This is a genomic window from Huaxiibacter chinensis (genome assembly GCF_022171985.1).
In the GTDB taxonomy this organism is placed as follows: domain Bacteria; phylum Pseudomonadota; class Gammaproteobacteria; order Enterobacterales; family Enterobacteriaceae; genus Enterobacter; species Enterobacter chinensis_A.
Genome location: NZ_JAJVHF010000017.1, coordinates 1 through 53556, shown reverse-complemented (window position 1 = coordinate 53556; position 53556 = coordinate 1). Strand labels below are relative to the sequence as shown.

The window sequence follows — 53556 nt, the reverse complement described above, 5'->3', positions numbered from 1 at the left end:
CGCTGAAAATGCCGGCCTTTGAATGGGTTCATGTGCAGCTCCATCAGCAAAAGGGGATGATAAGTTTATCACCACCGACTATTTGCAACAGTGCCATTTCTTTTCTCATTCCTTCAACACTAAAAGCTCCTTTAAAAAGGTTGCAGGGGGCGCATGATGGAAATAAGTTTTCTATAGCATGCAGTTCAGGGTGCATAACCTTACCCGTACTTCGGGCAACATGAGTTACGCCGCTGCCGACAGGGGCTCTCACCAGTTCAAAGTCGCGTCGAACAGGCTCAACATGATCGGCATGCCACCCTTTTTCAGGAAGCTTGCAACCACAATAGGCACAACGCCCCCCAAATTTCATTCGCAGCTCAGCTCGCTGTATTTTAGAGATCTTATTTTTAGGTTTTGAGAACCTACCATCAGGTGATTCAGCTTTGGATAACTTTGCTGAGGGCTCAGGTAATTCAACTAAATTCCCGTTGATATTTATCACCTTGACCATATCATTTTCCGCCTTTACTAAGCTCACGGGCACAGGAACTGGCTTAAGTAACCGCTAAAGATAACAGCCACTGACTGCATCTACCCAGACCTTCTGTTTATACTCAATAGGCCACCCCTCTTTATCTGCCCGGATGACGCAATCATTTACCGTGGTGCGTGACCGGATACGAACATCAAGCGGAAGCGAATCGTTATCCACACGAGCCTGTGCCTCATTTAAAATGCGTAAAAACATCTCTTTGGTCATTCAGATACCCCCTCAACTTTGCGAATTTTGATCAGATGAGGGCGACTCAGTTTACAAAGTTGTTCTGTCGCTTCATCAATCGAATTGAACCGATGAGCCTCTTCGATATTTAAAGTCCAGTATTTCGCTTTCCCTTCTCCCAGATCGGACTCAAAATAATTTCGCTTTACATCCATTTTTTTAGGCCTGCCATTTATCTTGACGACATTATGTCTGTCATCAAAAAGAAATTCGTCCCCCTCAAAAGTGATTAATACAAATGGCCCCTCAGGCTTGGAAGTCCGGGAACTTTCCATTTTCAAAGTCATACTTCAGCCTCTCGATAGAACTCATGAAACGTCAAATTAAAATGGACTCACACCACACTGATTCAGTATTCCTCCTGAACCCCATTAGGCTCTGTTGTGATTTCATATTTAATTCCGCCAGGTGCTCCCACAGCGTCCGCGACCGACTCACACAGCAGCGAGAGATCGTTGAGGGTCATTGGGTGTTCAATGTCCAGCGTGAAGAGTTTCCCGGCTTGCTTGGCGGCTGTCTTGTCAGCATGTTCGGCATTAAAAAGGTATACGGTGTGTTTTTCCTGAGCGGGTGTATTTTGATTTTGCATTGATGATCCTTTTGTTTAGTTCCCCGATTCCGGGGGTGAGTGAATTAATTTAAATTTATATTCGTCTGGTTTAATTAGAACGTTTCCACGCTATGCGTAAACAGGTAATGCAAGGGCTGTATCAACAGGATTAAAGTTACTTTTCTGGATGCAGCAACGCTTGGACATGATGTCCACATTACATCACGATCAAAGCTAAGTTTTTTTTGTATAACCCCTCCATTTTCGTGTGTTTCGCGTTTCAGACGCTTATACGACCTGCTTGACCATCCTCATCAGAAGGCGGTTTAACAGTCCTTTCGCTGTCGGGCGATTGCTATCGACATAGTAAAAACCTGTTTTGGTCGTACCGTGAGCACTGCTCAGCACCCTCAGTTCCCAGATAACGTCACGGATAACGCCGCCATTTTCTGGCTTAAGGCATTCAGATAAATGGCGCATGAAACGAGCTCTTACGGCACGGTAATAGCGGAACTCCTCTGGCTGGTTAGTATTTTCTTTCACCCGGAGTCGCTGGTTACACAGAGTTAGAACTGCATCCATCATTCCCGCCTTCAGCTTCGCCTGGATCGCACCTTGTTGCTGTTCCCTCTCACCTTCGAGTAACGTTAAAATTCTTTCTCCGAGTGCCGTCTTGTTGTGTACGTGCAACTGAACACAGGCAGCTACGCATGCCCAGAATCTGAACTTTTTTATCTGTCCACGCAATTTCCGGGCTACAACCTGACGGTATGCAGAATCACTGAGTATTTTAAAACGCCGACTGGCAACCAGCTCTGGAAGCGACACTCTGTCGCCTATCCCCAGGCGGGAAAAGGTTTGTCCCCGCTGTGCGAGACGATGATAGACAGCGCCCTTGCCTTTTGAAATTCGGACCGCGCCATAACGAAGAAGATACTGAGCAGCAGTCGTTGGAGTAAACTCACCGTCAGCGATGCGCTGGCGTAACCCGTCGTATTCATGCCAGATAATCCAGGACGCCGTATCTTCTTCAACAGTCAGCTCATCCTCTTCCTCGAATGCCACGACGACAGAACTGCTCTCTCCGGTCTTTAGGCTACGTGAAGCCCTGGGGTCAGCCTGCCCGTCAAAATAGGTCATCAGCGGCAACGTATCAGTCAGTCCATCATAAGCTGTACCGAACCGGCCTCCGGGCAGTTTCATCCAGAGTGGAGCTGGCATTGGTGTACGGGGCACAGGCTGCATGTCAGGCTCATCCTCAAGAAGGTCCAGATCGGCCTCTTCCCAGACCCTGCGATAGATCTCAATTGCCCGAAACGGGCGAGGGTTGAAACAGTGCAACGACCAGAGGAAATCAACGTGGATCACGTTTGCTTCCTGTACAAGCCGAAATTGTGGCTCAGCCATACGACGGTTATAAGCCGTATCGTCAACCTCGCCGGAAAGTAGCTTTCTGCGATGCTCTGCCGCACGTCTTGCTTCAACATAATCAAGGCTGCAACAGGCATGAAAAAGACGTTCAGTCAGGGACGAAGAAAAGATATTGGGTTGAAGACGCACATATCCGCCTTCGAACACTTTACGACCGATATAATCCCGCAGGCTCCAGTCGTACTGGATCTTAGAAAGAAATCGCTGAAGACGACTCAGGCCAGCCTGATAACCGTATTTCTCCGGGTCAGTTCGAAGGAGCGTTTCCATTGAATGGTCAACCCCTACTGCTGTGCAAAATGAGCACCCTATAATTCTGATCATTTAGAAATTTTTTTGCGTTTAAAATCAATGAATTGAAAGATTTCATTTTTCTAAGTCTGATAAAACAGATGAAAACCCAACTGACTATACTCATAAAACTCAATCTTTGCGCTGCTGTACGATACCAGTAATTACAGGTGCCGAGTTTAACATCATGAAAAGTAGCCCAATAATGAATGACGCAACGCCAGCTGCGGTGCCTAACTTCTGACTGAACACCATTGAAACAAAGTACATATTTGGGATAAAAACGGACATAGCAATCACGAAAAGTAACTTATTCAGATAATTATTTATTCGGGTCTTAACCTCAACTCTATCATAAAAAGCCATCGAAACGTAAGCAGTTATCAGTGAATAAAAAGACCATGTCATATAGTTAACCGATTCATTAAATGCCTCTCGCAAAAGCAAAGCACTTTCTGTCATTCCCTACCTCATTAAATCAATAGAAAATAAATCTGAATAATTTATTTTTAAAAGAAAAGAGGCTTTGTTGAATAAATCAGATTTCGGGTAAGTCTCCCCCGTAGCGGGTTGTGTTTTCAGGCAATACGCACGCTTTCAGGCATACCTGCTTTCGTCATTTTGTTCAGCGCTCGTACCAGGGCCATAGCCTCCGCAACCTGACCATCGTAGTCACGCAGCGTCAGTGAACCCCCGAACAGCTGTTTTACCCGGTACATCGCCGTTTCCGCTATCGAGCGACGATTGTAATCTGTTGTCCATTTCCACCGCGCATTACTCCCGGTCAGCCGCTGATTCGCAACAGCACGGTTACGGTCTGCATATTCACCGGGCCAGTAACCCGCACCTTTTCGGGGCGGGATAAGCGCGCTGATTTTCTTACGCCGCAGTTCATCGTGACATAGCCGGGTATCGTAAGCGCCATCGGCGGCGGCTGACCTGATTTTCCGGTGGGTTTGCCGGATTAACCCGGGGAAGGCCTCTGAGTCCGTAACGTTGTTCAGCGACAGGTCAGCGCAGATGATTTCATGTGTTTTACTGTCAACGGCGAGATGCAGCTTACGCCAGATACGGCGGCGTTCCTGGCCATGCTTTTTGACTTTCCACTCGCCTTCACCGAAGACCTTCAGCCCGGTGGAATCAATTACCAGGTGTGCGATTTCACCCCGGGTGGGCGTTTTGAAACTGACATTAACCGACTTTGCCCGCCTGCTGACACAGCTGTAATCCGGGCAGCGTAGCGGAACGTTCATCAGAGAAAAAATGGAATCAATAAAGCCCTGCGCAGCGCGCAGGGTCAGCCTGAATACGCGTTTAATGACCAGCACAGTCGTGATGGCAAGGTCAGAATAGCGCTGAGGTCTTCCCCGTGATGAAGGCGTTGCCGACTCATACCAGGCCTGAATAGCTTCATCATCCAGCCAGAAAGTTATGGAGCCACGGTTGATGAGGGCTTTATTGTAGGTGGGCCAGTTGGTGATTTTGAACTTTTGCTTTGCCACGGAACGGTCTGCGTTGTCGGGAAGATGCGTGATCTGATCCTTCAACTCAGCAAAAGTTCGATTTATTCAACAAAGCCTCATAGAAGTAAAACTCAGTTAAATGAAGATCGTTTTCTTTCACGTATGCCGCCAATTTGCGGATACGCTGTTCAAGCATTGTATCTATCCGTAAGGAAACACTCTGCGGAACGTCACTTGCAAATTCATTGATACAATCAACGGTAGAAACTATGAATTTATTGGTCATGGCAGGCTCCAGGCCACCGGGGAAACCGGTGGCTACGGTAATTGGCAGGCTTAAGCGCCGCAAAGGGTGTCAAGGGAAGGGAGAAGCTTGCTCAGCTTGTCGTAATCGAGCGGAGACAGTTCTGTAACGAGTTCGACCGAAAGACTAGTGTTGTCTTCTTCACACAGAATATAGATTCCGTCTTCTGGCTCTTTTCCGGCACATGCCTTCAGTCGTTTGTTAACGACCTCCTGGGCTGAATCCGCTACGTCGCAGCTCAGGACATAGCTTGCCACATAGCTGCTCTCACCGTGGTAATGCGTCACTTTACACAGAGCATACTGGATACCGGCTTTGTGAGCCTCATTCATGAGACGAGAAAACTGACAGCCATCCTGGTAATAGTGGGTATCCTTTGTGACCAGAATAGTCATACCCCCAAATTCATCTGTCCGGCTTTTACTGCATGTAAATGCAGCAGTAATTGTTACCATTTCCGAGAGGTCGAATACCGACAGCACGGCAGTTGTGAGGCAAATTGCATGGTCAAGATCAATGGTCTCTCCATGAAAAACTGCCAGCCCACTGCTGGTAACTTCTGTTGCGAACAACAGTTCATAATTGCAGTCTGGGCAGGATGGTTGCCCAAAGCTCGGCTCAGAAGGGTCATACTCAGGGTGGTTCTCGATAATACTGAGGATCAGCTTCTCAGTCAGAGAACAATCTGTCAGTGGCTTATCAAGCAAACGCTCACCTTCTGCAATTTCTGCTTCGGTAACGAATGTGATTGCTTCTTGTGCCATTTTTGCCTGCTCCTGAGTGCAGGGAATAATAAACGACGCCTGAGTATAATTATCTGCCACAGTTGACTCCTTGATTATTTAATTAATGTATTTGATGAGAAGATCATAACAAATACACTAATACCAACTAATAACCTGAAGGCGTTTTTTTAGAAAAAATATTAAGAAGAAGAATATGAACACTACCTCATCTTAAATTAATATCATTCAGGATTAATATTCATTTTTGCAAATAAAAACCGCCAGACGGCGGCTTTTATAAAGAGGGAAATATCATTGGAAGTTGAAATTACTTCACGGCAGGCCGACAAATTACGCGACTGCTGTGAGCTGAAGCGAAACTTGTAGAGGAAACTATAATCACCTTTTCTAAGTCGTCGGCACTGTCAGCAATATGATGCCGGAAAGCCTCCTCTGCATCACCAGGGGAGTCGGCTTCGACCAGGTAGGCCTGATCATCATCATCAAACATAATGCGCCCGGAAATGAGATAAAGTCGGCTCAAATCTGGCGTTGCTGCGCTCGTGCTTCGTTCGTTCAGATTCATTTTTTCTCCGTCTGTTGCTCGTAAAAAGAATGACGCCGGTTTAAAAGGCGTCGCCAGGGTTCGGGCTAAAACGCAGGGTTGCCATCGAGGAAGCTCATTGGCTGGCCAATAGCGGATGCCACCCTGAGAATTTCACCTGGTGTGGCATAACGCAGCATTTCAGAGCGTCCAAATTTCTGATACTCATCTACTGACATCTTTCTCCACTCTGGGTGAGGATCTTTTCCGCACAGTGACCAGTTGCTTTCAGAGGAATCACGACGGAGAACGTACACATCAAGCGAGGCTGTAAGCCCACTTCCATATCCCCGCTGCGCTACAATACGAACCTGAGAACCATCGTCGCGTTGCAACGTCTGGGTTAATTTCGTGATAGGATCCTGAGAATGCATGCCATTTACCTCGTTTTCAAAAGATTTACCGTAAGTAAATGATACCGAATCGAGAATTCTGGCTAATAGGTCAGAAGAAAAAATAATGAATATTTTTGAAGTGTAGGATAATGATTAGAATAAAATGGCCTGAATAAATCGCTAGCGGTTAAATCCGCTTATTTCAGAGAAGCTCTGATTTAGTAGTTAGGGAAAACGATGCGGTGAAAAGTAACTTTTACACCGCAATTCAGAAAAAAGTTTCAATTAGTCACATTACGAATAACCCGGCTTACTTTCGCATGTGCGTTCCCCTGGATGTTAAAGTAAAGCCCCTCAGGCAGACTCGTCGCCCACTTAACTCCTCGCTCAGCCATACGCTTCGGTGTTTCCAGCCAACCACGAGGAATATTGCCCGTAACGTCACCGATAACCCGTGAAATGCATGCTGCTACCCGGATGCCGCCGGGAATATCGCATTCGGATTCAACAATATGCATAACCTCAAATAAAGCACCATGCCGCTGGACATGATCGCCAATGTGCAACTCGATAGGAGAAACCATTTCTGTATCTGACTTCATATCTGTCCACCTTTAATTTAGAAACCGTCTAAATTACCAATATAGTTAATGTACCGGATGTTAATTCAACAAGTTCTGTATCACAACCATCAGTTTTTTTTGTTGGGTCTATATCGGAGAAACAAGTGAATATTGAATACACTCGTTAATACAGACAACCGGAAATGAATGGCACCCTAATTATCTCTGCGGCGTATGCTAAGCCGTTAATATTGTCATTTTATGGTAGAAACAATGCAAAATGAATAAACCGCTTGTCGCTTCAAACCACTTTATCAAAACCGTTAACTTGCATTAAGCCCGATACAGTTCGGCGAGCTCGTCCAGCATGGGGTTACTCTTATATCCCGGTGCGGCCGTAAAAAGGTTTCGGGAAATCGCCAGCCATTCCATGATTTTGTCCGTCGCCAGCCAACGTCTGCCAAGTCGCTCGGCTGCGATGGGAACTTTATGCAGGCCAGCGAAGGGATCTACAACAAGATCTCCCGGCTCTGTCAAAAACTCAATCAGAAACGCTGCAAGCCTGGTAGGAGACGTTGCACCATGCAGCGGAAAACCTAGCTCGCGGGCAATGGAATGGCAAAATCTCGTATCAGCGCAGCTATTGCCGTAAAACAAAGTATTTTTGGGGATCGTTCCTTCTGTTTTATTTCCAAAGGATCCGCTTTTAAGCTGGTACGCCCCATCACCATAAAAGGTCGTGCGATTTTCACCGCCTGCTGCCTGCAATTTAAGATGCTGCTCTGAATGCGGTTGCAGTACACGTAAGTTGTTTGAACGAACCTTACTCGCATCATTGGTAAACCACAGCACAGGCTCATACGATGAGCAGAGCTGCACTCGTTGCTTACATGCCCAGTGCGTTGGCGATGGGGGCTTACTGCGATTCACCCACTGAAGCCTGTCCATGAGCTCAAGCCCCAGCTTGTCACATAATGCCAGTGTCAGACGCTCCAGATACAGAGAACGTGAAGGCCTGCCCCTATTAAAGCTATCTTGAGTGATATTCAATGCCACACTTGCGCCGGGTACAAGCTGTTTCACGATCGGTTCGAGGATACGCAGAAGCCAGTCAATATAAACCTGCTCGCCACGCCCCCCGCCATGCCCGTAGTCTCTTGAATTTCGAAGGAGGTAAGGCGGCGAGGTCAGGCAAAGATGAATTTGCTCTGTGATATTGCTGAAGAAGGCATAGGCGTTTCCAAAAACCGATGCCCCAAGAGAAGTTGAGAAACCGACAACACAGAGCTTTTCCCATGACTCGTGTAGGTTTGTTTTCGTCTTAGAGGAGTATCTCCAGACGCCCCGTTTTTCTGGAACGCGTTCGATGACTCCGGCCTGCCGAAGAGTCTGCTGAAACCAGCGTACTTTGTGTTTGACGCCGCTGGTTCTGGTTTTATCTGACCCAAATTCTTTCAGTTCGTGCAATTCGGCATCCGACATGCCAGTTTCACGCTGCACTTCGCGATAAAGCTCGTCGTTGCTCAACGGCAATTCGGAGGCTGCGTAGATCCGTGCAATTAAATCCGTAGAAATCGTGCTCATCAGCCATCCTTAATGGAGATGCAGTTTAAATATCGGCCTGATGGTTGGAAGGGGGATTACTAAATCAAACCGATCTGTTTATTTATAGGCTTTGTCAGGTCATGCAGCACAGCTGGGCATGCGCAAAGAGACCCAGTCTTCTTTAGCGGAGACACCTTCAAAAGTTGTACTCAATCAGCCCCAAGATTTTGAAACTCAATGTGCTTTTGCTCACACTCCTCCCTGCCCCACGAGCCCTGCCATTCACAGATGTCCCGGTACTTAATTTCCAGCTTATCCATCTGTGAGAGGTTAGCTGTTGCGAAGTCTGGCCATATGTCGTGCCAGCATGCGTTGTACGTGACGCCTGCTGGTGGGCAATACATCATTGCATCAGCATGGATAATTTCAACGCGAGGATCGTTTGCAAACGAGGCCGCAACGAGGTTAATAACGTCCTGTTCTTTTTCAATTACTGTTACATGGGTTACATCTTCTTTTTGAAGAATGGCGTGAAGCACCATCCCCAGACCAAGACCATTAATGAGCACGCGCCCGGTGGCTCGCTCTAAAAAATCCTGGCAGGTTCTGATCTCCATCGGGGTATTGGACATCACCACATCCCAGCCGTTGGACAAACGCCGATATCTACCGGGCGGGATAAACTCGTCTGTATTACCTGTATACTCGGCACGAAGGGCGAGGCTCATCGCCTTATCTGCGGTAATTTCGAATGTGTCCAGTTTCCAGGTTCCGGACGTGCCGTCTTTAACGGGTAAATCAGAAAAGCAGCTCTTCATCAAGGCAACCAAAATTCCAGTAATGTTGTTACGCTGAACCTATCACAAACCTGCTCTTAATACAGTTATCAGGAGTGACAGCGATCTTTGAGGAATCGTTTAAATCACGGGCATCCTGTAGCGGACGCCCGATATTTAATCAAATGTCGCAGGTGTTAAAGGAAGCGTTGCAAAGTTGCAACGTCTTCTGGAGCAACCTCCACGCAGCTCCTGACACTGTAGTGATTTTCGCCGTTGTAGTCGTAAACCCCACCGTCTTCAAAACTCAGCTGTTCAAGCTCGCCATGGCACTCTGAAATGAGTGCCGTCTGGCAAGCATTTTTCTCACAATCGCTGACGAGTAACCGAACATAGCTATTCTCATGGTCGCCGTTTCGGTTCTGGATTTTAACGATAAAGTGTTTTTCAGACATTTGTGCCTCCAGCACAGTTTGAGGTTAATTTAGCGTTGCCCCGGCTCACCGGGGCAAGAATAAATCAACCCTTAATGAAACTGTGCCCCCAGGTGTTAGGCTTAAATGCCTGCTCTTTGATATATGTTTTCATTACCTTGCAGGTTTTTTTCAGGGCTTTGGTATTGGCATCGGTTACTGAGATAAAATGGCGAGAATAACGGTTTTCCCGGTATTGCTTATCAGCGTTTGGGTCAATTGCTTCGCTTTGCAGGAGTCCTTCGTGCCTGCCAATTACTATTACGTAGTTCATTTCACCTGAAACACGATCCGTGAGTAATTGAATGGAAATATCAGTCGCTCGCGTGGCCTGGCTAGCAGAAATTTTTGCATGTAAGAAAGCTCCCTTTCGAAAGTTGGCCGGAGTCAAACCTGTAATATCCTCGGTGCTAAAATTAAGTGAAGATAGAGTTGAAAATAAATCACAGCTAATGACTTCAGTATTATTAGACATAACCCGGCTCCGCTCATATTCATGTTAAGGTAATTATATCAGGTTGATAGCATTACCTAATAACTTGGTGGCAAAAAGTTGTGGTTTTTGATTAACTAAAATTGATGTTCTCAATACTGCTCAAGAATTCTTTCTTTACACCCGGAGTAAAAGGTATACGTTCAATGTATTTATAAAGCGTCGCAAAGGTTTTGGTTTCAATGTTTCGTGAAATAACATCATCAATCGGGTCTTCGAACATATTAATAAAAACATCAATATGCTGCTCTCCGCTTTCTGAAGCTAAAGAGAGAATACAGACCACTTCAATGTAGCGGTTATCCTGCTCTGCAATGAACAACCAGTGCCCTTCGTTAAAGGCTGGTGCAGCACTGAAGCGTTTTACAACAATTTCTGAAAGAGCATATCCTGCCTGATCCAACAGATTAATAAAGTTGAGTTGAGTTGAAACCACGTCTAACGCTTTCATAAAACCTCCTTTTCATCTGTACTTATTATACTGTTACCCATCCCCCCAGCTAATAACCTCCCAGCAAACTTTCAAAAAAAATACCACCTTTAATTAGAATTGAACACATCCTTTTTAAATAACAAAAAGGATTATGAAACCCACAATGTTTGTGATGTGCCACCAAGGAAAAGTAACTTTTATGTGCTCATAAATCTTATTTCGTATTCACTTTCCTTTGTCTTTCGGTCGTAGATTATCAGGGGAAGCATAAGAAGAATATGTGAGGTTTAAGCAAATGCGGTGATCGGGCATTATAATTTGGTGAGGCTATTATAAGTGGATAAAGATAGTCGTAGGTATAGGATCAGGTTAAATTGCATTTTCCCGGTTGCCTTCCCTGGCCTACCGGTTTCAGCTCAGATACTAAGACCAGCGGTAATACTTAAAATATTCCTCATTTGCAGCTATAAACTCCCTCAAACCGTTCATTAATCCCTTCTCAAACGCTGTCACGATAAACCGGTAACCGTCCAGTGTTTCAATGTAGTAAATACCGCCTGGTGTAATTCCAACATGCAACACCTCGGCTGTCATCATAAACTGGCCTTCCGGAAAATCATGCGAAAGGTAAATGAAACCAGTAGTGGCCGATGCGGGTGTGGCATTCACTAAGACCCCGTTAAACTGCTGCCCGTGCCTCGCCGGTACAAGCTCACTTCCCCTGGTTGACTTATCAAGCAGCCTCTTAACATCTTTTTCTTCTTTTAACGAGGTATAGACCCGCACATCACTGTCATCACCTGGGCGAGAGCCGGTGCCAACATGAGCAAGACGACGGTAAGCACTGCGCATATTAACGTGGCAGGATGCCCCTGCTCTACCCTGAAGCCTTACGCCAAAGTCTTCGCAAAGTAACAAAATCTGACGTAGCTGGTTTTCATGCACGGACGCTGAGAGTGAAAGATTGAAACAGGAAAAGGTCAGTTCTAAAACCTTTTCGCGTTTGTCATTGAAATGAGCTTCCAGCCTGATGACTGGCTTTTCCGACATTGCAAAAGCTTTGTCCGTTACTCTGTACCGGCATTCATCTCCGAAACATTCTTTAACAACGCTGGCTATGACCGTGTCGTGTTCTCCATCTTCCGGAGCTGGCACAAAGATTTCAAATTGTGCCGGTGTATCCGGCTCAAGCAGAACGGGATAGAGACGCGGAGAATTAAGCAAAGCGCATTCAGAATTAATGAGCTTAACCCAGGCGCTTTTGTCGTCCGGATCCTTAAGCTGCTGTCCAAGGTTATCGCAAAAGTCAACTATCTGACGGGTATGCTCATCCGTGACTGCACAGATCAGGTTAAGACCATGCGTGGCCATACGCAGTTCCCGGGTTCGGGACTGGGAATTGATCGACCAGGGGTTAAGTGAAAGCGAAATAGGGCTTATGGAAGGGACGACCGTCTCATTCTGCAAATCTGTAAGCTGGCAGTTCGCAGTAGGCTTCGGGGAAAGGGTACTAAATATGTAACTTGCCTGTTGTTTAGTACTGGCCTGGATATAAAACATCGCGTCCATGCTTGTATCCCGGGATGAAATTGAAAATAGCTTCATTTTTAACCTTAATGGATGAGCGATTTATAGTCATGTGCAGACAAATGAACATTATGTGCGCCATCATTCCATTCAAAGAATAATCGATACTTAGAGTTTACTCGAATGGAGGAATAACGGTTTGACGTCATTCTTAAGCGTTCATAACGCAAGCTGTTGGATAATAACTCCCGCTCACTCTGGACATTATCCAGCGTTTCAAGTCGACACAGAATCGCGTTAATAATTTCAGAAGGAATACCTGCCGTTGTTTTTCCATTACGGAAGAACTTTTCAAGCCGTCTGTCTTTAAATGAATGGATCATAGTTCCTCCGTAATAATTGACCTTAAAATTAAATTAAAAGGGCTTTGAATTAATGAATACCTAAAATGCGGGCGGCAACTGCCAGCTGCTTATCACTTAACTGACGCTGGTGGGTTAAAGAAGACTTAAGGCTTTCCAGAAAATTATTACTACTGGATTGTTGGGTGATTGCATCAACCATTTTTTGATGAGACCTGCACCATGCTGTGAACGCAGAACTGTGGGCGCTTTCAGTCCTTAAACGCTCGTCTTGCAGGGATGCTGACACTTTGCGGGCAGCTTGCGCATTAATGCGGTACAGCGCATTCAGCGTGTAAGCAGTACGGGTCGTTTCGAGGCTGTAACCCGTGGCTTTACAAGCCATACAGCGACTTCTATAAAAATGCTTACGCTCTCCCCGCCCATTGCATTTATCGCAAACAATACGAAAAGTATATTCCGCAGTACCTTTTACAGAATCAACACAGCGGATTTTTGCGCTGGAGATTTCAATTCCACTGCGATCATAATATTTGGTCATAATGTGATTCCTCCGGTTAGTTCTGGAGTAATCATGACAGAATGAATCTACTGGCTAATAACCTGAGAGTAAATATTTTAAAAAAACATTGAGAGAGGGGCTGCAAATTTATACACGAAGGATTCAAATATAATTTGTTTAAAAAATTAAGAGCATTCTGAAGTAAAATTGCATCAAAAAGCATTCATGGATAAATCATGTACTGGTGCCAGCGATTTAAACGAGGACATTGTTCCGGTGTAATTACACAGTTTAGCATCATAGATTATAACCAAAAGGAAGGAGTCCTTCCCGTCTCGGGAATATTACTTTCCCGTTTGCAGTTTAAGAGACACTTAATGAGAAAGTAATAATTAAGTCATGCTCAACTCTACATTTTACATTGAGGATGGCGTAACAGGGTACGGCATACTACCGTACCCTTGTGTAGGGTTTATGTTTGAGGGAATTCTATAGTAAATGTGGCCGTGCCAGATTGACCACTTACAGCGGGAGTAACGGGATATGTGCGCTCTTCACCATTACCAAGATCCAGTGACAGCGATTTAGTTTCACCAGGCTGGACCGTAACTCCGGCAACCGTAACGCCGAACTGGGCGTTTTTCTGAACAGTCAGGGTTCCGTTTAACTGTCCGGTAATGATAGAACCGTCCTGACGACGCAACACACTGGTTCGGATGATGGCCAGCGGCGTGTTGTCCGTTGCTTTCAGTGCTACGGCTGTGGCCAGCGTCTTGAGATTATCCAGCATAATCAGGTTAGCTGGCTGGTAGGTAAAATTAAGCGTTTTAGTGGTCCGGTTACCTGATTCGTCAATAGCCAGAGCCTCCAGATGATACATCTGTCCCGATTCGTCAGTATTGGGGAAGATTCTGGGGTATTCAGGAATAAAGACATCCTTGGATAGCGGCGTGAATGCAAGGGTGACCTTTTCAGAGTTAGGTCCACCAGCGAGCTGAAGCGATATCAGGGAAGCATCCCCAGAGGCATCAGTAACGCTTATGCGTAGGTTCTCAAGCCCTTTAACCAGTTTTCCTTCTGCGTCTGCGCCATTAAAGCTGAACGCAATAACCGGAAGCGTTGAGTCAATTTTCAGCGGTGCATTAAGCGTTTTGGTTCCTGTGTTTCCAACAAGATCCGTGGCAGACACGCTAACAACCGTATAATCCCCGTCCGGTAGACCAGCGTATGAGAAAGTGGCGTTTTTGGTTTTATAATCGCTTTCACTGACAGTCACAGGCTTCAGGGTGAAAGTTTCCCCCCGGGCATTTTTAAGGGTGGCTTCGAAAACTTTGGTATCCCAGTAGCTGATGTTCCAGGCGTTGACGCGATCATTATCGGTGGCCGTCATAGTGATTGTCTTGGAGGCCTTGTTTACCTGAGCGACATTAACCACCGGTGGGTTGTTATCCCAGATAACCGTAAAATTACCAGCAAGCGCATCGAATATGCTGTCACCATCTTTTCCCGAGTAAAGATGCAGATACTCAAATCCTTTGTCACTGGTGTAGTTGAAGTTAACCGTCATCTCGCATGAACTTTGTCCGACAGGAATAGTGCAGAACCAGGCTGCATTTTTTACCGTTCTGAACTTTTGCACGTATGGTCGGGGTTCTGCGGTTACCTTTATGCGGCTAATGGTGGCGGTTTTAACGCTGATTGAGGCCTGAGTTAACCACTCACTGGTATCACTCCGGTACATCTCTTTAGCCACTATCTTCGGGGCTATTTCCATCGCCGGGGCTGGAGTGAAGTTGAGGGAGTTATGATGAATTCGTCTTACTCCTCCCGCCAGAGTCTGAAATTCATGATAAGTATCCCCCACATTTGGATATATGTATTTGAAAGTATAGATATTATAAGTGCTATCGGACGTCTGGAAATTCGAGTCCGCCCAGCCATATTTGGAACCGTTAACAGCAGTAAAGTCACTTTTCTTCCTTAATACCCGTACGGAAATAGGGTTCTGGAAGACGGTCATGCCAGACTGATAGGAGACCCATGATCCGGTAGTGGCGTCCTGCACCTGGATGATATCGTCAGGCTTAACCCGATCAATTACGCTTCGGCGGCTTAGTTCGCTCCTGTTTCCCGCTTTGTCATAAAGGTAGATCCCCACTTTATATTCAGAGCGGTTTTCCGGTGCCAGGGCATTGCTGCTTGCGTCGGCGACTTGAACGGTTACGCTACCTTCCACTGTATTAATTTCCGCTGGCTTTTTACGCTCCACTCCAGCGGCATCGGTTATGAAATATTCAGCATTAGCAAGCCCGGAACCTTTATCACTCAGTCCATTAAAGACCAGTGCCTGGACGCTGGCGTACTGCATACCGGCTGGTACTGAAGTGAAGATCGCTTCGCTGCCAAAGTTCCACCCATTTCTCGTATAACTTATGGTACCCGTTGCCGGAGGCGTTCGGTCAATTGCAAGCGGGTAATCCTGCCGGGAGACCTCCTTCCCTTGCAAGTCGGTAATCACCTCTCTGAGGGTGAAGCTATCTTCTCCCATCGCTGGTACGGTCAGAGTCTTGCCGTAATAATCAAAGCCTGTCGAAGATGTGGTACGGTCATCAACGGTAACCAGGCTGCTTTTCGTGCTCCAGATGAGGCTCCCGTCACTTTTCAGCAGACTGAGCGTAATATAACGGTCCAGACCGGAAATAACGGCAACGTCAAAGCTCGTTACCGGATTAATCCATACGGATGCAGGCGATACGGTCTTTTTAACGTTCAGGGTATCTTTAAAGCTGAATTCTGCGATTTCAGCGGAAGCTCCTGCGCTGAAACCTGCAAATGCAATAAGCAGGGCTAGTTTGATTTTCATGGGTTGTCTCCTGATCAGGTTCCCCATGATACTTTTTCAGTGTTCGTGATCTTTTCGGGAAAATAGCTATTTTTGATGTTTTTCTTTTCTGCCCGGCGGGACTTTTTTGTTTACGTGAATGCAACAAAACCAGAAAAGTTACTTTTTGATAGGGTAAAATTAGGTTTCCCTAATTTCCAGAAGCAAGCGAAAGCAGAACTAGCTTAATAGCCATTAAGAACGCCATACCTATTGATAAATAACGCTCCTTACATTTAATGATTTGAGCATTTAAAAATGAATTAGCGAAAGAATTTTGGTTTGCTTTTTATTGCATGAGTAAAACAGTATTAATAATCCGGAGCCATTAGAACGTACTCTAAAGACTCCGGTATACAGATATCTTGCCAGTAAAAATGGCCTTACTCCTCATCATCCCCCAGCGCTTTTTTGATGGCGCGGCGGCGGGCTGCATCACCTACACGATATCCGACTGAATATACGTCATTCAACCGGCGCAGAATAAGATTTATTTCCTCATCCTGAATGTAGGCAGGTAAACACAGAACCACGTCGCCATCTTCATCATAGACTCGAACAACTTCCTTCTGCCCATCTCGCTCGCGAATAATCTGGACATGCTGAACCCTGGTGTATTCTGGGTTTACGCTCATTTTAAGTATCTCTCTGTAATTGTTGTTACCAGTTAGCTATAAGCCGGATAATTCTGGTATTCAGTGTTCTGCACAGCAATCGCCTGCTCGTGGATCATTGACACTGCCAGGCGGGCTTTAACTCGCTTGCTGGTGAGAAAACGCTTCACTTCTTTAAGTTCGCTGCCAGCCGACAGCATATTGAAGACATGCTGTTTGAGACTGTTGTTATTTTTGGCCACTTGTTTCTCCATCATCTTTGTACATGGTTATTTCAGGCTGGCCTGCCAGATCACACACGTTATCCATATGCTTTTGGACCCAGTCTGTTAGACCCAGACCTTCGGCCTTTGCCTGATTGACGTAACGCAGTTTACGTTCAGGGGTAACCCGCATCTGTAGTTGTGCCGTCGCTGGAACCGCCTCTTTCAGGGCGTTAAGGCCCCTCTGATCACGGGCCTGAATTGATGGTTTACCGCTAGGCATCTGATGTATCGCTCTCCCGGCGAGCGGTGGACAGCTCTATTTCTTTTGCGATAGCTTTATCTATGGCATCCAGCTGCATGGCAAACTTGATTTCAAGCGAACAGCGTAATGCCTTCAGGGCGCGTTCTTTGGTGCTGTATTGTGGTATGCCGTTCTGGCTACCATTCATGCCTCGCATGCGGCGGGAGGTTGCATCGACAACCTCTCCCTCTTCCCGTGTGCCGTGAACCGTAGTTCCGCTCCATGTCGGATAAACAGTGCCAGTGGCGGTGTTGAAGCTCCAGCCGTTTTGGTATTCCCCCGAGACCTCTGGTACGGGCATATCGCGTTCAACGCCATAGTCAGACCAGCGTAAAGCGCGGTTTATTCTGGCCTGTGCCACCAGCTCATCATACGCGGCTTGTTCTTTTTTATTCATCGCCATTTAGGGCAATCTCCTTAGAGGGGAATTAGGTGTTATATCGGTACGTAAGTGCTTTTCAGGCCTAATCTCTGACAAGGCCTGATGTGCCAGACTGCCGTTGCATTCACCGTTTTATGGCGGTTGACAGAGCCTCATTAAGAGCCGCAATTAGCTCAGGCGAAGTCGGCTCCAGATTTTTGGAAGCGTTCAGCAGCTCCTGAAGTGAAGAGATTTCCTTTGGCTCCACCTGGTTTGTTTCAGGTGCCGTTTTTTGCACTTCATCCAGTGTACGCTGTGCACCGTTATCCAGCACCAGCACCCCCCCGGCACGAATTTCTGAAATGGTGCGCAACGTATACATCAATTTATCCCAGACACGGCTACCAACCTCGAACCCGGAATCAGCTACTTTTTCTTCATTATGCTTTTGAAAAATTTCTTCTAACCAAGTGGTGAAGCGCTTTCCAAAAGTATTGGCGGCTAAAGAAGTGCAGGAATAAACCTGTTCAACCTGTTTTGTTCCATTTTTATCAGTGAATGTAATGAGACCGATTCGGCCACTGTTAACAGTGTAAAAGCGAGGTTGAAAGCCAGCTTTGAGAAGGTTTTCAATAGCTGAAAAAAAATCTTTTTTGAGCATCGGTTTCAAAATGGTTTTCCTTTTATGCCCGGTGCCGCCGGGGCGGTGGCGTTAAATATACGCCATGTAAGTAAATTAATTTATACCCATTTGATTGTCAATACAAACAAAAAAACAAACCATGTTTATTATTTTATCAACGATGCTATTTTAAAGTCCGTCTAAAATAAAAAACCAAAAAGTTAAATTTGAAGCCGTCCTTCCTAAATTCATTTCTTGCGCATATTAGCACCCTGCTTTAAGTAAATAATTTTTGAAAAAGTTGTCTGGAGGTTATTAGCTCGTGCATCTGGATTGGTAATATAAAGCCAACACAGAAAAGGAAAACAAAATGTATAAATTAGTATCTCCTCGTGAACTGACTGAGATTATTACCGGTTTACTGCTTAAACCTGAACTCCTTGGTGAGCTGGACTCACCAGAAAAGCATCGGATGTTTATGGCAGATTTAGGCCGCGTGGTGGCCGAACATTGTGGAGGTCTGGTAAACAGCGTCGTCTTGCCAGGAACAGAAGTTACAGTGTCGGATGGGTTACCGCTTAATGGCCAGCCGGTACGTTATCTCGGAATCAAAGAGAACATCCCTCACCTCCTTGTAGAGCCTGATGCTTCCTTACCTTCGCTCGCTAAAAACGTCTGGATGTATGCAGATCCTGAAGGCTGGAAAGAACATTTTGGAGCTGAGGAAGACTGCCTTACTCCTGAAATGATGCAGCTGTTCCGTAAAGGTATCCAGGCTCTTCAGAAAGAGCATGACACCCCTGAAATTAGCCTCACACTTCAGGACTGGCGCCTGGAGGAGGAAACACTGCCAGAAGAGGACAGTCAGGCCTATCAGGTCAGCGTTACCGGCCAACATAACATCCACTGTGAAGTTGTTAACAAGGAAGGTAACCCCTGTTTTGGTGTCATGTTCGAAATCGATCAGGGTGTGCCTGCCTTACACATCAACACCGGCGGGGATATGTTGCTCCACATTCATTGCGCCCATAACGGACTCGTTCTGACCCCTGATGCAAGCGGTCAGCGATTTGATAAGGCTCCCGTTGACCGCTTCTCTTATAACAGCCCATCCCTGCTGTTGTCTGCCGACTAACCAAGGCCAAATCTGAATTGTCCCGTTTAAGTAACCAACCCGCTGCCGCCAGGCGGGTAAATCCTCTTAATGGAGTTTTAATGCAAATCTCAACTGAAGTTCTGAACGTCTTATCTCGCTGCCGTGCTGAAGGGAACTTTCTTTTCCTGGCCGACCAGCTCGACCGCAGCATTTATGTTAAGACAAACAAAGTGCTCGAAGCCGCCGGTGGCAAATGGAACCGAAAAGAGCAGGCACATATTTTTACGGCGGATGCAGCTGAGCGTATCGAGCAAATCATTCTGACAGGTTCGGTTGACATCCCACGAGATCTGTTCAATTTCTTCCCTACACCTGAGAATTTAGTCACAGATATGGTTCTACGCGCTGAACCAGCTGCCGGGGAGCGTGTACTGGAGCCAGAGTTTGGTGATGGCCGCATTCTGAAAGCCTTAAAACTGGCGGCTCCGGATGCATTGATTACCGGGATCGAATTGAACGATGAGCGATTCCTTGCAGTGAAGAACGATAGTGTCCTTAGCACAGGAGTCGAGCTGGTGCATACCGACTTTCTTGGGTACCAGCCCGATGAAACTTTTGATGTTATCGTTATGAATCCACCATTCCTTAAACGCTCTGACGTTAAACATGTCATGCATGCCATCGCAATGCTCGCTAAGCGAGGTCGCTTACAGGCCATTCTGTCAGCTGGGGTATTGTTCCGGGAAGACACACTGACAAAAGCGCTCAGGGAGCGAGTCAAACAACTTGGCGGACAAATTTCGCCTCTTCCGGATGATACATTTAGGGAGTCCGGAACAAAGGTCAAAACAGCCCGCCTTGAAATTGATCTTCGCCGCTAACTGACAAGCAACCGGAAAGAAATCTTAATACGAGTAGCCGGTTAAAGTTACCTGACCGGCTTAACTGACTAAATCAATAAAGAGTGAACAGAAATGACGCATACTGCCGTTTCTCAGGCTAATAGTGCTTTGCAGCTACCCACGGTGGAGCATGTCTACGCTCTTCTGAAAGCAAATTGTAAACCTGACCGCTTTGACGGGCGTGACGGACCCGTGTGGGGCCAGGAATACTCGTGGAATCTGGCAAAAGATCGCTTACAGGATCTGGAGAAATACGGTAAGGCATATGTCTCCCGTCATGAAGACCGTATGGGGGAAGGATTTAGTTTTGGTCCTGACCTGTTAATTATTCGCTAACGCTCCTAATGCCTGATGATATGGTAAGCACAACTGGAAAAATATGTTTTCAAAGCCTATGACCACTTTCACACCAGAACGTATTGAACAAATTTTGGAATTTGCCGAGGGTAGTAACCCAAGCGAAGCAATGAGTCTCAGAGCTGACGAAGTTGCTGTACTGGCACGTATTGGAAAGGCAGTTATGTCGATTGCGCCTGTTTATCAGTGCGAGTTTTGCCACCATGACGCAACCGGGCAACTTCAGTGGCACTGGGAAGATGTGAACAAAGCTTTTTATGATAAATACGATCCAGACAGACGCGGAAGACGTCGAATCCTCTATACCGCCCCGCCGATGCCTTTAGTTTCGGCTGACCTGCTTAACATGGCTTCATCTGCTATTGAAGACTTGCTCACTAACAAAGACAGAAGTGGTGCGGGAATGTGGAATGACATTCCAGAACAGCTACGACGCGCAGCAGAACTGGTAATGGATAATAGCCGGGCCGCTGAAACAGAAGCGATGCTGATGCGTCTTTATGTAGAATGTGACACAGGTGAGCGCAGGGGCAACGGCACTCAATCTGGCGTAGCAATGCCTTCTTGGCAAACCGTTGAAGAGGCACGTGTGTTGCTAGGGGTGAAATGATGCAGTTCTCGCCAGGGCAGTTTGTAATTCACAACAAGAAGCGCCTTGCGGAACGAAGGTAGACGTACTGACTGAGGTTCACTCCCCTCTCGACTGGTGGCGTAATGCCGCCAGGTTTTGATTCATATATGCCGTCCGTTAACGCATTTATATCTGACATACCTAATTTATCCTGATTCTTTTTTACATAAAGTAAAAGCATCACTTAATGCGATATGTGGATGCCGATAGTTTCAGGCTAATGTTATAAGTTTTGCAATCGTTGCCAGTTTGGACACCACAGAAATGTCAGATGTAATTCCAAAAAGAAAGATTTCCGTCCTGAACGCACAATAAGGTTTGTCGAAAGGCAAATTATAGATTTGTAATTTCGAGCACCATATGGAGAAGTTTTTTATACTTTTACGAACATAGTGACCTTTAGGAAAAGCTTAAAATAACACCAAACCTAAAGGGGAATAAGAATGAAACATCTCGCTTTTATTACTGCTGTAGCCGGACTCGGTATGTCTGTTCAGGCCCCAGCTCAGATATATGAATCGGCCTTTAAAGACACGAACGGTATTGAGATCCACGCCCCGTCTTCTCGTCTTATGCTTAATCCGGCATCACCGGTAACTTTGACACTTATTTCAGGTCTTGATCGTTTCGTTAATGTCAAAGTCACGAAAGACACTGGAACTGTCATTCTTAATACTACGACTACACGGACGGGTGTATCAGACCGACTAACAGCTGCTGACGGTAGTGAGTTCTACGGCAAAAAAGTAACTTTGCCTGCTTTGGGTGAAGGCAAATTTGTCGTTCAGATAAACGTGTTAGATCTCAATCAGAAGCCTGTAGCGACCTATAACTATAACTGGCTAATTGATGTCACCCCTCCAGCGGCAAATGCTCTTACCGCTAATACTGGTTCTGGCTCTACCGCTGGTGACGTGTGGAAGCTTGGATTAGAGGCAACGGGGCAGTATGACTTCACCTCTTCGGGCGTAAGTGATGCAAATGGTATTGATAAGGGCCTAATATATATTTACAGGCAGGACGGTAGCCTCTACAGCACTACACAGATGCAGTATGACGTATCCGGCCAAAAGATGTACCACACTTACTCTAAGAATTCAGTTAAGGGAACCGGAATACCAGACAGCAACCTGGATGAAGACTTTACTGCAAAAGTTGTTATCTTCGATAACGCAGGTAATAGCCGAACGCTGCCAACTCAAAAATTTCGCTACGACAACACGCTGGGTGAGATGACACTGTGGGCCGTTCATGATCCAAATACGTCTTCCAGCGTCGTACCCGGGGTTTCTAATTATCCGGCTTACAAAGCCGGTATGGTCGTTAACGAAAACCCTATTCGATTAGTCTACCGGATCCCAAAATCTAACTACCGTGCTTATTCAGAAGGTGGGCTTCAGTTCATCAATCAATATTCCGCCCCCAAAGAGATAGCTGTAGACAGCACTTATGCTTATGTTGAAATGACTCTTCCCTATGGCTCAATTAATGGGGATATGGCTCGTATGGCGAACTTTGGCCAGTGGGGAGGGTATTATCCGTCATACAGCCTCGTTCTAAACCCATCTGCAAACCAAACGCCTGCATTTGCGGGTACCTGGGTAGATTTCCTCGATGACAAGGGGAACTGGGTTAAGTGGAAGGATTTTGAGAGTGTGGCTTCATCACGACTGCCAATTAAAATTTCCCGACTTCGTTTTAACGTTGAAGCCCGGCCCTTTGCACAAGAGATCGGCGGTAAGGCGACCTGCACCATTCCGGCAGGAAAAACCTCGTGTGAAGCGCCTGAGACGTTTGATATGGCCTTGGGTACCCAGGGCTACAATAGGATCCTTTACTTCGTTCGCAGCATCAGCAATCCCATTTTGCGGTCTGAGCAATGGATTATGACACGCTGGAACAATAAACAACTGCCGGTAATAAACTCGATATCATATGACGAGACTAACAAGCAGCTGGATGTACTGGCGTCACTTGAAGGCGATGGTAACTGGTTCGACTCGGTCTCATTGAGGGAATTTTATCTTTCCGATAAGAACACCGGTACCCGGATGTCACCCACAGGCGTAATCAAATCTCGTATCTCAGGTAACTACACGATTGCTTATGATTTATCCCGTCAGTCTGAAGGAAAATACAACGTTGAGGTCAACATCAGGGACTTCTTCCAGAACCAGACCAATAAAACTTTCGGAGAAATTGCTCTGGATAACACTCCTCCGACAGTGGCCATAACATTCGACGGAAAGCCGGTAAAAGACGATACGGTAGTGTACGGCCTGGAGAACCTCAGGATCGCTCTGGCAGATAATCTGACAACCCCGAGGATAACCCGTCTTCAGCTCGTAGGTGGCCCCACAGCTGATAACGTTGAGCTTACGTGGTCACCGGCAGGCAAAGATACATACATGCCTGAGTATCCGAGGCTGTTCCCAAATTTCGAACCATCTGAAAATTATTCAATTAGCGTAACAGTTGCCGATAGTCAGTCGAATACCAAAACCTATACTCAGAAGTTCAGTTATCTACCGAATAACCTTGTGCAGTTACATAATCTACGCACATTATCGGTCAGTTCGCCTCTCAAAACGACAGATGGCGTACCCCTTGCGTACCTGTCCACTAACGTTCTGCGTAAGACAAATGGAGAAATTGCTAAAGGGGTCCAGAACGCAACGCTGACTGTGCGGAAGGATGCAGCCTTCGGTATTAAATTTAACGGGGCACAGGCGGCTCCAGGTGAGTCAGTTGAGGTGCAAATAGATATGGGCCAGGGGGATAATCTTCTGTTACCCGTTTATCCTTCCGAAAATGGGAAAGTTGGCACCTCAGAATTCATGATTCAGATCGACGAGTTGAAGTAACTACCCGGAGCCGACAGTAAAACTGACGGCTTCAATTTTACTGCCCTCCTTGACTCCGATCAGCCAGTACGTCTTCAGAGATTCGCAAGGAAGAACCGAAAGAAAAGTTACTTTAATCGTACGTTTCCAGCGATGCTTTTAAAAGACAATGCACACTCGTTGATTACGACAATGGGAGTGAGTGTCGAAACCCTTGAGTAAGGATACCCGGTAAATATACAGCCCCGGGGATCCTCTTCCTTCAACCGGGGATGACAACGGTAGTGAGTCCGGCAACTCACTCCCGTTGTCACTTCTCTGACATATCGTCATACGAGCTTACTCAAGTGCATCCACAAAGATGGGATCGTTTTGAATCTAAACTGGTACTGGTTAGCCAGTCACTTGCATCTATTCCCCCGTCGATACTTAAGTGACAATTGTAGTGATCTGCAATACTGGTGTCTCAGAAACACTGACGACGGTAGAGACTCAATACCCTAACCCCTGACAACAGGAGTGAGCTTAGAGGTGTTACGCTGCTGTCACTTAATGCTTGGGAATTGCCTGACTCACAACCATTGTCATCCGGAGCTACTGATTAACGTTGAACCGCTGGACTTTAATGACAGTGGTAGTGATGGATAGGCTCATTTCCATTGTCGTCATTTTATCGGACAAGCCTCTTCGTCCTACAGGTTTAAGCTGACAATGGTAGTGATTGGATGATCTCACTACTGTTGTCACTCAGTTCTTTGAGCGGACCCTTCCCTCGGTTGGTCGGCATTAACAACGGTAGTGACTCGATTGGCTCACTGCCATTGTCATCGTGTAAATGACGTACCTTATCAGCTCAGCTGAAAGCAATGACAACGGAAGTGACTCTAATTGCTCACTGCCATTGTCGTCGTGTCTATTGAGAGCCTTATCAGTGCACCTGAAAAGCAATGACAACGGTAGTGATTCTAATGGCTCACTACCGTTGTCACCGTGTGTATTGAGAGGATGGTCCACTTAACTGGACGTCTATGACAATGGTAGTGACTTTAATAGCTCACTACCATTGTCGGCGTGTGAATTGAGAGGATGATCAGCTCAGCTGTACGGCCATGACAATAGTAATGACTTAATGAGCTCACTACCGTTGTCACCCTGTTAATTAAGAGGCTCATCTGCTCTTCTGGAAGGCTATGACAACGGAAGTGACTTGCTGGGCTCAGTGCCATTGTCGCCGTATGAATTGAGAGGATCATCCGCTCTTCTGGATGGCAATGACAACGGTAATGACTTAATAGGCTCACTACCGTTGTCATCCTGTAAGTTAAGAGGTTGATCTGCTCAACGGGACGACTATGACAACGGTAGTGACTTGCTGGGCTCACTACCATTGTCACCCTGTGAATTGAGAGGTAGATCCGCTTAACCAGACGTCCATGACAACGGTAGTGACTTTCTGGGCTCAATACCGTTGTCACCCTGTGATTTAAGAGGTTGACCCGCTCTACTGGACGGCCATGACAACGGTAGTCACTTTCTGGGCTCACTACCGTTGTCGCCACATAGAATGAGAGGAGCATCAGCTCAGCTGAACGGCAATGACTACAGTAATGAGCTGGATGAAGCATAACCATTGACATCTGGCCCAACCGGAAGCCGTATTCGCCAATCCAATCGAGATTCACAATGGCCGTGACTCGCCGCATTAAGTTCCGGTGTCCTCCCAAAGCTGAACGCACACTCGGAGGACAATGACAATGCCAGTAAGGTACACATCATTACCATTGTCACTATAGCTACCAGAGAAGCCGGGATTTGAATGTCGATGGTAGTGAGTGGGTCAACTCACTGCCATTGTCACCCCGTTACGATATTTTCCGTTGGATGTACTGGCCAATGAAGTAAAGCGTAGAAACCGGGTGTTAACAGGTGACTCAGGAGAAAGCGTTGAATTCGCAATCTCGATCTACATAGGGTGGTAGAGAACAATGACAACGGTAATGACTTTTGACTCATTACCGTTGACGTGAAAGAGCGGGCTGGGACTAACGAAAATCGAAGAAGTAATTTAGCACCCGGAGCCTGAACCGCCGGGTTAACTTTAGCTGGCGTTGCTGTTCTTTTTCTGGCTTCGAAGACTACGAATATAGCGCAGTTCTTCAGCGGTTAAATCATGGACGGTAAGAACATCATCGCCGTCTATCGGGTCAGCTGGTGGGCATAACTCACCTTCTAAAACAGAAGACCCTGAGTTCTCTTCTTCATCTTCAACCACTTCTAAAGGAGGCTGAGTATTGTTCAAATTCAGATCGGGATCCCGCTTATGAATCTGGAAGTATACTTTTCCGTCTTTCTTAATTTCGGTGTACTGGAGGTATCCTATCGATGCCAACTCTTCAAGAGCCTTTCTCACGGTAGCATTCTGACTATTTGCTCGTGTTTTGAGGTTCAGACGATTTTTCAGCCGAGTAAGGGATATCGGTATAGGATTTGGCGGTAATGACTCTATGAACGTATAGAGAGCCTGGGCGCTTTCCTTCTTGGCCAACTCCTTAATTGCCTTCAGCTGCATCAAAACCTTATGATCGTATTGATAGAGCTCGAAAATCTTAGGATCAACCTGAAGGACAACCTGATCTGATTCCGGGTCTAACAGGGCAGACTGTACCAGATGCGTTGTATAGACTTTGGACGAGTTATTACTGGTGAACGACAAGGTAACGGATGCTAACCTGCGTAAGGAGGCGTCTATACGTTTTCTGGACGCTGTAGATGAGCGATAATTTTCAGGCGTACATAGCTTGAGGAATTCAGTGAATTTTAAGCTTATCGTGTCATTGTTAATCGGATGATTGGCATAGGTTCGAATGATGCCCATCCACGTCTTAAAATCTACTGACATATCAAGACGCTCACCGACAATTGAAATATTGGTGAACCCCTCGCTCTCCATTAAAGAGAGCGTCTGTAACTCTTTCGTTGCGTCAAAGCCAACCGTTTTATATTCCCGATTTTGACGCCCCACACTCTTTGGTGATGGGACGAACAGCCCGAGCCGCATCAAAGCAATAGACTGCACCGTACGGTTGCTGTTAGGACGCAAAATGATGTCTTTACCTGATTCTTTCTCTCTAACAGAGAAAGCCCTGGTGACCAGGTCCTGCTGCTCAGTATCTTTCTCTTTAGTCATAATAAGTTATCACTGAATGTGTAAACAGATTGGTGAATAGTAAGCCCCAGCGAACTCTATGTCACTGGATGGATCATTGTGATGATCCATATCTGTGCATAAGTTCTACCTAAAAAAACGACTCCACTCATTAAAACTTGGCAAAAACTCTTTGCATACAATGACCTGCAACTCTTATCAACAACGGATCAGATCAAGTTAAAAAGATCTAATGAAAAGTCACTACTATTGTCGCTCTGATCACTACTGATGTCAAAAAACTCATTACCAACGTTATAATAATCACTACCAATGTCAAAATAATCACTACTGTTGTCACTGATCACGTCTCAGGCCTTGTGCCGTCTGGCCTGGAGGCAGCGGGGATCTCTTTTGATCTATCAGGAACACTAAGGTACTAATTATTGGAACTACCTTGTGGAAAATGGGGATAAATAAATGCTTAGTTCTTATACAGGTCTCAACTTGCCTCCCTGATAAAAACTGTCGTCAAAGCTAAATCACAGCCACAGGCATTTTCGGTGGATAAATTTTTGAGAAATAGAAGCATACATGCAGACTCGTGTCGCAAGTAATTGAAAGTAATAATTTATTTAAATAATGCGAGTCACCTTACCTTACAGTGGAAGTTTAAGTCTAACCTCACTACCATTGTCACTTAAAATCATTACCAACGTCGAAATAGTCTCTACCATTGTCTTTTAAGTCACTCCCGTTGTCACTTATGTCGCTACTGTTGTCAGTGACAATGCTCCAGCCCAGTAACCATGCGGCCTACAGCGTACCGGGATCTTCTTTGTACTCTCTGGCACCTTTGGGATCATTTATTGGATCTACATGAGGGATAAAATCTTTTGACGATTTCGTAGTGCAGTTATACCAGCGACTTAGCAAGACAAAAGCTGCAATTTAGTGACGAGTTACTAGTCTGCCCAACAAGAGCAATGCAGAGAAGATATGTGGTGAAATGACCATGGTAGTGAGTCTAATCACTACCATGGTCCGCAGTAAGCGTTACTTACGCAATGAACGTCGGACTGATTTGCAACAACATGGGCTACGGCGCATCAGAAGACGGCCGTTGTGCTTCAGCAAAACAGCCCTGCTTTATTTTAATTCTTCAATGTTAATCATGAACTCAGATCTGCCTGTAAGGCCGGATACAGCAGGGAAAATAGGAAAGCTACGGCTGTCCCCGAGCCCCAAATCCAGTTGAAGCTCTTTGCTTTCACCTGGCATCGCAGAAACACCATTTACAGTCACGCCGAATGCAGCGTCCTTACGGACAGTAAGCACTGCGTCCTGAAGCCCTGTAGCGATTGAACCATCCTTTTTACGCAGCTGGCTGGCATACAGAACAGCCAGAGGAGTATTGTCAGATGTTTTGAGAGAAGCATTGACAGCTAAGGTTTTCAGATTCTCTAGCCTGACGAGATTGTTTGGAAGGTAGTTAAATTCGACTGAGCTTTCTTTAACGTTGTTCATCTCATCTTTGGCCTGAACTGTGAGAGTGTATGTTTCGCCTTCATTAAGAGACGGAAAGATCTTGGGATAATTAGGTGCATACAGGTTGTTTCCCAGATTCACCCAAGACAATTCCACCGCATCAGAAACAGGGCCACCGCGAAGAGTCATACGGCTTAAGGATGGTTTAGTTAGAGCATCGGTGAGCTGTATACGGACGTTCTCCAGCCCATATACTGTTACGTTTTTGCTGATCGGTTTTCCTTCGTAGCTAATACTTACAGATGGTGCTGTATTATCAACGACAACAGTTTGATAAGGGAGGTTACCGGTATTGTTGAATGTATCTTGGGCATTAATTACCACGTTATAACTGCCTTCTGGTACCTCTTTCATGTTGAACTCATACGTGTAGTTCCCAGACGCCATATTTCTACCTGTTTGTTTGCCGGTTACGCTTATTTCTGCGTTGTTACGGTTTTTATCTGACAACCAAACTCGATTTACATAAACATGGTCGAAATATGAACCATCTCCAGGTTGATTCACGTAAACCTGGAGAATGTTGGTGGTTTCAATGTAATCAAATCCAGTGACGGAGGGACCCAGTGTATGCCAGGCTATATTCTCCCATATAGGGGCAAAGAAGGTTGCTTCGGTGGTTGACCTTACTTCATAGCCACTATGAAGATAGCCGGTAGTGCCATTTATAATATCCTGGGGCAAAGAGACGGTACAGGTTGTTGAGCCAGCTGGAATACTGCATGTTGCTCCGCCAGTGATTTTTTGATCATATGGCCTAGCCTGTACATTGAACCGGATATTAGTAAGTTTTATAGGCATATCAGATGCCTTGAACAGGTTCCAGTTTACGCTGTTGAACCATGTTCCATCAGCCTTTTGTCGTTCTATGGGTGAACTTCCCCAAGCCGGACTCTTTACAGAGGCAGGATCCCAGTTGAGCCAGCTGGCATACTGACCAAGATCTCCTCCAGACCATTGATATGTATTCACAGGTCTATAGTAGTTTCCATCTAAGGCACCCTGTGGCAGCTTAACTTCCACGTAGACATAGGTGGCATCTTCGGAAAGGACCTGTACTCCGCCATAGTTATTGGTAATGCTCATGCCACCATTTCGATATGGCTTCCAGTTAGTTCTTGGGATACGTATAACCAACTTGTAGGGGTTTTCCAGCACTGTAAGGCCTCGTTTAAACGGGACGTATCCCGAAGAAATGCCGGGTACAACACTGGTGCTTACACGTGAGTCATGAACTGCAAATGGCGTAAATTCTCCCATTTGATCGTCATATAAAAACCGCTGGGGAGGAATGTTAAGCGTATTTCCTGCCAGGTCCGTAACGATGAAATTGAAGGTGAATTCTTCATCAAGATCACTTGAGGGCATGCCAGCCTGGGTGTTCATATCTTTAATCCACGGATAGAACGCACGTTTATTGGCTGTGTCATAACTCAGGTTATTGTCGGAGACCACAGAACCATTACTTCGTTTAATGACAAGACGGATCTTGGCAATTCCACTAGCATCCTCAATACCGTCTGCAAATATAGAAAACTGGCCACTACCGCCTCGGCCCAACTCCCAAAGTGGCCCAGAAAGTACCATGTCGTAACCTGCGTTTTGACTCGGATAAATACTCTTATAGCGTGGAGGAGTTGTATCAACGATGAAATGATAAGTAGATGTGCTCACTACAGTCTGGCGAATATCCAGAGTTTCATTGACTACAGTAAAGGTCCCTTCTCCGAGCGCCGGTAGAACCATATCCTTTCCATAGTATTCTGTTCCATCGGCAGCAACGATACGATCTGCAACGCTCGTTTTGGTCGAGACGGAGGAATACATAACCTTTTTATCGCTGTCTCGTGTGACCGTCACTCGCTCGTACCGATCAAGACCCGATATCAAGTTCAGAGTCAAAACACCAGCGGGATTAAGATATGTTTGTGTTGCAGGCTTAATATTCCGAACAGCCTTATTGGTATCTGTAAATGAGTAGCTAAATACCTGAGCATGTGCCGAAGATACAGTAGCAAGGGCAGTTGCAACCATGCAGCCAATTAGAGTTTTACGCATATGATGCTCCGGGAATAGGTTATAGCCTTATTCTACGGATTCAGCCTACAAGGTCCGGTCGGATAAAGTGATAATTTGCCTGTTAAAAGAGACATCAAGTGAGAAAGCAACCAACGTACAGAATGCAAAATGGCGGCAGTGCATCTGGATGACGCAAAAGTAACTTTTTGTACCCACTTTTTTGGATTTTAGCCTTCAAAATGAGTATTCAACCAATCATAAAAGTAACTTTTGATAGACGCTGCTCCTTTATGTTTGCCAATTGTGCTGATATGTTTTTAAATTCAAGGAAGCGAGATTTTAAAAGCATCTGTTGAGTCAAATTTATGTAAAATAACAGGGTAACCATCACTTCTAGGTTGAGGAAACCCAATGTTATACATGCTCTTATGCTGTTTTCTGATGCTCAACAGTACATTCGTTATGTTCAGAGCAATGTCTGCAATAAGTAAAGGATCCGCTAAAGAAAACCGGTCTGAAATATCGCTGATAGTCCTAGCAACACTTGGAATTGCATCACCATTCATTGTCGCAATGATTACTATTAATGAAAGTATGACATCTAAAACAGTAACAGATTTTTCTTTGGGTGCTCAGTGGTCCGGAATGGTTTCAGCGGTAGCGCTAATGGGGTTATATGCTCGACGCGTTTGGAAAGAGAAGAAGTCCTTATTTACTGGCGCTTTCCTGGCCTCTTCCTTAATGGCCTTTATTTTTACTGACAGCCTTGTTTTCGTATCCCAGAAGGACACCGGCGTTCTGGCTACTTTCGTACTCGATAAAAACGCTGGAGATATTGATTGTAGTCGCCCGGCTATGATTGTCCATTACAGTAAAGGTGTTCCAACGGACTGGCGTTGCCCAACCAGTATCATGTTGATGGCGTATTCTTCATATCCTTTTTTACCTTGGCCTGAGTATAGCCATGGTACCAGCCAGTCTCTTACGGTTGTTATTGATACATTTATGGAAAACGCTGTTAATCTCAGTCAAAAATAATAAATAAACCTCTCTAGTGAGAGGTTTTATAAACCTGAGCCACCAATCTAATTAACTCTATATTTTTGTTTTAGCTTTTTTAAAGGTAGACTTACCGAATAAAACAGCAATTATAGAGCAAAGGCCTGGCGTTAGGACAAAAGCTAATAATGCACTGCCAAAACTTGTCATTTCAGGCACCACGAACCAGCTGATAGGCCACGTCAGGGCAGGTAAATTTAGCGGATCATAAAGCGCATGTAGAGCGCTTAACACACAGTAAAGTGCTAAAAAGCAAACTAGATAAACAACGATCCACATTTTAATTTGCTCAGCAATTTCAAATTTAGGACTGCCCATGCTTTACCTCAGTGGCTGAATATTGATGGTTAATATCTTTAATCACCCGTAAGCACTTAGTGCATACCTTAGTTCGATTTGTCTGCTTGTCCAGAGTGTATTTAACTTCAAGTTGACCTCCAGCATTAAGCAAAGTGAGCATCTCATCTTCTAACACGCTTCGGTAAATGGTCTTGTCCGAGAGTGTGCCCGGTAACGAGTACTCAACATAATTGTTTGAAACTCTTACCGATTTAGGGATTTTACCACTGAGCTGGATTTCATTCGTTGAAGGCATTACAGTTACTTTAATCACAGTTGCCGGTGACCAGAAATCCTGATAACGCACTTTATGAATTTTATCAGCTCTAAGGCCTAACCACACATTTCCGGCGATAAGAACAATAAGCAATCCATAAACTGATCGTCGAATGTTACGCCTTTTAATCACAATGTCCCCCATCCCTCAAATATCATTCTAAATAACTGCACCAGGATATCATGAGCGTAATTAAAAGAATTCTTCATAACCGGGGTTTTCAGTTGAGTTTGCGGACTCTTTACTTTGCGGTTTCTCGCCCTCTATTTGAGTATCCCTGACAGGTTTGGATTTACCCATGCTCCTCTGAAAGGTATCCATAACAAACTCAATATCTTCTTCTGGCAGGCTGGTGGGTTGGTTGCTCATAGGACTTCCTCTTGTTGAATACGTTCGGCGTACAGGATGCGAACCGAAACGGTCGTGTTTTCAAACTCGTTCTCAAAAACGTCCATCCATTCCGTCCGGAATTCTTCCCCCAGAAGGTTATCGAGCCCCTGAAGAGATAATGGAAGAACGGCTGCTAGAGATCCCCCGGCTGCGAGATGAGATGCAGCTGCCTGGAGATGCAGCCTGGCCCGGTTATCGGCAAAAGGTGGGTTCATCACGACATAATCAAACTTCTTCTGTTGATTAGACTTAGACCATGTGAGGAAGTCAGCTTCTGTCGTATCGTATCCCTTAGCCCGGGAGATAAGGCAATTCAAAGTATCAAGCTCGATGCCAGTAACGATCACACCGGCAGGGAATGATTTAAGCAAATCCGCATGGCCAATATTAGGCTCCAGGAGGGTATCCCCTTCCCCTGCACCGAGCAGGGAATATACATATTCGCTGATTCGGCAAGATGAAGGGTAAAACTGATGCGATACAATATCAGGCATCTCCCCTATCTGGCCGATGTAACGAATAACCTCACACGGATCATAGGAAAATGTCACATCGTATTTTGTTACTGTTGCCCCTAAGAACCGAAGGGTGTCAGCGGCAACACTCGAAGATTTGCGTTCGGCGAGAGACCCTAAAGATGTCCAGCAACTCCATTTATTGTCCCCGTCATTTTTAAACATTAGTTCAGAAAGCTGCATCCGGGTATCAAAGTCGATGCACTGCTTAAGTACAGGGAATGCCTCCAAAGATTTCTTGCTATGAGCCATGCGGTCGGCAGGTAATGCCAGCGGTACGATAGCTGATAAAATATTGTTAAGCCGCTCGGCGATATCAGGGTGGACGTCAATATGCATTGATCCATTTTTGTAAACCCTGAAACGAATACTGTTGCCATCGATGCAGATCCATTTTCTGAACCCCTCATGTTCGACCAACGCCTCAACCAATGATTTGGTGTTATGGATCGCCTTCACCTGTTCGCCACGGAAGAATGCGCATATAACGCGGAGCTCGCTCAGTGGTGAAATGCCAGACTCTTTAAAATCCACCCTTAATTTCTGCCAGGGGTATTTAGACGGCTCGCAAACTCCGGTAGTGATCATGCGGGTGGAGAACCCAAAAGCTTTGTTTGTCTTATGACTGCGGCTCAGAGACTGGAAGACGTCGTAAACCCTTTCTTTAATAAATTGATTGCGGTCATTAAGCAAAGCAACGACTGTGCATACTACAGCGTCAGCTGTGAAATCAGGGATCACCTGAGGCGGCATAATATAGCGGTCGGCCGTAAACTGCTTATCCCATTCGTTACGTTTGGCATCCGACATGATAGGCAAAACATCAGTGAGTGCCATAACGCGTTTCCAGTATTCAGATCTCAGAGCGTTTTCCGCGAACAAGGCATCCGCTTCAGAGATACTGTGGTTGTAGCCTGAGAGATAAGAATAAAGTTTCTGGTGATTGTGGGTTTTGAACTGGACAGCCATGTGTTTCAACAAGCAGAGTTCATCATTATAGGACTCAACAAGATCCGCGATAATGCCGAGCTCTTTGCGCATATCTGGAAGAAATGTTTCAGAAGAGCTAACCACCAGGCTATGAGAGGTTGTTAAAGCCAGTACGCTGTGACCTGCATTATCGGGTTTAGCTTCAGAATCAAGAGATGACATTTTACCGGTCCTTTAGAAAAAACTTTTACCAGGATAGCAACGTCGCTCTGTAACCTAATAGGTTCAGTGACACGAAAAAGTTTTTTATGTCTCTGAATAAAACTTAAAGATGTCAACTCATAGAAAGAAGCAAAAAAAAAGCCCCGCATAAACGGGGCAAGAACGATACATGGAGGTTTAAAAAAGGCGGGCAAAAAGCCTGAATCCTTAATGACTCTGACAAAACCAACACTTTGCCAAAAGTAAATTATTCTGCGTCCGGCTGTGGGTCAGTATCCTGATCGGTCTCTTCCCCTGCCTTCTTAGCATTTTTTTTACGTGGGTATTTTGGCTTCTCACCATTAAGTTTTGCCTGACGATTCTCCGCACGGCGAAGCTGCTTGTTCTCTGATTCTGTGATCTCTTTTGAAAGATTTCTCAGCATCTCCAGAGTACTGCGGTTCAACGTAATGTTGATTTCTTCGTCAGCACTTGAATCTGTCATCTCCGGCAATTCAATATCCCCCAGTTTCTGTAATAAGCTGGTGGTGATGAGTTTGACGCCTTCTACGGCTTTTGTGGCAATAACCGGCGGAATCCGTGCTGGCTTGAAGTCTGAAGGTCTGACTCGTACCTGACCATGTTGGGTTTTTTTCACCGTGATGCCATTCGCATCGGCCTGCTCAAGTTCCGCGATCATCTTCTTGATACGTGAAATTGCTTCTGTTTCACCGAGCTCATCGATCAGTGAAAGCACGTTAACATACGAAATAGCGTCAGCATGAATCCATTTCTTGATAACAACAGAACAGGTTGTCAGGCGGATAAGAGAACTGATGGTCGTCGGGCTTTTATTTTCACGTTGAGCAATTCGTTCGAGTGACCAGCCAGCAAGAGAATGTAGGCGACGATAGGACTCGCCAAGCGCAACAGGAGAAAGCGCAAGACCACGGTTACCATCAATGGTCGCGAGCTCACAGCCAATTTCATCTTCTTTAATCTCAACGCAAAGGATTGTGATGTCATGATCTTCATCACATGCCATCATTGCGGCTTTTAAACGGCAGTGCCCCTGGCGAACAAAAGGTACCCCATCAATGACACGTACTCGGATAGGGTCTACATAGTCACCTCGAATGTAGGCATTCTTGATGTTGTAGATGTGTTCTTCAACCTCAGGGAGCTTATAGTAATCGTCACCCATTCCCATTTCGCGGGAGTTGAAGCCTGGCGTGACCTGAATTACTGAAGGGTGGATAGCCCATGCTTTCTGGTCACTTACTTCAGTACAAAGTTCAGGGTTTGCATCACGGAACTGTTTAAGCCCAGTGACGTAACGACCTGTGCCAGTAACTACTGAAAAGGCAACATGGGCCGTTTTAAAGACCTTGTCATTAGCTTGCTGTGTAGGTTCTGTCAGTAAAACACTCATAGGGGCTCCGTTACATTTTTCTGCTTACTTTCTGCGTAGCGGGGATACTACCGAAAAAAAAATCCATAATTTTTCGCAAAAAAGGTACTTTTTGAGCCTATTCTGATTTTTCACAAAAAAAGAGGGCTCCCCATTTCTTGTGATGGCATCAAAATCGCTTCATAAACAAAGACATAAATCCAAAACATAAAGTTCAGGTATCAGTGAGGAAAAATCTTATAAATCCGCAATGCTGAAAGTCAAAACTGTGCGTCTTAAACAACTTTTTTTTGCTCCCTAAGTTATTAGTTAAAGCCCGTGGTTAGGTACGATACCAGCACCTAAATTTCTCTCTCAGGTATAGACACTTTGACTCGACATCTCAGACACATGCCGATAATCAAATGGGCTGGTGGAAAAACGAAACTGATGCCTTTCATCAGCCATCACTACCCACACGATCATAGTTGCCGGTGGGTAGAACCCTTTATAGGCGGTGGTGCCGTTTTTCTGAACATGTTTGCACAAAATGCATTGCTTGCAGATAGCAATCCAGACTTGATCAACCTATACAGGACTATTCAAAGACAGAAAACTAACTTTATAAATCAGGTCCAAAACCTAGCGGATAAAACCTTTGTCGAAAAGGACTACTATGAGATGAGGGACCGTTTCAACAAAACCTGTATTTCTGGTCAACCGCTTCAAAGAGCGGCTTTGTTTTACTCCCTGAATCGCCTGGGCTATAACGGTATGTGCCGCTATAACTCAGAAAGAATCTATTCAGTGCCCTGGGGGAAACATACAGAACTGAAGCTTGACTTCAATAAAATAGACTACCTTTCATTTCGTCTTTCAGGTATTGAACTGATCACCGCTGGTTTTGAGGAGACTCTGGCCGCAACCGGCGAAGGAGATCAGATTTATTGTGATCCGCCATATGACAAAACAAGCAAAACTAGTTTTGTCAGTTACGATGGTAAACCGTTCAGCCAAAGCGACCACGTGCTGTTAGCAAATATGCTCGTTGACGCTCACAGAAAAGGCGCTGCTGTTGCGATATCAAATAGCCTGACACCATTCACTTTGGGCCTCTATGAAGAGCGTGGATTCGTCATACACAGACTCAGCGCTTACCGATCCGTAGGAAGTAAGCCAAATACACGGAAAACGGAAACAGAAATACTGGCCGTGCTGAAATAGAGTTAATTCTAATCAACGGGGCTAATCCATTCCTGAAAAGTTAATACCTCAGGGTGAGTTCGTTGAACATAAGGTATAAACTGAAGCTCTTCTATTCTCCGGTCGCCCCTCTTTCCTTCGCAAATAAATGAAATGAGTCCTTGCTGAGAAAGCCCAGTAAGGACGCTCATAAGTCTTATATTTAGAGTTTTAAGCTGTAAGTCGTTATTAATGTCCTCCACTTTATGAGAGCTCTGGCCTGAACGTTTAAGATACTCGTAAACCATGAAATTCGAATTTCGTCGTTTTAACAATTTTTCGGTTATGCATTCCTGAATGAAACCGCCAAGAGCATCTAAAAGCGGACTGAGAACTACCGGGAAAGTTAATGTGTAACTTTGAGAAGTTTTAGACAAAGTAAATGAATTTAGAAAGCTAAAGTTAAGTCTCTTTTTTGAATATGGAGCGTAAGCGACAAGAGTAGTTGACATAACAGTAAGTAAAGCTTCAAGATGTTCCACTGTTATTAATGTGGTTTTATCTGTATTTCTTAGATTATGGAAATCAATAAACGCTACTCTTGAACGGCTAAGCCAATCTTGTACTTTAATGTCGATAGAAAATTGCGATATATGATTTGAACATTCATTTTGGTTGATAGGGCATGCAGACGAAAGATGGTTATGGATTATCATGCATAGCACAAAAAAAGGAAATCGGCAGGCTGTGGGGCATTGAAAACCGGTTAAAGAAAGCTTAGACGTTTCATATGCGCTTACCGGAAAAGTAACTTTTCTTAACGTTGGCTTTGACGATGTTCTTGCATTTTTACAAATGAAACCGAGACCCAGATCATTGTGCATTTTAAAGTCCATCTCCATCATCACCTTTTAGCCTTAACTGTATGGTATTGGTATACAAAAAATTAAAAATTATAATTAATAAGATTATCATTTTTTTACTATTGAAAAGGTTGTGATAGAGGGGAATTTAAATGTAAAAGATTTATACTCGCAGATCTTTATGAGGGATAAAACCCATTGCGTAAGCAACAATATTACGTGAGTGAGTCCTAACGACAGTTTAAGTCTTGGCTCTATATTTAAGCAGTAAAACATTTAACTGTCTTGGAGTTTACTTAACTTAAAAACTGTTATTGCAGCATAATTTTTCGAATCAAAATCATAGAATTTTCTGACTTTTCCAGTCAAATGATAACGTTCACCCAATAAAATGTGATCCTGTTTATCGGCCGTTAAAGCGATCCCGTCATTTCTAACTTTACCAGTAAATGTAAAAAAATAACTCCCTTTACTTTTTGCGTACGCGGCCCTGACTTCAGTAAATGTTAGTTCAATGCTTATGACCTGGCCGATATTGTAGCTATGTTTTAAAATTTCTTGTTCATTTTCCGGAGTTTCAGACAACATCACATCAAAGGTTGTAAAGAAACAATCCAGCTGGCGTTCTGTCAAAAAACGGTTATTGTCTAGTTGCGCCAATATACTATTAGAAAACTTAGTGTTAGCCTTTTTTGCTTTCTCAATAAGTACGTGGTTTCTGGATTTCCATGCTTCGAGTGTTGGGTTAACACGCAGTTCCGGAATGTTATCGAGAAAGGTAATTGGCTCTAGTACCACTAATTTTTCAATAATGGGTCCAACTGTTTGCACCCCATGACACTTTTCACATACATCAGCCCCTTTGTGGCCTGTGCCCGCACATTCGTTACATTCTCTTTCGATAGGTGCATAATAATTTCCATCTCCGTTAAGGGATACATTCACTGAGGCTGGTACCATATGACCATCAAGAGTAAAGAAAAGAGATTTCATTTTCGAAACACCTCCAAACGTGCCTCTACGATTGCTACAGCTTCTTTCACAGTTTTTTCATAGTGGTCATGCCCTTCAGGAAATTGGTCAAAACGTTTACCGTGTTCTAACTCTTCCATGTTGCGTTTAAGGACTTCATGAGTTAGAAGCAAATCATTATAATTATCGATAAGAGTCAGCTTTATAGGTTTAATCACTCAACTAATCCTCGGTTTTTTATTCCTTAAGGAGATCTCGAATTTCCAGAAGCTCTTCTAATTTTGGTTTAGAAAGAATGATTGCTGTATTTTCGTCGTTAAGTAAAGACAATAAAATATTTAGCTTTTCATCATTCAAGATTATTTGAACACCATCATCAGAAAATATTACATTTTTACTATCAACATTTTTGAACAAGTGTGCACTATCTCTACCAAATTTTAGTTCTGTTTGAGTATTCGTTATAGATTCCGTATGTGTACTTTCCACAAGCTCAAGAAATTCAGATTTTAGCCGTTCTGTTTTCTTATGCGAGAGGCGCTTAATACCCAAAGTCTTACGTGTGACTGCCGAATTTTTCTTTTCTGGTCCGCCTTTATTTAAGGTGTCTGGTCCTGCTCCAGCTGCATTGTGTTCAGGTATGCCTACAATTTTGCTCGTTGTAGTCTCAATATTCTTAACGCCAGGTAAGAAACCTTCTATATGTTTTAAAACCATTTTGTGATCGTTGGAATATTTTAACATTATTTCAATGGCGAGCGTTTTTTTGATTAGATTTAGGCTAATCAAACGTTGAAGCTCTAATGGCATATCAAGGATTTTTAGCATATTACGAATTGCGGTAGTTGATCGTTGATATCGCATTGCTAGTTCTTCAACCGAATACCCGAGACTAACAGCATGAGCTAATGCATGAGCTTGCCCAACCGGATTTAGCCCATTGCTTCTGTTACCATCGAGGTTCTCAAGGTATTCTTCAATTTCGTTTTTATAATCGATTAAGATAACAGATAATTTTGGAATATTAGCACCTTCAGAAATTGCTAATTTTAAGCCATGAAAACGAGTATGACCTTGACGAACTAAATATTTACCTTTTCTTTTTACGACCTTGATCATATCAACCTGCCTTCCTTCCTTAAAGGCTTGTTTGATTGACACAATCATCGATTTGACAGGTTCTTGTTCGTAACACAAATCTCCGATTACCGCCTCTCGGGGATTAAATCCCTTTTCAATTTCAACTAGATTAGTATCCACTTCAATGACTGTATGTTTGCTGTTGTTCATATCTTCCTCCTGTTTACTACATGATACATGAACCTCAAATTTGCCAAATAGGGCTGATACATCTAAAAGGTAAACTCAAAAAATTTGCTTAATAAAATTAAAATAAAAACTGTCTTGAATAAAACAATGATAGTAAACCCACTTTCATTTCCGTTTGCGATCTGTAGATATTGATAAAGGAGCGCTATTCCTTGTTTTATATGGACTTATCATTGTTTTCAACAGGTTAGATCAATTCTTTAGATCACTAAAGATCAATAGAGTTCAAGTAAAGATCACGGCATCTTTAACTCATTGATTATAGTAACTTTATGAAAGGATCCGGCATTCGGATGCATGCGAAAAGCATTTGAATGAATAAGGAAGGCATTTACTGGAATGCTTATGGCATTTAGGTAAATGCGTAAAAAGCATTTGCAAGAATATGTTATAAACAGTTTGCCAAATGAAAATCTTATCACCGACGAGTTAAGTTAATGATTAAAAACAACGAGTTAATCCATCCTTTTGACGTAACCAGTAATGAATCAGGTAAGACTTATCAACTGACGCCTAACTCGTCCAAGTCGGTTCAGCCCGTGGCCCTGCTGAGATTGAGTGTATTTACCCCTGTCGGCACAAAAGAAAACCGCGACCGAAACTTTGAAGTTGATGCCTCTGATGAGCTTTCGTGTATGGAAATTGCAAGATCGGAGGGTTATGACGACATCAAGATAACTGGTGTCAAACTATCTATGTCTACCGACTTTAAGTGCTGGCTCGGGATCATCATGGCTTTCAGTAAATATGGTTTTACTTCCGAGAAGATTAGCCTGACTTTTAACGAGTTTGCGAAGATGTGTGGTATCAGTTCAACAAACATCAACAAACGAACTCGTGCGCGCTTTAAAGAGTCATTAATGAACCTTGCATCGGTAGTGCTTGCCTTCTCAGACTCTCGTAGTGGTCGGTTCACAGTAACGCATCTGGTGCAGAAGGCTATGATTGATCCAAAAAGCGATACTGTTGAGCTGGTTGGGGATCCTTCTATGTGGGAACTGTATCGTTACGACCATAAGACATTGTTAAGCCTTCAGGTTCTATACATTTTGGCTAAAAAAGAAGCTGCGCAATCTCTCTATATTTATTTTGAAGCAATGCCAGCTGGTACGTTGTTCGTTAATATGAAACGGTTGAGGGAAAGGTTGCTTCTTACAACCCCTATTCGTACGCAAAACCAGATAATTCGTAAAGCAATGCGGGAACTTGAATCTATCGGATATCTCGATTATCAAGAAGTTAAGAAAGGTCGCGACATACAATTTCAGATCTTCAAAAGAAGCCCTAAGCTGGCCCTTGCCAAACAAGGTTGAAAGCTATCTGGTATGCACTGGTTATAACCTGCTGAAAAATAAGTTATTTATCAGTGCTATGCTTAGTGCTTCTTTTACTACTGGTCTTACATCTCGGCTTAATGTGCAAAAAAGTAACTTTTCAAACGAACTCCTGACTATTCATCTGTATGCCTTTCTGACTCAAGCGTACATGCTAGCCCATTCATTAAATGCCGTTGAGCAAGATGGTTTCGTGCGCACTCTATTCACGTGAATGCCTTTTGTGGATTACGCCTCTTACATTCATACAAATGCTTTTGATGTCGGTATCCCAAAAATTCATTCATTGAAATGCTTTTGTTTGCCACTGTATCCCGAGCATAGCTATGCAGTGGTATAAAAAGGCATTTTGGTGAATGGCATTAGGTCGAATGACACACAGTTCAGCTTTGTTAAGAGCGAGAATGGTCCAAGACATCTATGACATTGGGCATCAGAAGGACTATGTGCTTGATATGAGATCAAAAAAATATCAGAAGCATCACAACTCCAATGGCATTCAAAGAAATGCCTTTGTTTTGTTAGTACACCAAACAACCCAAAATTCATGCAGTTATATCAAAGACTCATTCGCAAAAGGACTCAGCCAGAAAGCATTTGCTTAAATAGCATTGGCCAAAAGCATTCGAATGAATGATGTTCGTATGGACAAGACAAAGTCCCACTCACGCCCAGAGGTGTAAAAGGCATTTAGATGAATGACGCACCGGCCCGAGGATTGTATGTAGTTTCTCCAACTGATAGTTGCCGAACCAGGGAGCACAGTGATATGCGGCCTTCTCAGAATCAAGAGATAGATAATAAGGGAACAAAAAAGATTAGATATGAAGCTTAGTTACCTGCCCGATATCTAGTTAGAGCTTTTCAAACCATCAAAAGTGACTTTTATGCTTGAGGAGTCTCATCAGCTTCAGGATTGAGCTTAACGTAATCTTACCCCCTCCCCTCTTTCAAACTTTTACTAAGCGTTCACTGGTACCTTTCAAAGATTATGCTTTAGGCCCTTTGCTTAAAAATTCACCAATCGCTAAACGTTAAAAAAAGGGGGTTTATGCGAACGGAAGGATCGGAATAAAAAAGTATTATTCATTCGCGTTTACGTGAACTCAAATCTACACGGAGTAATTATGGAACTTTCTTTAAATATTGGCCTTAGTGAAAAGAAATCTAACACGGCTGCACTTTTTAAAACAAAAAGCGCAAAAGTGATTTTGTTTGTTCTGCTGACCGTGCTTTTTTGCGGTCTGGCATATGCGGGTTCAGATGATGGGGCACTGGGAGATATTTGGTCATACATGAGTGAAAGTATGACTGGAGCTCCGGGCAAAATTCTGGCAGCCGCGATGTTGATCTCAAGCGTATATTTCTCTGTCCTTAAGCCTAACCCGGGCCTGGCACTGGTTTCATTATTCATGATGCTGGTAATGGCCAACGGCGAGAAAATTATCAGCACCTTTATGGATGCTGGCGTACCGCTGTAATTTATTGTTAATCATGCATGAGGGGGTTCATCCCCCTCTCTGGATTTTTAATGAGTAAGCAGAACGACGTTCCTCAGCATACCTATAGATTCCCTTTCAGGATCAACATGCCTCTACTGATTTTGTTTTGGGATGCCAAAAAATTAGGGCTTGCATTCATTCTGGTTGCATTTGGGAATATCTTCGAATGCTTCGGGTTTTCTGTTGTAGCAGCGGTTGTGTATTGGATTGCGTATAACAAAGCAGCTGAGTCAGGAATAAGAGGATTGCTAAAACACAAACTCTGGTGGCTCGGTTTTTTGCCAGGTAAAGCAGTTTTTAGTAGCCGTTATTTCAACGATCCATTTATCAGAGATTTGTATTCTTGATGGAGCTATGAATGAAAATGCTAAGTGGCATTAACATCCCTTTTTTCAAAAAATCTAAAAAGGATGAAAACGGTGATCTTGAACAGTCATACGTAAAGAAAGATGAAAGTGCTAAGGGACGTTTTTTGGACATTAAAAAACGATTTAGCCCACAAGCTGAAGCGTCAGGTGCTGGAATTACATACAGCGCCCTGATTAATCGTGATACAAAACTTATCCGCATTAATACTGTTTCAATAGCCGTCATTGGGTTATTGGTTGCAAAGATTCTTTTTTTCACTGACCCAGTGACGATTGTTACCCCTCCAAACATGAATGAAGAGATCACGGTTGTTGGTAACAAAGCATCGGAATCTTATAAAACACAATGGGCTCTCTTTTTTAGTACCCTTTTAGGGAATATTAATCCAACTAATATTTCCTTTGTGACGGCCTATGTCCTCGATGCCCTTTCACCTGAACTACAGGCTAAAACGAGTGAGTCTTTACAGGAGCAGATAAATATCATGCAGGCTCGTGGTGTTGAGCAGACCTTTAAGCCTAATGATATTTACTTTGATCCAAAAAATGACATGGTCTATGTCTGGGGTACCAAAACGACTCGACTTGTAAATGTTCCGGACAAAACTGAATCATCGAAATGGACTTATGAATGGGTTCTCGGGATGAAAAATGGTCGCCCAAGAATTGCATATGTAAATCAATATTCCGGAACACCGAATATTAAAAAAATTACGATAAACGGCAAAGAGCAACTGGCAACGCTGGATAATCCGCCACCGTCTACAGGTAACAAGTGATGATTAAAAAAAAGGGCTTAGGCTTCAACGCAATTACAGCATTGATCATGCTCACGACTTCGAACTGCGTAATCGCTGAAGAATACCAATTGCCAGCAACAATTAATAACCCGGTTGTAATGCCAGTTGGTGCTGACGGATTTCAGAATGGAGCTGCAAAAGCCATTATTCCGGGTCAAGCTGGTTCTGAACAGTCAGGTGCACAAACAAACCTTAGTGAAGCCGGTAATGCGCAGGGACAAAAACCTACAACTGATCTCCCTACCGTGCAACTTTCCCCAGCCAGCAATGCTTCGCCTGCGGTAAGCGCTATTACTGGAGCATTATCAAATAATCCTAGTCTCCCCGGATTTGACGCACAGACCCGATCTGGTGCAATTGATAGCTATGGGAGACCAACAGGTACCTCTTCCCAGCAGAATGCAACCAATGCGACCGCCACGTCAAAAGCCGATGAACTTTATGTCGAAGCTCGTAACCGATATAAAGAAGTTCAGCGTGTAAATGTGCCGCCTGGTGGGAATGTGGTACTGCCAGTTTCACGAGGACTTCAAAACAGAATATCGACCAGCTTCAAGAATGCTTCTGTCAGTACTTCTACCCCTGCTGAAGAGGCAAGCATATTTGTTAATGGTGGCGATGTCTTTATTTCAACTAATACCGATAAACCAATCGGGATTATGTTGTCTGAAGATCAGGTACCTGAATCGACCTATAACCTGACCCTGGTACCGCTTGATGTTCCCGGTGCGATGATTTCAGTTACTACATCTTTAAGCCCATCTATGCAAGCCAAACGTGAAACCTCATTGGATAAGCAAAACTATGAGGAAATGTTGGCCCGCTCCCAGTCAGAAGAACTGGCTCCAACGGATCCAAAACAAGACGATCATAAACAAAGAATCATTGATTTATTGACTCCTGTGGCTCTTGGTGAGGTCCCTTCAGGATTCAGTTTACAACAGGACCGACTTTCTCGTATTCCTGCGCCAGAGCAGTCACCATGTAACTTTAATATGTATGCAAAGCTCGGTCAGAGACTGGTTGGCTCACGTGAACTTATTGATGTAATTCTTGTGAAAAACGATAAACCATACGGTCAAATCGTTGCTGATCAGCAGTGTATGGCAGAAGGCGTTATTGCAAGTGCTTTATTTGATAAAGCATACCTGCAACCGGGAGAAGAAACAGAGCTTTACATAGTCCGGGATAAATTGTTCAAGGAACGCGAGGCCCGGGTTACAACCAGACCAAGTCTAATCAGAAAATAATATGGGAAAAGTTACTTTGCCTGCTCTGCTTGGGGCCACCGTGATTGGTTTTGTCGTATTTGCTTTAACCAGCTTTTACTACAGGTCAGAATATATACCAAAAAGGAGTGTATTAATCGTTCCGGACGCACCCATTAGTATCGAAGATGGCAGTAACGCTTTTCCCGTTCAGACAGTAATAATGAACGATCCAACTCTTATTGATAAATTTGTAGGAGAGGGCAATATTAATGAGGAGAATGCTTTTGACTATCACAAAAGTAACGTTTTGGAACCTAATTACAAACATGAAATATCTAGAACGAGCCAGATAGATAAAGCTGAAATGAATCATCCATCTGTTCGTGAAAACTGGGCCAGAGCAGGTGAACCCTATATCGTTCCTCAGATGTCTGACAGCGAACGAAATCTAAAAATTAAACGATTCCAGAAACCTACAAGTGGAGCTAATCATGGACATTAAAAAGGCCTGGGAAAATAAGACCGTCAGACTTTCTGTTATTGGCGCTCTGCTGGTAGTGATTGTTTATATTATTAGCCAGTCTATTTTTTCCACACCAGTTAAGAAAGAAAAGAAAACACAGAAAAAAGACATGCAGACCAATTTGTTGTTAGATGATTCGCAAATGAACAAATTGAGTAATGAAGAAAGCCAGAAAGTATATAAAGAAATGGTTAAGCAAAACCGACTTGACCAAAATGCGGCGAAAGAGGACCGCGAAAAAGCAGAAAAAGCCCAACAGGAAACTAAAGCCCAAGTTGCAAGTTTAACTTCTCAACTTCAGCAGCTGTCTCAGCAAATTAATGATATGCAGACAAATCGAAACGGCAATCGTAACTTGGATGCTGGTAGTTCGCGTAAAACGATTAATGAGCAGGCACCGGCAGCTCCTTATCAGCTTAATGCTAATGCGCCGATTAATGGCGTAAACCCTAATTACGCTTCTATCACACCTACGCGTAATAGCCCAATGAGAACAATCACACAAAGTTCCATTAAGACTAATGGTACCGATGGTGTCATTCAGGTTATGCCCGTGTCTGAAAACAGAATCAAGGAAGGCAGAGAGGTCATTGCAGGAGATAAAGCGCCAACTCGGACTGTACGAGGTGATGGTACTGCGCCAGTTGATAGCAAAGCGCGGCATGCTGCCCGAAAAGATGAAATGTTTCTTCCGGCAACATCTATTATCACTGGTGTTCTGATTACCGGGCTTGAAGCGCCTACAAGCCTTTCTTCCAAATCAGAACCAATGCCAGTAACGATGCGTATTAAAAAAGATGTCATCATGCCCAATAATTTCACCATGGATTTGCGTGACTGTAACCTTCTGGGTTCAGCTGTTGGTGATCTGGCGTCACAGCGTGCTTACATACGTGCCACTTCTATCTCTTGTGTTAATTCAAAAGGGAAAGCTTTTGACGTAAAACTGGAAGCATATGCTGTAAGTGAAAATGACGGAAAAAATGGGATCCGAGGCACGCTTATCAGCCGAAATGGTAACGCAATTGCAGGAGCTGCATTTGCCGGTGGACTTTCTTCACTTGCCGGTAGCTTAAGTCCCAGTAAGGTATCTTCACTTAACATCGACCCTAATTCACAGGCTCAGTATCAGTCCCCTAATTTTGGTGCACTTGGGGCATTAGCCGGGGCTGGTGCAGCTCAAGGTGGTCTTAATCGACTCGTCGATTACTACACCGCAATTGCAGAACAACAGTGGCCAATCGTAGAAATTAGCCCTGGCCGAGCTATTACATTTGTCGTTCAGACCGGAACTACAATTCCAACGAATCTGACCAGTCGCTGAGGTTTAAATGGATAGTTTAGAAAAAAAAGAATCGCCTGAATCAGCTGGACCTGAAATCACTAAAAAAATGGTGCGAGAAAGGACAACAAAAAAAATTACCTTCGAAATTGATATTGAAAAAATATTGAAGTATTTATTTTTCTTCGCCTTTGCCGTATTGGTCATTATTTATGGTTATAAAGGCTTTATGAATGTTTACGATTACTTCAATAAACAATCCCAGCCTTCGTACAAGATTGCAGTGCTTGACATGCCTGAATTACGTAAGGAATTTTTCAAGCATCACGGAGGCCGTACTGCTGACAATGATAGATCTCAATTCGAAGAATATTTCAGAACATTAATGAAGATCTACCGTGACCGTGGCTATTTAATTATTGATGCAACGCTTGCCGTTACTGTACCGGATAGTGTTGAAATCGTCACTTATATGGAACTTGAAGATAGCTCTGAAGCGGTACAATCAAGTTCTTATAATGCAAAGAAGTAGAGGGCACCCAATAGTGAAAAAGTTACTTTTCCCTTTAATGGCGGCTTTCGCCATTATGGCGAATACGGTCACTTATGCTTCAGAGCAGGTCCTAACTAATAGTGATGCTGCTGCGTTAATGGCAAAGGCAAAGGAAGGTGGCGTTTCACCCAGTCAGATCTCGGGTGTGTTATCAAAAATGAAAGGATATAAACCTAAGGATGCCATATACATTCCTTCTGGTGGGCTATACCTCTTTCAGGACGAACGTTCGCAGCTAATGGCAGTAACGACCGATGGCCGATACTCCCTTACTGGGGGAAGCCTTGTTGATGTAATTAAACGTAAACCTGTTCTGACTGTAGAAGAAATCAGGAATTCCTATTTTATTAGTCTTGATGAGGCCCCCTTCCCTCTGGAAACTGTAGCGTCCATTCCTCTGGGAAATTCAAAGCTTAAAAGACAAGCAGCCATTTTCATAACACTTGATTGTGACGGTTGCATGGAACTTGTTAAGAAATTCTATGCAGATCGGGACAAGTATCGGATAGATATTGTTTTAGTTCCCTCACCCGGTGAGCCAAAAGAAGAGCTTAGAAGGCTCTGGTGTAGTAAAGAAAAAGGAAAAATAAACAACCTCGATATTCTTCGTTGGCTAATGGGAAGCAAATCCGACATTGAAAAAAGATTGCTCTCTCAAAAAGAAGCAGAAGAATGTCCGGCGGAACCTTTGGTAGCGTCATTGATGCTCGCAGGAATTTATAAATTGCAGGGTGTACCTTCAGTTGTCAGACAGGATGGTTTGGCTGGTAATGGCATTCCAAAAGATTTCGACTACTGGTTGAACCAAAGCGTTGAACCTCTCTTAAAAAATCCATTTGAGACAAATTAAGGCTAGTTTATGAACATCAAAAGATTGGTACTCAGTGCTCTGGTTGTAGGTACATCCTCATATCTTACGGGGTGCTCCATCGGTAGTTCCGAATCCGAATGTCCAGGCATTGAAAAGGGCGTTATCTGTAAAGGTCCTCGCGAAGTTATGGAGTTAACTAATAATCGAGATGATCTGTCTGCACTGGCGGGGGAAGAGTCGGAATCGGGAAAGGAGAAATCGGCTGTCAATGACAGCCGTTATCCAACTGAAATTAGCCCTCCAGGGGAAGTCAAATATCCACAGTCTACTACCCTTAAAAATCAGCCTGTGGCTTATTCAAAAACCGAAATTAAGCCAGTTGGTCAGTTACCTGTCATGTACGATAAAACTTTAAAAATGGGTGCCCCTACTTCATCCATTGGACCACGGCCTATTTCTGGTGTACCGGTTAATTCAAACGTAAGGATGACTAGCAGTTATAGCACTGCCTCTTCAACTGGTAACCCTTTCGTTCATCCGGCTGCGGAAGTCGTTAAACAAACAAGCTATCCGGTTTCTGCTGGAAATGCCCCACGCTACGTTGCACCTAATTCTGATATCAGCCCTGGTAAGGATATGTACTCTCTTTACAATGGCCAGCCCGTTAACCCGACTCTCAACCCTGGGCAGATCCAGCAATACCGTTCGCAAGGTTATAAACAAGCTGTAGTGGCTCCTGAACCACTTGCTGTTCTGCAACAGGGGAAAGTAATGAGAATTACTTTTGCACCTTATACCGATGATAACGATGCGCTTAATCTTCCCGGCTACGTTTATGTCAACGTAAAACCGCAAACATGGATTGCTGGCAAGAATTCGACCTCAAACCCAGCTCGCATAGTTCCTTTAGAAGTACAGGATGCGGCCCGGGAAAATATGCAGCAGCAACAAAAAGCAACTAAAGCTGTCTCTTCGAACGGCATTGTTAGACAACTGTAAGGTCAAATATGGAAGCTATCAATAATTACAATAGCGGTTTAAATCGCCATCAATTAGGTGGGTTTATCCCTGTTTACGATCAATTAGCAGGGACTCACTATTTTTTGATTGATGGCAACAGATTAGGGTTTATGTTTATCTGTAATCCATCCCCTGGAGTTTTTGATAATCAGCAAGATGTTCTTGCTGAAATGTTCAAAATGGATTTCCCTACAGATACTGTCTGTCAAATATCTCTGACTGCATTGCCAGACCTGACTTTACAGCTTAGTGCTTGGTCAGCTGTGCGAGGTGGGCGTATGACTGGGAACGATAAGCTTAAAGCAGATCTGCTTAATGGTTATCAGTTGGACTACTACGACAGAAGTATGCATAAGCCTTTAAAACCTGATCATGATAACCTTATGTTGAGGGATTTTCAGGTATGGATCTCGCTATCGATTCCTTTACAGTCTGCCCTTCCTACCGAGCTGGAACATTCGCGTATCGATTCACTTTACTCTGAACTTGTAAGTAAGTTAATTACGATTGGATTGCATCCGTTTAAGGTCGATGCAGAAAACTGGCTCTATTGTATAGATAAGGTCGTAAACCCCGGAAAGAACTCCCGGTGGGCTGAAGGTTTCATAGACGTTAACACTATGAAAAGGCTTAATGAACAAGTTAACGTTCCCGGCCGTAAGTATACAGTCACAGAAAATCATTTCTCATCAGTCACACAAAGTGACGACGAATCTGAGCATCGTTACTTCAAACAACTTTCCGTTGTAAAGTTTCCTGAATACGTCAATTTCGGTTGTATGTATGAGTTAGTAGTTAACTGGATGCATGGACGTAAGACAATTTTCAGCCCATTTATGATCACTCAGACTGTTCAGTTTGCCGATCCGCTCAAGTTGTCAAAAGAAAACGTCCGCTACAAAGCAATCACTAATAAACAGGCAAGTATACCTTCAGTTGTCACATTCTGCCCTCGCCTGCGGGATATGGATAATGACTACATGGCCGTAACTCGCGAGCTTGAGGATGGCGCAAAGCTTTTAAGAGGGTATCTTACTTTCACTGTTATGGGTAGTAATGCCAATTCTGTGCAGACAGCAGCTAACGATCTCAAATCCTTTTACCTCGAAAGCCGGGTCAAAGTAGCAGATGATTCCTTTATCGTTTTCCCGTCATTTATGTCATGTCTGCCAATGTGCAATGACCCAAAGACAATTTTCGACCTTGACCGTTCCGAAGTAGTGAGCAACACCGGAGCGGCTCATATGACACCGATCTTTGGGCCCTGGAAAGGTAATACAGATAGACCAGTACTGAGTTTAGTTTCTCGTGAAGGTCAACTCATGGGACTTGATATTTTCAAGACTTCTGCAAGCTATAACATGGTTATTGGTGCAACGTCAGGTGCAGGGAAGTCATTCTGGACAGCATATCTAATCAATAACTATCTTGGAGCTGGACCGCGATCTAATAACCTCGTTCATTATCGCTCAACATTTAAGCATTTTTTAGAAAACGAATACCCAGATGATGATCCTGACGGTGCTCAAGTATTTGTTGTGGACGTGGGCCGTTCTTACCAGGGGATTGCGGAACAATATACAAACAGTCAATTTATTGATTTCGGTAAAACCCCTGACTTCACCCTAAATCCCTTTGCCTTCCTAACTGACATCACTGTTAACGACGATGTATTTAACGAAGCACCTGAATTTACCGGTGAATCAACTTCAAACGATGCAGAAAAAGACAAAGTTGCTCAGACCATAATGGTTTTGAATCAGCTAAAAATTATGGCTTCAGAGAAAGGCCTTATCGATGATTATCAACAATCAGTGATGCTTCAGCTTATTGCAGAAGAGTACCAAGAATCCAGAAAATCAGGTCGGACCGGTTCAATAACCGGCTTTGCTCTGCGTTGCAAGAAGCATGAAGACAAACGTATAAAGGATATTGGGGAGCAACTCGGAGCATGGTGCGAAGGTGGAATTTATGGGCACCGGTTTACCGATACGTTGCCTCCAATCAACTTCGACAGCAGATTTATTGTTTTGGAACTGGAGGAGCTAAAAGGCACCCCCCACCTTCAGACAGTTGTATTAATGTCTATCATTCAGGCTGCTCAGCATGCAATGTTCATCAAAAAAGATGGGCGTCGTCGCTTGTTCATCCTTGATGAAGCATGGGAGTACATTCGTCCTGATAATTCATCAGGTGCCGGAAATCAATCAAACCAATTCTTCTCTTCCTTCCTCGAAGCGGCATGGCGTAGGTTCAGGAAAACAAACTGCGCTGGCATCTGTATCACACAGTCGTTTGAAGATTATTTTACTTCTTCTGTTGGCCGGGCCCTGACTGCTAACTCGCCTTGGAAGATAATCATGAAACAAGAAAAAGAAAGCATTGAAGCAATGAAGGCTAATAAATATTTTTCTACTTCAGATGCAGAATATGAACGTATGAAAAATATTCGTACAGTCAAAAAGGTGTTTTCAGAGATGTTAGTCAGGTTCGAAAACTTCCAAGAGATCTGTCGGTTATACGTAGACCGGAAAATGGAGCTTTGTTTTACTACGGATAGTGCTGACAGGAGTAAATTATGGGAAATTCAAAGCCGCGAGAATTGTAGCTATGGCGAGGCAATAGAAATTCTCTATGCTCAAGAAGTAGCAGCGGGTTTGGCCGCGTAGAGTAAATATCTTCAAGCAAAAATAATTAAACCAGATGTCTCATAAGAATCTGGTTTTTTATTGTATGCCTTAAGTAAACAAATGAGGTTGTGACTTAATGAGTTCATCACTGTGCTGCAAATTTTGGTTTTATAATTAATGTGGTGTAAAAACAGTGACATAAATACAAATCGCAGTTAGGTTGTGTACGCATTAAGTAAACAAAATTTATAACTTCAATACTGACATTATAAGATGAAAATCACGTAAATTACATTTTTGTTTACCAAAGGTAATCAAAGTAGCGCGGCATTATTAGTGAAAACAGATCACTGGTGTCATTTTGCATACAAAACTTAATATCCTTTAATCATTCTTCTAAAAGTTTATTATTAACGGTTTGGTTTCTGAAAATTTATCCAATTTGCTCACCGAAGACTTTTAACTTATTTAACCCCCTTTATCGCCAAACTGTGATTTTCTAATGTTAGTCTACAGTTCTAGGGCCCTTGCTCCCATGATGCGAATCCTGCCACCTAATAAAGATTAACGCCTCATTCCTGTATGCCGGTCTTACGACGCCAGTGCACGGACTATTTTTGGTCATCACAAGGACAGGCGGGAGATTTAATCAGGGCGTGGTGTTGCTGAGCAGCAGCTGCGGCACTGTAAGCCGAAGGCGGAATTAACTCCTTTATCACCATCTGGGGACGTCATTATGGGTAGCCCTTTTAACTTACTCAGGACCATTAAGCTAAAATTCCGGATAGCGATTGACGTAAGATTTAGGCTAAGCAGGTAAAGTGATCCCCGCTCCCGGGGTGACAACTTTATACAAAAGGCCGAGCGGAAGATTGTCCTTAGGGAATATTTCTTTAACACAGCACGGGCACTTACTCACGCTGCCGGATTTAACCCCCTTAATCGCCAAACTGGGGTTCTGTCCTCATGCTGGCCTTCAGTTCTGGGCGGGGTTGCTATCACTTGCTCCCTAATGCGAGATGTACCTGCTGATACAGATTAACGTCATATTCCTGCGTGCCGGTCTGCCGACACCAGTGCACGGGCTTTTTTCGGTCATCACATTACCGGGCAGGAGATTTTATCAGGACGTGGTGTGACTGAGCAGCAGCTGGGGCACTGTCATCCGCTTGCAGATTTAACCCCCTTAATCGCCAAACTGGCGTTCAGTCCTGATAGTGTCCTTCCGTCCTGGGCAGGGTTGCTAACACTGGCTCCCTTAATACGAAATGCGCCTGCTGATAAAGATTAAAGTCACATCACTGCATACCGGTTTGCCGACTCCGGTGCATGGCCTTTTCCGATAATCACAAGGACGGACGGGTGATTATATCTGTGCATAGTATGTCTGAGCAGCATCAGAAGGCACT

At 44.2% G+C, this 53556-nt stretch carries 54 protein-coding genes; 18 read left to right on the top strand and 36 right to left on the bottom strand.

All coding sequences use genetic code 11. The features are described from left to right. Positions 1-43: 43 nt before the first annotated feature. From LZP96_RS22000 to LZP96_RS21880, 25 genes are all read right to left on the bottom strand, one after another. Positions 44-493, bottom strand: coding sequence for an HNH endonuclease (locus LZP96_RS22000; RefSeq protein ID WP_000241453.1), 450 nt, complete (start codon positions 491-493; stop codon positions 44-46). A gap of 54 nt (positions 494-547) precedes the next feature. Further along, the gene (locus LZP96_RS21995; protein WP_000159617.1) at positions 548-742 is read right to left on the bottom strand and encodes a hypothetical protein; all 195 of its coding nucleotides are present in this window, start codon (positions 740-742) and stop codon (positions 548-550) included. After that, positions 739-1050 (bottom strand): hypothetical protein, encoded by a 312-nt coding sequence (locus tag LZP96_RS21990; RefSeq protein ID WP_000172888.1) that lies wholly within the window; start codon positions 1048-1050, stop codon positions 739-741. Before LZP96_RS21990 ends, LZP96_RS21995 begins: the two co-directional genes overlap by 4 nt. A 62-nt stretch (positions 1051-1112) precedes the next feature. Then, positions 1113-1352, bottom strand: a complete 240-nt coding sequence (locus LZP96_RS21985; protein ID WP_001180999.1) for a hypothetical protein — start codon at positions 1350-1352, stop codon at positions 1113-1115. 249 nt (positions 1353-1601) lie between these two features. Further along, complete coding sequence (locus tag LZP96_RS21980; RefSeq protein WP_022646499.1) at positions 1602-3014, bottom strand: hypothetical protein; 1413 nt, start codon at positions 3012-3014, stop codon at positions 1602-1604. 153 nt (positions 3015-3167) lie between these two features. Continuing rightward, positions 3168-3497: a hypothetical protein gene (locus LZP96_RS21975; RefSeq protein ID WP_000140246.1), complete on the bottom strand. Its 330-nt coding sequence runs from the start codon at positions 3495-3497 to the stop codon at positions 3168-3170. Positions 3498-3613: 116 nt separating this feature from the next. Beyond that, positions 3614-4582 carry an IS5-like element IS903B family transposase gene (locus LZP96_RS21970; protein ID WP_072223036.1) on the bottom strand — a complete coding sequence of 323 codons (969 nt, stop codon included), beginning with the start codon at positions 4580-4582 and terminating at the stop codon, positions 3614-3616. A 1-nt stretch (position 4583) separates the two neighbouring features. Beyond that, positions 4584-4784 carry a hypothetical protein gene (locus LZP96_RS21965; RefSeq protein ID WP_022646497.1) on the bottom strand — a complete coding sequence of 67 codons (201 nt, stop codon included), beginning with the start codon at positions 4782-4784 and terminating at the stop codon, positions 4584-4586. A gap of 50 nt (positions 4785-4834) precedes the next feature. After that, positions 4835-5626 (bottom strand): hypothetical protein, encoded by a 792-nt coding sequence (locus LZP96_RS21960; RefSeq protein WP_000774871.1) that lies wholly within the window; start codon positions 5624-5626, stop codon positions 4835-4837. 229 nt (positions 5627-5855) lie between these two features. After that, positions 5856-6113 carry a hypothetical protein gene (locus tag LZP96_RS21955; protein ID WP_001052325.1) on the bottom strand — a complete coding sequence of 86 codons (258 nt, stop codon included), beginning with the start codon at positions 6111-6113 and terminating at the stop codon, positions 5856-5858. 65 nt (positions 6114-6178) lie between these two features. Continuing rightward, positions 6179-6505 (bottom strand): hypothetical protein, encoded by a 327-nt coding sequence (locus LZP96_RS21950; RefSeq protein WP_000556022.1) that lies wholly within the window; start codon positions 6503-6505, stop codon positions 6179-6181. Between the two features lie 242 nt (positions 6506-6747). Then, entirely contained in the window at positions 6748-7068 is a 321-nt protein-coding gene (locus tag LZP96_RS21945; RefSeq protein ID WP_000834113.1) for a hypothetical protein, read from the bottom strand. Between the two features lie 294 nt (positions 7069-7362). After that, on the bottom strand, positions 7363-8613 hold the full coding sequence (locus LZP96_RS21940; protein WP_000104393.1) for a site-specific DNA-methyltransferase: 1251 nt from the start codon (positions 8611-8613) through the stop codon (positions 7363-7365). Positions 8614-8783: 170 nt separating this feature from the next. Further along, positions 8784-9392: a polyamine aminopropyltransferase gene (locus tag LZP96_RS21935; RefSeq protein WP_000833775.1), complete on the bottom strand. Its 609-nt coding sequence runs from the start codon at positions 9390-9392 to the stop codon at positions 8784-8786. 155 nt (positions 9393-9547) lie between these two features. Further along, positions 9548-9805, bottom strand: coding sequence for a hypothetical protein (locus LZP96_RS21930; protein WP_001290639.1), 258 nt, complete (start codon positions 9803-9805; stop codon positions 9548-9550). A gap of 64 nt (positions 9806-9869) precedes the next feature. After that, on the bottom strand, positions 9870-10298 hold the full coding sequence (locus tag LZP96_RS21925; RefSeq protein WP_000069824.1) for a hypothetical protein: 429 nt from the start codon (positions 10296-10298) through the stop codon (positions 9870-9872). Between the two features lie 91 nt (positions 10299-10389). Further along, complete coding sequence (locus LZP96_RS21920; RefSeq protein WP_000645320.1) at positions 10390-10767, bottom strand: hypothetical protein; 378 nt, start codon at positions 10765-10767, stop codon at positions 10390-10392. Positions 10768-11172: 405 nt separating this feature from the next. Further along, complete coding sequence (locus tag LZP96_RS21915; RefSeq protein WP_000339750.1) at positions 11173-12318, bottom strand: hypothetical protein; 1146 nt, start codon at positions 12316-12318, stop codon at positions 11173-11175. A gap of 44 nt (positions 12319-12362) precedes the next feature. Continuing rightward, positions 12363-12659 (bottom strand): type II toxin-antitoxin system RelE/ParE family toxin, encoded by a 297-nt coding sequence (locus LZP96_RS21910; RefSeq protein ID WP_000581857.1) that lies wholly within the window; start codon positions 12657-12659, stop codon positions 12363-12365. 49 nt (positions 12660-12708) lie between these two features. Next, a complete protein-coding gene (locus tag LZP96_RS21905) occupies positions 12709-13179 on the bottom strand; it encodes a hypothetical protein (protein WP_000170639.1) in 471 nt (156 codons plus the stop codon). Positions 13180-13612: 433 nt separating this feature from the next. Beyond that, complete coding sequence (locus tag LZP96_RS21900) at positions 13613-16003, bottom strand: Ig-like domain-containing protein (protein ID WP_000694552.1); 2391 nt, start codon at positions 16001-16003, stop codon at positions 13613-13615. A 401-nt stretch (positions 16004-16404) separates the two neighbouring features. Then, positions 16405-16656 carry a hypothetical protein gene (locus LZP96_RS21895; RefSeq protein WP_000115760.1) on the bottom strand — a complete coding sequence of 84 codons (252 nt, stop codon included), beginning with the start codon at positions 16654-16656 and terminating at the stop codon, positions 16405-16407. Positions 16657-16688: 32 nt separating this feature from the next. Further along, the gene (locus tag LZP96_RS21890; protein WP_001107529.1) at positions 16689-16877 is read right to left on the bottom strand and encodes a hypothetical protein; all 189 of its coding nucleotides are present in this window, start codon (positions 16875-16877) and stop codon (positions 16689-16691) included. 236 nt (positions 16878-17113) lie between these two features. After that, the gene (locus LZP96_RS21885; protein WP_001251242.1) at positions 17114-17545 is read right to left on the bottom strand and encodes a hypothetical protein; all 432 of its coding nucleotides are present in this window, start codon (positions 17543-17545) and stop codon (positions 17114-17116) included. 103 nt (positions 17546-17648) lie between these two features. After that, positions 17649-18164 carry a hypothetical protein gene (locus tag LZP96_RS21880; protein WP_012695482.1) on the bottom strand — a complete coding sequence of 172 codons (516 nt, stop codon included), beginning with the start codon at positions 18162-18164 and terminating at the stop codon, positions 17649-17651. Between the two features lie 331 nt (positions 18165-18495). Between LZP96_RS21880 and LZP96_RS21875 the strand changes: the two genes are divergently transcribed. The 5 genes from LZP96_RS21875 to LZP96_RS21855 all read left to right on the top strand — a co-directional run bounded on the left by LZP96_RS21875 (position 18496) and on the right by LZP96_RS21855 (position 23975). Then, positions 18496-19260: a hypothetical protein gene (locus tag LZP96_RS21875; protein WP_000277498.1), complete on the top strand. Its 765-nt coding sequence runs from the start codon at positions 18496-18498 to the stop codon at positions 19258-19260. An 80-nt stretch (positions 19261-19340) separates the two neighbouring features. After that, positions 19341-20102, top strand: a complete 762-nt coding sequence (locus LZP96_RS21870) for a methyltransferase (RefSeq protein WP_001447802.1) — start codon at positions 19341-19343, stop codon at positions 20100-20102. Positions 20103-20195: 93 nt separating this feature from the next. Next, the gene (locus LZP96_RS21865; RefSeq protein WP_000149862.1) at positions 20196-20459 is read left to right on the top strand and encodes a hypothetical protein; all 264 of its coding nucleotides are present in this window, start codon (positions 20196-20198) and stop codon (positions 20457-20459) included. Positions 20460-20502: 43 nt separating this feature from the next. Further along, positions 20503-21090: a hypothetical protein gene (locus tag LZP96_RS21860; protein WP_000491820.1), complete on the top strand. Its 588-nt coding sequence runs from the start codon at positions 20503-20505 to the stop codon at positions 21088-21090. Between the two features lie 464 nt (positions 21091-21554). Beyond that, positions 21555-23975 carry an Ig-like domain-containing protein gene (locus LZP96_RS21855; protein WP_000681217.1) on the top strand — a complete coding sequence of 807 codons (2421 nt, stop codon included), beginning with the start codon at positions 21555-21557 and terminating at the stop codon, positions 23973-23975. A gap of 2077 nt (positions 23976-26052) precedes the next feature. Here the strand turns inward: LZP96_RS21855 and repHI2 are convergent. Continuing rightward, positions 26053-27141 carry an IncHI-type plasmid replication initiator protein RepHI2 gene (repHI2, locus tag LZP96_RS21850; protein WP_000159528.1) on the bottom strand — a complete coding sequence of 363 codons (1089 nt, stop codon included), beginning with the start codon at positions 27139-27141 and terminating at the stop codon, positions 26053-26055. Between the two features lie 1107 nt (positions 27142-28248). Beyond that, positions 28249-30705: an Ig-like domain-containing protein gene (locus LZP96_RS21845; RefSeq protein WP_001232713.1), complete on the bottom strand. Its 2457-nt coding sequence runs from the start codon at positions 30703-30705 to the stop codon at positions 28249-28251. 372 nt (positions 30706-31077) lie between these two features. Here LZP96_RS21845 and LZP96_RS21840 point away from each other — a divergent pair, with 372 nt between their 5' ends. Continuing rightward, positions 31078-31704, top strand: a complete 627-nt coding sequence (locus tag LZP96_RS21840; protein WP_000966518.1) for a hypothetical protein — start codon at positions 31078-31080, stop codon at positions 31702-31704. A gap of 57 nt (positions 31705-31761) precedes the next feature. Here the strand turns inward: LZP96_RS21840 and LZP96_RS21835 are convergent, their stop codons facing one another. From LZP96_RS21835 to LZP96_RS21815, 5 genes are all read right to left on the bottom strand, one after another. Then, the gene (locus LZP96_RS21835; RefSeq protein WP_000535423.1) at positions 31762-32043 is read right to left on the bottom strand and encodes a hypothetical protein; all 282 of its coding nucleotides are present in this window, start codon (positions 32041-32043) and stop codon (positions 31762-31764) included. Beyond that, positions 32030-32473: a hypothetical protein gene (locus LZP96_RS21830; protein ID WP_001805248.1), complete on the bottom strand. Its 444-nt coding sequence runs from the start codon at positions 32471-32473 to the stop codon at positions 32030-32032. Before LZP96_RS21830 ends, LZP96_RS21835 begins: the two co-directional genes overlap by 14 nt. A gap of 60 nt (positions 32474-32533) precedes the next feature. Beyond that, positions 32534-32710 (bottom strand): hypothetical protein, encoded by a 177-nt coding sequence (locus LZP96_RS21825; protein ID WP_000070862.1) that lies wholly within the window; start codon positions 32708-32710, stop codon positions 32534-32536. Beyond that, entirely contained in the window at positions 32707-34398 is a 1692-nt protein-coding gene (locus tag LZP96_RS21820) for a DUF4942 domain-containing protein (RefSeq protein WP_258926359.1), read from the bottom strand. The genes LZP96_RS21825 and LZP96_RS21820 overlap by 4 nt, the downstream gene beginning before the upstream one ends. A 247-nt stretch (positions 34399-34645) precedes the next feature. Continuing rightward, positions 34646-35809, bottom strand: coding sequence for a ParB-like helix-turn-helix domain-containing protein (locus LZP96_RS21815; RefSeq protein WP_000114860.1), 1164 nt, complete (start codon positions 35807-35809; stop codon positions 34646-34648). A 369-nt stretch (positions 35810-36178) separates the two neighbouring features. Here LZP96_RS21815 and LZP96_RS21810 point away from each other — a divergent pair, with 369 nt between their 5' ends. Then, entirely contained in the window at positions 36179-36991 is an 813-nt protein-coding gene (locus LZP96_RS21810; RefSeq protein ID WP_001121574.1) for a DNA adenine methylase, read from the top strand. Between the two features lie 8 nt (positions 36992-36999). Here LZP96_RS21810 and LZP96_RS21805 read toward each other — a convergent pair whose 3' ends face one another. From LZP96_RS21805 to LZP96_RS21790, 4 genes are all read right to left on the bottom strand, one after another. Further along, entirely contained in the window at positions 37000-37833 is an 834-nt protein-coding gene (locus tag LZP96_RS21805; RefSeq protein WP_001805246.1) for a hypothetical protein, read from the bottom strand. 255 nt (positions 37834-38088) lie between these two features. Next, the gene (locus LZP96_RS21800) at positions 38089-38805 is read right to left on the bottom strand and encodes a DnaJ-like cysteine-rich domain-containing protein (RefSeq protein WP_000838219.1); all 717 of its coding nucleotides are present in this window, start codon (positions 38803-38805) and stop codon (positions 38089-38091) included. Further along, the gene (locus LZP96_RS21795; RefSeq protein ID WP_000594930.1) at positions 38802-39002 is read right to left on the bottom strand and encodes a hypothetical protein; all 201 of its coding nucleotides are present in this window, start codon (positions 39000-39002) and stop codon (positions 38802-38804) included. The genes LZP96_RS21800 and LZP96_RS21795 overlap by 4 nt, the downstream gene beginning before the upstream one ends. Before the next feature lie 19 nt (positions 39003-39021). Beyond that, a complete protein-coding gene (locus LZP96_RS21790) occupies positions 39022-40074 on the bottom strand; it encodes a ParB-like helix-turn-helix domain-containing protein (protein WP_001065778.1) in 1053 nt (350 codons plus the stop codon). A gap of 476 nt (positions 40075-40550) precedes the next feature. On the opposite strand from LZP96_RS21790, the gene LZP96_RS21785 reads away from it, so the two are divergent. The 11 genes from LZP96_RS21785 to LZP96_RS21735 all read left to right on the top strand — a co-directional run bounded on the left by LZP96_RS21785 (position 40551) and on the right by LZP96_RS21735 (position 52186). Then, complete coding sequence (locus LZP96_RS21785; protein ID WP_000594611.1) at positions 40551-41426, top strand: RepB family plasmid replication initiator protein; 876 nt, start codon at positions 40551-40553, stop codon at positions 41424-41426. 1148 nt (positions 41427-42574) lie between these two features. Further along, complete coding sequence (locus LZP96_RS21780; RefSeq protein WP_000423602.1) at positions 42575-42928, top strand: hypothetical protein; 354 nt, start codon at positions 42575-42577, stop codon at positions 42926-42928. Positions 42929-42945: 17 nt separating this feature from the next. Next, positions 42946-43296: a type IV conjugative transfer system protein TraL gene (locus LZP96_RS21775; protein WP_001447770.1), complete on the top strand. Its 351-nt coding sequence runs from the start codon at positions 42946-42948 to the stop codon at positions 43294-43296. Between the two features lie 11 nt (positions 43297-43307). Continuing rightward, the gene (locus LZP96_RS21770) at positions 43308-44096 is read left to right on the top strand and encodes a TraE/TraK family type IV conjugative transfer system protein (RefSeq protein ID WP_000783153.1); all 789 of its coding nucleotides are present in this window, start codon (positions 43308-43310) and stop codon (positions 44094-44096) included. After that, complete coding sequence (locus tag LZP96_RS21765; RefSeq protein WP_000592092.1) at positions 44096-45367, top strand: TraK domain-containing protein; 1272 nt, start codon at positions 44096-44098, stop codon at positions 45365-45367. Before LZP96_RS21770 ends, LZP96_RS21765 begins: the two co-directional genes overlap by 1 nt. 1 nt (position 45368) lies before the next feature. Continuing rightward, a complete protein-coding gene (gene htdO / locus LZP96_RS21760; protein ID WP_000521242.1) occupies positions 45369-45830 on the top strand; it encodes a plasmid transfer protein HtdO in 462 nt (153 codons plus the stop codon). Next, complete coding sequence (trhB, locus tag LZP96_RS21755; protein WP_000351841.1) at positions 45820-47175, top strand: IncHI-type conjugal transfer protein TrhB; 1356 nt, start codon at positions 45820-45822, stop codon at positions 47173-47175. Before htdO ends, trhB begins: the two co-directional genes overlap by 11 nt. Positions 47176-47182: 7 nt before the next feature. Beyond that, the gene (locus LZP96_RS21750; RefSeq protein WP_000377632.1) at positions 47183-47665 is read left to right on the top strand and encodes a hypothetical protein; all 483 of its coding nucleotides are present in this window, start codon (positions 47183-47185) and stop codon (positions 47663-47665) included. Between the two features lie 118 nt (positions 47666-47783). After that, positions 47784-48536 (top strand): protein-disulfide isomerase HtdT, encoded by a 753-nt coding sequence (gene htdT, locus LZP96_RS21745; RefSeq protein ID WP_182911723.1) that lies wholly within the window; start codon positions 47784-47786, stop codon positions 48534-48536. Positions 48537-48545: 9 nt separating this feature from the next. Then, positions 48546-49496: an IncHI-type conjugal transfer lipoprotein TrhV gene (trhV, locus tag LZP96_RS21740; protein WP_001022588.1), complete on the top strand. Its 951-nt coding sequence runs from the start codon at positions 48546-48548 to the stop codon at positions 49494-49496. Positions 49497-49504: 8 nt separating this feature from the next. Then, positions 49505-52186 carry a TraC family protein gene (locus LZP96_RS21735; RefSeq protein ID WP_000387412.1) on the top strand — a complete coding sequence of 894 codons (2682 nt, stop codon included), beginning with the start codon at positions 49505-49507 and terminating at the stop codon, positions 52184-52186. The last annotated feature ends 1370 nt before the right edge of the window (positions 52187-53556 follow it).

Excerpts from the sequence above, each read along its gene's own strand:
- LZP96_RS21765 (WP_000592092.1), top strand. The coding sequence starts at position 44,096 with ATGATTAAAAAAAAGGGCTTAGGCTTCAACGCAATTACAGCATTGATC.
- LZP96_RS21835 (WP_000535423.1), bottom strand. The coding sequence starts at position 32,043 with ATGGGCAGTCCTAAATTTGAAATTGCTGAGCAAATTAAAATGTGGATC.
- LZP96_RS21955 (WP_001052325.1), bottom strand. The coding sequence starts at position 6,113 with ATGAATCTGAACGAACGAAGCACGAGCGCAGCAACGCCAGATTTGAGC.
- LZP96_RS21865 (WP_000149862.1), top strand. The coding sequence starts at position 20,196 with ATGACGCATACTGCCGTTTCTCAGGCTAATAGTGCTTTGCAGCTACCC.
- LZP96_RS21880 (WP_012695482.1), bottom strand. The coding sequence starts at position 18,164 with ATGCTCAAAAAAGATTTTTTTTCAGCTATTGAAAACCTTCTCAAAGCT.
- LZP96_RS21990 (WP_000172888.1), bottom strand. The coding sequence starts at position 1,050 with ATGACTTTGAAAATGGAAAGTTCCCGGACTTCCAAGCCTGAGGGGCCA.
- LZP96_RS21750 (WP_000377632.1), top strand. The coding sequence starts at position 47,183 with ATGGATAGTTTAGAAAAAAAAGAATCGCCTGAATCAGCTGGACCTGAA.
- LZP96_RS21935 (WP_000833775.1), bottom strand. The coding sequence starts at position 9,392 with ATGAAGAGCTGCTTTTCTGATTTACCCGTTAAAGACGGCACGTCCGGA.
- repHI2 (WP_000159528.1), bottom strand. The coding sequence starts at position 27,141 with ATGACTAAAGAGAAAGATACTGAGCAGCAGGACCTGGTCACCAGGGCT.
- htdO (WP_000521242.1), top strand. The coding sequence starts at position 45,369 with ATGGGAAAAGTTACTTTGCCTGCTCTGCTTGGGGCCACCGTGATTGGT.
- LZP96_RS21815 (WP_000114860.1), bottom strand. The coding sequence starts at position 35,809 with ATGAGTGTTTTACTGACAGAACCTACACAGCAAGCTAATGACAAGGTC.
- LZP96_RS21945 (WP_000834113.1), bottom strand. The coding sequence starts at position 7,068 with ATGAAGTCAGATACAGAAATGGTTTCTCCTATCGAGTTGCACATTGGC.
- LZP96_RS21965 (WP_022646497.1), bottom strand. The coding sequence starts at position 4,784 with ATGACCAATAAATTCATAGTTTCTACCGTTGATTGTATCAATGAATTT.
- trhB (WP_000351841.1), top strand. The coding sequence starts at position 45,820 with ATGGACATTAAAAAGGCCTGGGAAAATAAGACCGTCAGACTTTCTGTT.
- LZP96_RS21800 (WP_000838219.1), bottom strand. The coding sequence starts at position 38,805 with ATGAAATCTCTTTTCTTTACTCTTGATGGTCATATGGTACCAGCCTCA.
- LZP96_RS21790 (WP_001065778.1), bottom strand. The coding sequence starts at position 40,074 with ATGAACAACAGCAAACATACAGTCATTGAAGTGGATACTAATCTAGTT.
- LZP96_RS21895 (WP_000115760.1), bottom strand. The coding sequence starts at position 16,656 with ATGAGCGTAAACCCAGAATACACCAGGGTTCAGCATGTCCAGATTATT.
- LZP96_RS21875 (WP_000277498.1), top strand. The coding sequence starts at position 18,496 with ATGTATAAATTAGTATCTCCTCGTGAACTGACTGAGATTATTACCGGT.
- LZP96_RS21845 (WP_001232713.1), bottom strand. The coding sequence starts at position 30,705 with ATGCGTAAAACTCTAATTGGCTGCATGGTTGCAACTGCCCTTGCTACT.
- LZP96_RS21950 (WP_000556022.1), bottom strand. The coding sequence starts at position 6,505 with ATGCATTCTCAGGATCCTATCACGAAATTAACCCAGACGTTGCAACGC.
- htdT (WP_182911723.1), top strand. The coding sequence starts at position 47,784 with ATGGCAAAGGCAAAGGAAGGTGGCGTTTCACCCAGTCAGATCTCGGGT.
- LZP96_RS21810 (WP_001121574.1), top strand. The coding sequence starts at position 36,179 with ATGCCGATAATCAAATGGGCTGGTGGAAAAACGAAACTGATGCCTTTC.
- LZP96_RS21735 (WP_000387412.1), top strand. The coding sequence starts at position 49,505 with ATGGAAGCTATCAATAATTACAATAGCGGTTTAAATCGCCATCAATTA.
- LZP96_RS21930 (WP_001290639.1), bottom strand. The coding sequence starts at position 9,805 with ATGTCTGAAAAACACTTTATCGTTAAAATCCAGAACCGAAACGGCGAC.
- LZP96_RS21855 (WP_000681217.1), top strand. The coding sequence starts at position 21,555 with ATGAAACATCTCGCTTTTATTACTGCTGTAGCCGGACTCGGTATGTCT.
- LZP96_RS21985 (WP_001180999.1), bottom strand. The coding sequence starts at position 1,352 with ATGCAAAATCAAAATACACCCGCTCAGGAAAAACACACCGTATACCTT.
- LZP96_RS21925 (WP_000069824.1), bottom strand. The coding sequence starts at position 10,298 with ATGTCTAATAATACTGAAGTCATTAGCTGTGATTTATTTTCAACTCTA.
- LZP96_RS21780 (WP_000423602.1), top strand. The coding sequence starts at position 42,575 with ATGGAACTTTCTTTAAATATTGGCCTTAGTGAAAAGAAATCTAACACG.
- LZP96_RS21840 (WP_000966518.1), top strand. The coding sequence starts at position 31,078 with ATGTTATACATGCTCTTATGCTGTTTTCTGATGCTCAACAGTACATTC.
- LZP96_RS21920 (WP_000645320.1), bottom strand. The coding sequence starts at position 10,767 with ATGAAAGCGTTAGACGTGGTTTCAACTCAACTCAACTTTATTAATCTG.
- LZP96_RS21900 (WP_000694552.1), bottom strand. The coding sequence starts at position 16,003 with ATGAAAATCAAACTAGCCCTGCTTATTGCATTTGCAGGTTTCAGCGCA.
- LZP96_RS21940 (WP_000104393.1), bottom strand. The coding sequence starts at position 8,613 with ATGAGCACGATTTCTACGGATTTAATTGCACGGATCTACGCAGCCTCC.
- LZP96_RS21785 (WP_000594611.1), top strand. The coding sequence starts at position 40,551 with ATGATTAAAAACAACGAGTTAATCCATCCTTTTGACGTAACCAGTAAT.
- LZP96_RS21995 (WP_000159617.1), bottom strand. The coding sequence starts at position 742 with ATGACCAAAGAGATGTTTTTACGCATTTTAAATGAGGCACAGGCTCGT.
- LZP96_RS21805 (WP_001805246.1), bottom strand. The coding sequence starts at position 37,833 with ATGCACAATGATCTGGGTCTCGGTTTCATTTGTAAAAATGCAAGAACA.
- LZP96_RS21860 (WP_000491820.1), top strand. The coding sequence starts at position 20,503 with ATGTTTTCAAAGCCTATGACCACTTTCACACCAGAACGTATTGAACAA.
- LZP96_RS21975 (WP_000140246.1), bottom strand. The coding sequence starts at position 3,497 with ATGACAGAAAGTGCTTTGCTTTTGCGAGAGGCATTTAATGAATCGGTT.
- LZP96_RS21820 (WP_258926359.1), bottom strand. The coding sequence starts at position 34,398 with ATGTCATCTCTTGATTCTGAAGCTAAACCCGATAATGCAGGTCACAGC.
- LZP96_RS21980 (WP_022646499.1), bottom strand. The coding sequence starts at position 3,014 with ATGGAAACGCTCCTTCGAACTGACCCGGAGAAATACGGTTATCAGGCT.
- LZP96_RS21885 (WP_001251242.1), bottom strand. The coding sequence starts at position 17,545 with ATGGCGATGAATAAAAAAGAACAAGCCGCGTATGATGAGCTGGTGGCA.
- LZP96_RS21915 (WP_000339750.1), bottom strand. The coding sequence starts at position 12,318 with ATGGACGCGATGTTTTATATCCAGGCCAGTACTAAACAACAGGCAAGT.
- LZP96_RS21910 (WP_000581857.1), bottom strand. The coding sequence starts at position 12,659 with ATGATCCATTCATTTAAAGACAGACGGCTTGAAAAGTTCTTCCGTAAT.
- trhV (WP_001022588.1), top strand. The coding sequence starts at position 48,546 with ATGAACATCAAAAGATTGGTACTCAGTGCTCTGGTTGTAGGTACATCC.
- LZP96_RS21775 (WP_001447770.1), top strand. The coding sequence starts at position 42,946 with ATGAGGGGGTTCATCCCCCTCTCTGGATTTTTAATGAGTAAGCAGAAC.
- LZP96_RS21905 (WP_000170639.1), bottom strand. The coding sequence starts at position 13,179 with ATGACCAAATATTATGATCGCAGTGGAATTGAAATCTCCAGCGCAAAA.
- LZP96_RS21825 (WP_000070862.1), bottom strand. The coding sequence starts at position 32,710 with ATGAGCAACCAACCCACCAGCCTGCCAGAAGAAGATATTGAGTTTGTT.
- LZP96_RS21770 (WP_000783153.1), top strand. The coding sequence starts at position 43,308 with ATGAAAATGCTAAGTGGCATTAACATCCCTTTTTTCAAAAAATCTAAA.
- LZP96_RS21870 (WP_001447802.1), top strand. The coding sequence starts at position 19,341 with ATGCAAATCTCAACTGAAGTTCTGAACGTCTTATCTCGCTGCCGTGCT.
- LZP96_RS22000 (WP_000241453.1), bottom strand. The coding sequence starts at position 493 with ATGGTCAAGGTGATAAATATCAACGGGAATTTAGTTGAATTACCTGAG.